The organism is Hafnia paralvei ATCC 29927 (assembly GCF_001655005.1).
GTDB lineage: Bacteria > Pseudomonadota > Gammaproteobacteria > Enterobacterales > Enterobacteriaceae > Hafnia > Hafnia paralvei.
In genome coordinates this window covers 1-57,671 of sequence record NZ_LXET01000059.1, presented here as the reverse complement: position 1 = coordinate 57,671, position 57,671 = coordinate 1, and the positions used below count along the sequence as shown (strand labels likewise).

The following is a 57,671-nucleotide window of genomic DNA, read 5'->3' as shown; positions in this document are numbered from 1 at the left end:
GAGAACGTGTTTAAGCCTTACTATCGATTACATAGCGATACTCAGGGAAGCGGATTAGGTTTAGCAATTGCTCGCGGTATCGCTCGCGCTCACGGCGGTGATATCACACTGTATAACCATCCTTGTGGTGGTCTGATTGCCGTATTGCGCTTAAGGCGTTATTTACAGTAATCACACAGGTAACGGAGAATCGCTGGTGAAAAAAGTTTTACTGACCACCGCCTTGCTAACGATGGCGATGAACTGTAGTGCTGCAACGGTTGAGGTTTTGCATTACTGGACGTCGGAGAGTGAAAGCGCGGCGCTGAATCTACTCAAGCAGGAGTTAGCGGCCAAAGGAGATACTTGGCAGGATTTCACGGTAAAAGGTGGCGGGGGTGAAAGCGCCTATAGCGTACTGCAAACGAGAATGATTGCAGGTAACCCACCGACAGCGGCGCTAATGGAAGGCAAATTTATTCAGGAGTGGGGCGCACTGGGTTTTTTATCCAGTCCTTATACCAAAGAGCAAACCGAAGCTTGGGATCGCGTGTTGCCTCCGTTGATTCGCCAGATTACTCAATATCATGGCGAGTACGTTGCTGTTCCCGTAAATAACCATCGGATTAACTGGCTGTGGATTAATCCCAAGCCTTTTAACGCGCTGCATCTGGCGATCCCTACAACGTGGGATGAATTTTTCGCGGCTGCCGATAAGCTCAAAGCGGCAGGTTATATCCCGTTAGCGCACGGTGGACAGGCATGGCAGGATGCAACGCTGTTTGAAAATATTCTGCTCGGCTTAGAAGGTGGTCAGTTCTATCGTGACGTATTCGAAAAGCTAGATAGCAAAGCAATCACTAGCGATCGCATGATCCGCGTACTTCAGCGTTTTCGTCAGTTACATGATGATATAGATCCTAAATCAGCGGGTCGGCCTTGGCATGAGTCAGCAGAGCTTCTGTACAGTGGCAAAGCCGCTATGATGATTATGGGAGACTGGGCCAAAGGTGAGTTGATGCAGATGGGAGCTGTACCAAACAAAGATTTTCTCTGTGTGGCAACGCCAGGTACAGAAGGCTACTTTATTTACGGCACTGACAGTTTTGCGATTTTGCAGCAAAACGGTAATGCCACTGCGGTGGAGGCTCAGCGCCGTCTCGCGGATGTGTTGATGGATCCCGATTTCCAGCGTCGCTTTAATCAGTTAAAAGGCTCAATTCCGGTTCGTAACGATATTGATATGAGCACGTTCGATGTTTGCGCCCAGCAAGCGGCGAAGGTGTTTAAAGATGCCGAGAAGACGAATCGTCTACTGCCAAGCATGGCGCACTCAATGGCGGTTGATGTGCAGGCAAAAGAAGTTTTCTTCCGCGTTCTTAATGACTTTTTCACCCATCCTAATCAAACACCAGAGCAGGCGGTGATGCAGTTGAATACTGCGTTAATGGCGGTGAAAGGTTATTAATTATGGATTCTCAGATGAGAAAAACTTTTTCTCTTCTTCCTATTTTATTGATAATAATCGTTTTTATTAGCCTTCTTGTTCTATTTGCTGGCCGTTTTAGGGATACCGGAGAGGTCAGTAAAACATATGCGACTTATTCAGATATACCCAATGATGATGGTATTCATACTTGGTTACCGGATTTTTTTCCGACGCAGGCCAAAGATATCGGTGCTTCAACCATTGTAGAGCACGATTATTTGCAGGTGACCTTCCGTTTAGAAAAAAACGCAGCATCCGAGTTTGATAAAACCTTTACTGTCCAGATGTCTGATGCGGGAATAAAATTCCTTCAAAATGAATGGATAACCCATGGATGGTGCAAATTAGCGAAAGTACCTGAGGAAGGCGATGACGAACATTTTTATCTTATTGGTAAAGCCACAGGGAAAGCTGGATACATATATGTACTCACTCTGATTTCACCATCACGATATGGCGATAGTGATGGTGAAACACGAGAAAACATGGCCAGATACTGTGTCTTGAAGAATAGATGAGCTGTCTTATTCCTACAGCTCATCTATTCAGGATATGAACATCAGAAATTAAATCCCTTCATCGATTTCAACTGCGGATGCGTTTTCCGCCGCTTTCTCTCTGAAACTCAACATTCCCTGATGCCCACAGGCGAGTGCCTGTGTGACAAACTCCTGTATGCTGGCGATCTCTTCGCGTTCCATCAGCATTTCCGCCAACATTTGCATGTTGGTCCCTGCCACCACATCGCTATTTGCTAATGCTTGGCTCAAGATAACGGAACTGCGAAACGGCGAGCCACCGAGCAAATCGGTGAAAAATAGCACGCCATCTTGCTGAGGCAGCGAGGCGAGTGCCTGAGTCAGTTTTTCATCCAGTTGCTGAGTACTCATTTCAGGTGGAAAGTCGACGGCGACGCACTGTTCCTGTGGGCCAATAACCTGCTCAACCGCGCTAAACAGACCGCTGGCGAAGCGACCATGTCCGGTAATAATAAGGCTAATCATCTCTAATCTCTTAAAAAAACAAGCGCGGCGAACCGCGCTGTGAAATTACAGTACGCCCAACCAAGAGAGGGCAATGGAGAGCACAAACGTGACTAAAATGAGCGTCACCGGACTGACTTTCTTGGCGCGCAGCAGATAATACATCAGCAGCGTATAGCCCAGTGGCAGCAGGTTTGGGAACACTTTGTCGAAGAAGGCCTCTTGAATCGAAACCTCATGTCCGGCAGTGACCGCAATTTTGGCGGTTACGGTCAGGTGAACATAGGATGCGATAAGTCCCCCGATCACGGTGACCCCTAATATGGTGGCCGCTCGTGAGATTGCGCCAGAGCTTGAGCGCAATTTATCGATGGCCTTCACGCCGAGTGAATAGCCCAGATGCGTCCATACCACGCGCAGCAGGAACAGCGCAGCGTAGACAACGAAGAAAATCAATGGACCGAGAATACTTCCCTGGCTGGCGAAAGACGCACACACCCCAGCAACGATCGGCAGCAACGTGAACCAGAAAATCGCATCACCGATACCCGCTAGAGGGCCAAACAGCGCCACCTTCAGGCCTTTAATCAGGTCACGGCTTTCGTGTCGTTCCTCTAGAGAAATCAGCAACCCCATCAGGAATCCGGCTGCGTTAGTGTTGGTGTTAATAAATTCTAAATTGTCTCTCATGGACGCACTAAGGGCGTCCTTATCGTTGGCGTAAATCTTTTTCAGTAGCGGAGATTGCGCGCTGGCAAACCCCGTCGCTTGCATACGCTCATAGTTAAAACCTGACTGAAGCAGGGCGGAACGAAAGCCCAAGCGGGTGATATCGCCACGGGTCAGCACGGTTTTGGGCGGATTATCTTGGCCCGCAGTGGTCGCGGGTACGGATGTATTTTCAGTATTGACGATTTCAGATGCCATCTTCCATATCCTCCGCTACGACGACTGTTGCCGCTGCTTTTTTCTGTTCGTTAAAGTATTCATATACCGCAAATGCGGCACCTAGCACCGCAACCGGCAGTAGGTTTTGTACGGGAATAAAAGTGACAAACAGGAAGCCGACGATAAAGAACGGAATAAATGGTGTCTTCATCATGACCTTAAGCAGTAAACCAAAACCGACGGCGGGTAATACGCCGCCGGCGACTTCAAAGCCGTGGGTTAACCATGCTGGCATAGATTGCACCAGCGTTTGCATGGCGCCTTGTGAAACGTAGGCACAGAAGAACGTGACGGCGGCATAGCTAATCGCCACGATGCTGGTTAATAGCAGATTCAAGCGACCCAGCGAGCGAGTATCGCCTTCTTCTGCATAACGATCGGCTTTTTGCATGAAGAACGAAAATGCTGAGTAGTAGAACAGAATGATGTACTGCATCAGGAAACTGAACGGTAATCCAAGCCCGATGGCCGTTTTCGCATCCACTCCGGTACTGTGGGCGATAACCGTTGTCATGATCCCCGCTAAGACAGGGTTTGGCGGCTGAGTTCCCCCGATAGGTGTGAGTCCGGTAAAGGCCAGTTCGGTCAATGCACCGGTAATTAAACCGGTTTGGATATCGCCTAGAATCGCACCGGTGAGCGTACACACAATCAGTGGGCGGAAGATATATAGAGCTTCGAGCCAGAAGTCGATGCCGACAATCAGGGCCATGATGGCGAGCCCCATGCCTTGCATTAAGGTTATTTCATGCATGATGTGTCCTATCGTTTAGTTAAACCTATAGAGATAAAACCGCGCATTACTCAAATCAGTCGATGCTGTGTTTGCTATCGCTTGGGGTATCTTGAATAAAAACGTCCACGCCTTTGGCTTGAATTGCGCGCAGATTCGCGAGGTCCTGATCGTCGACATAGACTTTTTTCGTGATGGAACGCTTCCCTTCGACGAAATGCATATTGCCAACGTTCACGCTTTTGATTGGAACGCCTCCTTCAATCAAAAAGCGGGCTTCCTGCGGTGTGCGGCAGACGATAAAGATTTTTTGTGCTGCCGATGCTTTACCGATGATGTCGATGGTTTTTTGCAGAGAGAAAAAGCGAATACCAATGCCCATAGATTCAGCCGTCATGGACATGATTTGTTGTTGTAGAGGGTCTTGAGCCACGCCGTCATCGGCAACCAAAAGCAAATTAGCGCCAAGAGAAGAGGACCAGGCCACGCCAACCTGTCCGTGAACCAGACGGTTATCAATACGCAGCAGTAGGATGTTCGGGGTAGCCATAATGTATCTCCTTGCAAAAGAATGATCGTTTCCCTTTCTCTGCCCGCTTTCTTAAGTCGCTAGGCAGGCAGAAAAAGGGACGTAATCAGTCTAAGGCGAGGAAATCTCTCAAAGGCTACATGATGCTATTGAATTATTACGCGGCTGCAAGGTAAGTCTGCGAATCTTGCAGCGCTGTAATATTAGCGGTTTTATCCCCGCAGATAGCGGAAGCGAAGCGGGTAATGTTCGGTGTTGGTATAGCTCACCGTGAACTCGAAAGGCCGGCCGTGGCTGGTGGCAAGGCGCACAATTTCAATGCAAGGCTGTTGGTGTTCGAGCTGTAATAGAGCGGCCATCGGTGCTGGGGCGATACAGGGACGATAATCATCCTGAGCCTGCATGCTCAATAGGTTAAAGTCATGAGCAAGCGTATGGTAAAGCCCATGCTGCTCTACGTGCTGGCGATTCAGAGTGGCAAAACGTTCGGCGGGTAAAACGGTGATTTCATATAGCGCCGGATATTGCTCGACGAATCGCAACCGTTCAAGGATTATCACGCGCTGAGAGGCATTGAGGCCTAACTTCTGAGCTTGCTCTGGCGTAACCGGACATTGCTCGAAGCGTACCACTTGCGTGTGGTGAGCAAGACCGGCCTGGGTCATTTTCTCGCTAAAACCCACTGGCAGCGTGTTGTCTGCCAACCACGCAGGCGTGGTCACCAGAGTGCCCCGCCCCTGTTTTTTGGTCAAAAATCCCCGCTGGGCTAACATTTCAACCGCCGTGCGCAGCGTAACTCGGCCACATTGATATTGCTGACAGAGCACAGGCTCTGGCGGCAGCAGCGTATCGAGTGGGAATTCTCCCGCTTCGATTCTTTCACGCAGATCTTTTGCGATATGCAAATAGAGAGGGGCAGCCTGTTCGAGTTCGTTATGCATCAATCCTGTCCATAAATGGTCACTTTGCACACCTTGGCCACTTTACCGTCATTGGAAGGAAGATCGGGGGTTACACCCAGTTGGCGTGCGCGCAATAGCCCAAGTAGCTGAGCGAACATAACATACAACAAACCGCTAAAGACTTCAGGTAGTTGGGTCAATTCTGGTGAGTCAAAATGCAGATACTCATCGCAGGCTTGCGCGACACGTTCGTCGTTTGCGGCGTAAATACCTATGATTTTCCCCTGTGGATGGCGCTGCGCGGCTAACTCGGTAGCCATATCCAGATCGTAACGAAGGATCTCTTGATCGGGCGAAAGATAGCAAACCACGGTCACTGGCTGGTTGACGATCAGTTTAGGGCCGTGACGAAATGCCAGCGTTGAGAAATCATCGGTAGCCTGCCGTCCGTTGCACATCTCCAGCAATTTCAGGCTGGCATCGGCAGCGATAAACTGTAGCGACGATGAGCCTAAACTGACCACCATGGGGGCGTCGCGTTTGGCGATGGCAGCAATTTTGTCAGCCTGCTGTGAAAGAAAATAATCAGCTCCGTGCTGATAAACATCTAAGGCGCGCTGAGCGATATCCCATTGCTGAGGCAAGAAGATGAGCAGCAGATACCAGATCGGTAGCGTAAATTCCGCGGCGGCAGCAAAAGAGCCGTTTTTGGTGCCGATAGGCGCTGGGATATAGAGGGTTTTGGCGTGATGCTGGCTGCGTTTAGGTAATTCTCCCTGCGGATCGTTCGCAACGATCAAGTGATAGCAGTCATCGATCAGGCGTTCAGCCAGTTCAAACACCGCGGTGCTCTCTGGAGTGCTGCCGGAGCTGGTGACGGAAACCAGCAGTGTCGGTTTATTCTCCAGATACAGCTCAGGTTTGACGACAATATCGGTACTGGCAAGAACCTGAATGGATTTTCCAGTTTGCTGACGGATCCACTGTGCGGCAACGCGTGCGGCACTAAGCGATGAACCGGCACCGCATAGAATGATATTGCGCGGTTCGTCTGCCAACTGTTGCCAGAAACGCCTAATTTCCGCGCGGTGTTGCTGTATAAGAGCAAAGCCTTCACGCCATAGCCGAGGCTGATTGCAGATAGATTGTAGTGTCAATAATCCACCGGCTGATTGCCATTCGGCTTCGCTAAACAGTGTGTTGCTTGAGTTCTGCATGATTAACCTCCAAACATTCGAACGTTATGATGTTTCATGGTGGAGAAAAAAAATACGCCTGTCTGTGACGACGATCAGTTTTATGATTAGACGCCCTACAAGAAGGATAAGTCGGGTGATCCTACTATCACCTGTGACAGGCCTATAAAAGATGAGTTACTATCGCGGGCAATTGTGTAAAGACCAAGACAGTCGTTAAGTCCCGCTGCGGACTGTTTTACTCATTCAGTTAGGGCGGCGGCCAGAGGATTATTAATGAGCGATCTGATCCATGACGGCAGCGAGCGCCAAGCGCTGCACACGTTTACAGAGAACGCCTATCTCAACTATTCCATGTACGTCATCATGGACAGGGCGTTACCTTTTATCGGTGATGGTTTAAAACCGGTACAGCGTCGTATTGTGTATGCGATGTCGGAGCTGGGGTTAAACAACAGCGCCAAGTTTAAAAAGTCCGCACGTACCGTGGGTGACGTGCTGGGTAAATATCATCCGCACGGCGACAGCGCCTGTTATGAAGCCATGGTGCTCATGGCCCAGCCGTTCTCCTACCGTTATCCGCTGGTTGATGGTCAGGGTAACTGGGGTGCTCCGGATGATCCGAAGTCCTTTGCTGCGATGCGTTATACCGAGTCACGCCTGTCCAAGTATGCTGAAGTGCTGTTGGGCGAGTTAGGACAAGGTACCGTCGACTATACGCCAAACTTTGACGGCACCCTGCAGGAGCCAAAAACGCTGCCTGCGCGCCTGCCTAATATTTTGTTGAATGGGACTACCGGTATTGCCGTTGGTATGGCAACGGATATTCCTCCGCACAACGTGCGTGAGTTGGCGAAAGCCTTAGTTGAGCTGATTGATAAGCCGAGTATGACGCTCGACGATATTCTCGAGCATGTCCAAGGCCCTGATTATCCAACCGAAGCCGAAATTATCACGCCGCGTGAAGAGATCCGTAAAATCTATCGCACCGGCCGTGGTTCGGTTCGCATGCGTGCAATCTGGAAAAAAGAAGACGGCGAGGTGGTGATTAGCGCGCTGCCGCACCAGACTTCCGGCGCGAAAGTGTTGGAGCAAATTGCCAGCCAGATGCGTGCGAAGAAATTGCCGATGGTTGAAGATTTACGTGATGAATCCGATCACGAAAACCCAACCCGTTTAGTCATCGTGCCGCGTTCCAATCGCGTAGATATGGATCAGGTGATGGCTCACCTGTTTGCCACTACCGATCTGGAAAAAAGCTACCGCATTAACATGAATATGATCGGCTTGGACAATCGTCCAGCGGTCAAAAATCTGCTCGAAATTCTGACTGAATGGCTCGCTTATCGTCGTGATACGGTGCGCCGCCGCTTAAACTACCGTCTGGAAAAAGTGCTGAAACGTTTGCACATTTTGGAAGGTTTGCTGGTGGCATTCCTCAATATTGATGAAGTGATCCATATCATCCGTACCGAGGACGAGCCCAAACCGAAGCTAATTGAACGCTTTGGTATTTCAGAAACACAGGCAGAAGCTATTCTTGAACTGAAACTGCGTCACCTTGCTAAGTTGGAAGAGGTGAAAATTCGTGGTGAACAGGATGAGCTGGCTAAAGAACGCGACCATTTGCAGGCATTACTGGCATCTGAACGTAAACTGAATACGTTGATTAAGAAAGAAATTCAGGCTGACGCACAGGCTTACGGCGACGATCGCCGCTCTCCACTGCAAGAGCGCGAAGAAGCTAAAGCCATGAGCGAGCACGACTTCATTCCATCCGAGCCAGTGACTATTGTTCTGTCAGAAGGGGGTTGGGTGCGGAGTGCCAAGGGGCATGATATCGATCCTACCGGCTTGAGTTACAAAGCGGGTGATAGCTTCCGTGCAGCTGCGCGTGGTAAGAGCAATCAGCCTGTGGTCTTTATCGATTCCACGGGGCGCAGTTATGCGCTTGATCCAACGACGCTGCCTTCGGCACGTGGGCAGGGTGAACCGTTAACCGGTAAGTTGACGCCACCACCAGGCGCGACTATTGAGCAGGTGTTAATGGCTGCGGATGACCAAAAACTGTTGATGGCTTCAGATGCAGGTTATGGTTTCGTATGTACTTTCAACGATTTGGTCGCACGTAACCGTGCGGGTAAAGCGATGATTACCTTGCCAGAAAATGCTAAGGCGTTGCCACCGATTGAAATCAACGGTGCTGATGACATGTTGTTGGCTATTACACAGGCTGGCCGTATGTTGATGTTCCCAGTGAATGATTTGCCACAGCTGTCGAAGGGTAAGGGCAACAAGATTGTGTCAATTCCTTCTGCGCAAGCTGCATCGGGTGAAGATAAGCTGGCGTGGCTGTTTGTATTGCCGCCGCAGACGTCAATTACGGTGCATGTCGGCAAGCGTAAGCTGGTGATGAAGCCGCAGGAGCTACAGAAATTCCGCGCTGAACGCGGACGCAAAGGTACGCTGTTACCGCGTGGCCTGCAGCGCATTGAACGTGTTGATGTAGAAATGCCAGAGCAGATCAAAGTCGGCCCAGGCGATAGTGAAGAGTAATTGTTGAGGGTTTAAAACGTTTATCTTGGTAGGACGAGCCGACGTGACGTGATATAGCGTCACGTCGGAGTAGGAAATTTGTACCGAGTTTGCTCAATATCGACATATTTCTTCGCTTGTTTTCCAATGATTTTTTAACGCTGCAGCCAAGGAATCTCCGGTGTGTTTTGCAGTTAAGTCGGTATACTAACTCCGGCTATATGTTTATGAGGTTGTTATGTTATCCATCATTCGCGTTGTGCTGGTCACGTTATACTGTATTTTGGCCTGCATTTTCGGTTGTATTTATTGCTTGTTTAGCCCACGTAATCCACGCCACGTTGCGACTTTCGGCCATATGTTTGGGCGACTGTCGCCGTTGTTTGGCCTGAAAGTAGAAACTCGCATTCAGGCTGAAGCCAAAAACTACGGTAACTCGATTTATATCGCCAACCATCAGAACAACTATGACATGGTAACGATATCGAATGCGGTGCAGACCAACACAGTCACAGTGGGTAAGAAAAGCCTGATTTGGATCCCATTCTTTGGCCTGCTTTATTGGCTGACGGGGAACCTGCTGATTGACCGAGCGAACCGTGCGAAAGCGCATAACACGATTGCGCAGGTTGTGAACCAATTCCGCACTAAGACGATCTCTTTTTGGATGTTCCCTGAGGGAACTCGTAGCCGTGGTCGTGGTTTGATGCCATTCAAAACCGGTGCTTTCCATGCCGCGATTGCCGCTGGTGTGCCGATTGTTCCGGTATGTGCATCTAATACAAACGATAAAGTTAAGCTTAATCGCTGGAATAACGGTTTAGTTATTGTTGAGATGCTGCCACCGATCGATGTGACTAAATACGGCAAAGATCAGGTTCGTGAACTGTCAGCCTACTGTCATGCGTTGATGGAAGCGAAAATCAATGAGCTGAATGCAGAAGTTGCTGCTCGTGAAGCTCAGATGCGCGAAGCTAAGTCTTGATTTTAAAGAATATTATTTAGACCTGTCAGCGTTAGGCAGGTCTTTTATTTAAACGGTTGAATTCAATCGTTGATGCTGAGATCCCTTCTGGATTTTCAGTTTGCATAGCAAATTCATGGAGAAGTTATGTCACTCAGTCGACGTCGGTTTATTCAGACTTCGGGTCTGGCACTGTGTGCAAGTGCATTGCCGCTGAGGGCGCATGCGAGTGGATCGCAAGTTTCGCTGCCCATTCCTCCTCTATTGGAATCAAAGCGCGGTCAGCCTCTGTTTCTGACGCTACAGCGTTCACATTGGGCTTTCATGAGCGGACGTAAGGTCAGCACATGGGGTATCAATGGACTTTATTTGGGGCCGACCGTACGTGTTTATAGCGGTGATGACGTGAAGCTGATTTATAGCAACCGTCTGCCTGAGTCGGTTTCGATGGAAATCAGTGGGCTGCAAGTTCCCGGCGCTTTAAGCGGCGGTGCGGCACGGCTCATGTCACCGAATGTGGATTGGTCGCCAGTGCTGCCTATTCGCCAATCCGCGGCCACGCTGTGGTATCACGCCAACACGCCTGGACATATGGCTGAACATGTATACAACGGCCTAGCAGGAATGTGGTTGGTTGAAGATGAGAACAGCAAAAATCTGCCTTTACCAAACCATTATGGCGTGGATGATTTCCCCGTCATTATCCAAGACAAACGCTTAGATAACTTTGGTACACCAGAATACGAAGCGCCTTCATCCGGTGGTTTCTACGGAGATTCTCTGCTGGTTAACGGCGTGCAGGAACCTTTTGTTGAGGTTTCTCGTGGCTGGGTACGTTTACGTTTGCTCAATGCTTCTAACGCTCGTCGTTACACTTTGACCATGAGCGATAATCGTCCATTCAGCGTTATTGCCAGCGATCAAGGTTATATGCCAGCGCCAGTGATTGCTAGCAGCCTTACATTGGCTCCGGGAGAGCGCCGCGAAGTACTGGTCGATATGTCTAAAGGCGAAGAGGTATCGATTACTGCGGGTGTTGCAGCAGGTATTATGGATCGTCTGCGTGGCCTGTTTGAGCCCTCTTCCATTCTGATTTCTACTACCGTACTTACCCTGCGTCCAACCGGCCTGCTGCCGCTAGTGACGGATAATCTGCCAACGCGTCTGCTGTCTGATGACATGATGGAAGGCAGCGTAGTCAATACGCGCAGCATTAGTCTTGGCAGTGCTTCCCAGCCAGGCATAAACGGCGCAGTTTGGGATTTACACCGGACAGATATTCAGGCACAGCAGGGGACATGGGAACGCTGGACGGTGCGTGCAGATACGCCGCAGGCGTTTTACATTCAGGGTGCTAAATTCTTAGTGAAAAGCGTCAACAATGCGCCGCCAATGGTTGAAGACCGTGGCTGGAAAGACACGGTGTGGGTAGATGGTGAAGTATCTCTGATGGTCTATTTCCCTCAGGCATCTTCTGAACATTTCCCGTTCATCTACTATAGCCAAACACTAGAACTTGCTACCCGGGGTAGCGTTGGACAACTGGTCGTCAACGCCGCTCAATAACTCTTCCTATAACGCCCTTTTTCTTGTGTGAAAGGGCGTAGTCATAAATCGATCTCCTCTCACATTTCTGATCATCTCTGTGTAAAAAGTCGCTTCTTTTTGATTCTCCCCAACCTAACTCAATATTTTATTTGGTAGCTATAGCTAATTGAGCAATCGTTCGGGCAGGGGGCATCGAAATGAATAATAAAGAAAAAATACATAGTGAAGGGATATCGATAACACGCCGCAGTTTGGTTAAAGGCAGTGCTTTGGGTGGGCTAGCATTAGCAAGTGGAGCGCTGAATTTACCGTTTATGCGTAATGTTCAGGCTGCGCCCGTTGCAACGCCTCCGCCAGATAAAGTGACGTGGGGAATGTGCTCGGTCAACTGTGGCAGCCGCTGCGCGTTACGTCTGCATACCCGCGATAATGAAGTGTATTGGGTTGAAACTGATAACACAGGCTTAGATGAGTATGGCGATCATCAGGTCCGAGCCTGTCTGCGTGGGCGCTCTATTCGCCGCCGCATGAATCATCCAGAGCGGTTGAATTACCCCATGAAACGCGTTGGCAAGCGGGGAGAAGGGAAATTCAAGCGCATTGGTTGGGATGAGGCTTATGATGAAATAGCCAACAGTCTCAAATACACGGTTGAAAAATATGGTAATGAGGCGGTTTATCAAAACTATGCAACCGGCGTCATCGGCGGCAACGTCACCCGTTCATCACCGTATGCCTCGATCATTGGCCGCTTGATGAACTGCTACGGTGGCTATCTTAGCCATTATGGTAGCTATAGCACCGCACAAATCTCTGCAGCCATGCCATACACCTACGGCAGCAACGATGGAAACAGTACGTCGGATATTGTGAACTCCAAACTGGTCGTTATGTTCGGTAATAATCCCGCTGAAACGCGGATGAGTGGCGGCGGGATCACTTATCACCTCGAACAAGCGCGTGAACGCTCTAATGCCAAAATGATCGTTATCGATCCACGCTATACCGATACCGCCGCAGGGCGTGAAGATGAATGGATCCCGATCCGTCCAGGAACAGACGCTGCGCTGGTGGGGGGGATAGCGTACGTGTTGATCAGTGAGAATCTGGTCGATCAGCCATTCTTAGATCGCTATTGCGTAGGCTACGATGAAAAAACATTACCCAATAGCGCTCCCGCAAACGGGCACTACAAAGCCTATATTTTAGGTCAGGGGCCAGACGGGATAGCCAAAACACCAGAGTGGGCATCTCGTATCACAGGTATTCCCGCCGAACGTATTATCAAACTCGCGCGTGAGATCGGTACTGCGAAGCCTGCCTATATTTGCCAAGGTTGGGGTCCACAGCGACAGGCTAATGGGGAAGAAACTGCCCGAGCAATTGCTATGTTGCCGATTTTGACCGGAAATGTCGGTATTCATGGTGGCAACAGTGGAGCACGAGAATCGACTTATCTCATCACGATTGAGCTGATGCCGGTACTCACCAATCCGGTCAAAACGTCTATATCTGTATTTACTTGGACCGATGCCATCCGGCGTGGACCTGAGATGACGGCGAAACGCGACGGGGTACGCGGAAAAGATAAGCTGGATGTTCCCATCAAATTTATCTGGAACTACGCCGGTAATACTTTGATTAATCAACACTCAGATATCAACAAAACCCACGAAATCTTGCAGGACGACACGCTATGCGAAAAGATCATCGTCATTGAAAACTTTATGACCTCTTCGGCCAAGTATGCCGATATTTTGCTGCCGGATCTGATGACCACGGAGCAGGAGGATATTGTTCCTAATGATTATGCGGGAAATATGGGGTATTTAATCTTTAGTCAGCCTGCGACTAGCGCCAAGTTTGAGCGTAAGGGGATCTATGAAATCATGTCACAGATTGCTAAGCGACTGGGGCCAGATGTAGAGCAGGCATTTACTGAAGGGCGTACGCAGTCTGATTGGCTACACTATCTGTATGCCAAAATGCAGGCGCGCGATCCGCTGCTTCCTGATTATGAAACCCTGCGTCAGCAGGGAATTTATAAACGTAAAGATCCCAATGGTCATTTTGTTGCTTACCAAAAATTTCGCCAAGATCCAGACGCGAATCCCCTAAAAACGCCTTCAGGAAAGATCGAAATTTACTCTGAGCGACTGGCAGAAATTGCCGCTACGTGGGAGTTGGAAAAAGACGAAACCATTAGTGCGTTGCCGGTGTATGCCTCGACGTTTGAAGGATGGGATGATTCTCTACGTGCTATCTATCCGCTGCAGATGTTTGGCTTCCATTACAAGGCGCGCACCCACTCTACTTATGGCAATGTTGATGTGCTAGAGGCCGCCTGTCGTCAGGAGGTGTGGATTAACCCTATCGACGCTCAGAAACGTGGTATACAAAATGGCGATAAAGTTCGCGTATTTAATAAGCGTGGTACGGTGATTATCAATGCTAAAGTCACGCCGCGCATTATGCCGGGAGTCAGCGCAATGGGACAGGGGGCTTGGCATCAGGCAGATATGGCTGGGGATAAGGTCGACCACGGTGGCTGTATCAATACGTTGACTACGATGCGTCCATCACCGTTAGCTAAGGGTAATCCGCAGCACACTAATTTAGTGGAAATCGAAAAAGTATAATTCGCCCAATCTGGCTCCCCTTCAGGGGAGCCTATTACGTTATGAGTGTCTACCGCCGTAGGCCAGTGTGACCTCTTTGGCTGCCTTAATCACCAGAGCGCCAATTTCGATAACGCGATCGTCCGTAATACGTGAAACGGGGCCTGAAATAGAAATGGCGGCGAAAGCCTCTTGATGCTCGTCATAGATGCAGGCTGCGATACAGCGCAGTCCCAAAGCATGCTCTTCGTCGTCGAAAGAAAACCCCTGTTTGCGGATATGCGCCAGTTCTTCTTTCAAACTTGTAGGGTTGCTACGGGTATGCGGTGTATAGCTATGCAGACCTTTTTTATGCAGTAATTCAACCAGATGAGAATCGCTCACGGTGGATAAAAATGCTTTACCCGCGCCTGATGCATGCATCGGTAGTTTGCCACCGATTGGCGCAGACATGCGCATTAACTGTGTGCACTGGACCTGATCGATGATCACGGCCTGAAAATCACTGACGTCTAACACCGCTAAGTTAACGGTTTCACCCGAGTCTTCCATTAAACGGCGCAAAATCGGATGGACAATCGCCAGCAGATTGCGGCTTTGTAGAAAACTACTACCAACGAAAAAAGCATGAGAAGCGATGGTCCACAAACCTAAATCGCCTACCTGTTGGACGAAGCCTTGTTGCTGCATGGTGCTCAATAAGCGATGAGTCGTGGAATTTGGCAGTCCTGCTTGTTGAGCTAAATCCGTGAGCGCAACGCTACCGTGAGATTCGGCAATTAATTCCAGCAATCTCAATCCGCGTTGTAAGGATTGAACCTGTCCGGTGGCCGCAGGCGCTGCGGCTGGCGTGGTGGCACGTGGTTTCTTCCCACGTTTTACGGGCACGGTCGTCGCCATCGTGTTGCTCTCCTGAGACAGTCGTAAATAATTATTTTTATTGAACAAATTCTTATTAAAAAAATGTTATAAAAATGGAATCTATTTTCGTTTTCGACATTATGGATGTAATCGTTAGTTTTAACTGCTCCGACGTGTTCAAAGTCAGAGGCGGCACGCAAAAGTCACCTGAAAAAGTCTCAAGATCGCCTCCGCCAACAGAGCTGAAACCTATGTTAGGATGAGGAAACGCCATTTTTTTGAATAAAAAACCTGCACTAAAAGACGGGTGATATCAGGGTAAATGAAAGACTAGGAGCAACAGTGAGCACAACCGTTGAGAGATTACGTCATCAGCTATCCCAAAGGATTTTGGTGCTGGATGGCGGTATGGGAACCATGATTCAAGGCTATCGGCTGACCGAAGAGGACTTCCGAGGCGATCGTTTTGCCGACTGGCAGAGCGATCTTAAAGGCAATAACGACCTACTGGTTCTGACCAAGCCGGATATTATTAGCGCGATCCATTATGACTATCTCGAAGCCGGCGCTGACATTCTAGAAACCAATACATTCAACTCTACGCGCATTGCGATGGCGGATTACCATATGGAATCCCTATCCGCGGAAATCAACTATGAAGCTGCACGTTTGGCTCGAGCCTGTGCAGATGAATGGACGGCGCGAACCCCGAATAAGCCGCGCTATGTTGCAGGTGTACTCGGCCCGACTAACCGCACGGCGTCAATTTCTCCAGACGTTAACGATCCTGCTTTCCGTAATATCTCTTTTGACCAGTTAGTTGAAGCCTATCGTGAATCAACCCGTGCGCTGGTTGAAGGTGGCGTCGATCTAATCATGATCGAAACTATCTTCGATACGCTGAATGCCAAAGCAGCAATCTATGCTGTTGAAACCGAATTCGAAGCGATGGGCGTTGAACTGCCCGTCATGATTTCCGGCACGATCACTGATGCATCAGGCCGTACTCTGTCCGGTCAAACTACCGAGGCTTTTTACAACTCTCTGCGTCATGTGAAGCCGCTGACCTTTGGTTTGAACTGTGCATTAGGGCCGGATGAGCTGCGTCAGTACGTTGCAGAGCTATCACGCATTGCTGAATGTTTTGTCACTGCACACCCAAATGCGGGGCTGCCGAATGCCTTTGGCGAATACGATCTTGGGCCGAAAGAGATGGCTGAGCATATTGCCGAATGGGCTCAAGCTGGCTTTCTGAATATCGTCGGTGGCTGCTGTGGTACGACACCAGCACACATTGCAGCAATCAGTCGGGCGGTTGACGGTGTGAAACCACGCGCGCTGCCAGATATCCCCGTAGCATGTCGCTTGGCAGGTTTGGAACCGCTGACCATTGATGCCAATACGCTCTTTGTTAACGTCGGGGAGCGTACCAACGTTACGGGCTCAGCCAAGTTCAAACGTCTGATTAAAGAAGATAAATATGCTGAGGCGCTAGAAGTTGCGCTACAACAGGTAGAAAGCGGTGCGCAGATCATTGATATCAATATGGATGAAGGGATGCTCGATGCCGAAGCGGCAATGGTGCGTTTCCTTAATCTGATCGCCGGCGAGCCTGATATTGCCCGTGTGCCGATAATGATTGATTCCTCCAAATGGGAAGTCATCGAAAAAGGTCTGAAGTGCATTCAGGGCAAGGGGATTGTGAACTCGATCTCGATGAAAGAGGGCGAGGATAAATTCATCGAGCATGCGCGTAAGGTTCGTCGCTATGGTGCGGCGATGGTGGTAATGGCGTTTGATGAAGTTGGGCAGGCGGATACGCGCGCGCGGAAAATTGAAATTTGCCGCCGTGCCTACAAACTGCTGACTGAAACAGTCGGCTTCCCTCCTGAAGACATTATTTTTGACCCCAATATTTTCGCCGTGGCGACCGGTATTGAAGAGCATAACAACTATGCCGTGGACTTTATCGAGGCCTGCGCAGATATCAAAGCCGAGCTGCCGCACGCCCTAATCTCCGGCGGTGTGTCTAACGTTTCATTCTCCTTCCGTGGCAACGATCCGGTACGTGAAGCGATCCACGCGGTATTCCTGTACTACGCGATCCGTAATGGTATGGATATGGGGATCGTTAATGCAGGGCAGTTAGCGATCTACGACGATCTCCCGACCGATCTGCGTGATGCGGTTGAAGATGTGATCTTAAACCGCCGAGAGGATGGTACCGAGCGTTTACTGGATCTGGCGGAGAAATACCGTGGTAGCAAGAGTGATGACGATAGCAATAAACCGCAGGCGGAGTGGCGCAGCTGGCCGGTAAAAAAACGCTTGGAATATTCACTGGTTAAAGGCATTACCGAGTTTATTGAAGCGGATACTGAAGAGGCTCGTCTTGAAGCCGAACGTCCGATTGAGGTCATTGAAGGGCCGCTGATGGACGGCATGAACGTGGTTGGCGATCTGTTCGGTGATGGAAAAATGTTCTTGCCGCAGGTGGTGAAATCTGCCCGTGTGATGAAGCAGGCCGTAGCCTACCTTGAGCCGTTTATTGAAGCTAGCAAAGAGAAAGGCACATCGGCGGGAAAAGTGCTGCTGGCGACGGTGAAAGGCGATGTGCACGATATTGGTAAGAACATCGTCGGCGTGGTGCTGCAATGCAATAACTACGAAATCATCGATCTGGGCGTTATGGTGCCTTGCGATAAAATCCTGAAAACTGCACGTGAGCAAAACGTTGATATTATTGGATTGTCTGGGCTGATAACGCCATCGTTGGATGAAATGGTTTACGTGGCCAAAGAAATGGAGCGCCAAGGATTCGATCTGCCGCTGTTGATTGGTGGAGCAACGACGTCTAAGGCGCATACAGCGGTTAAAATCGAGCAGAACTACAGTGGGCCAACCACCTATGTTTCGAATGCCTCACGTACCGTAGGCGTTGTTGCTGCGCTTTTATCCCCAACGCAAAAACCTGATTTTGTGGCTCGTACGCGTAAAGAGTATGAAACGGTTCGTATTCAACACGGACGCAAAAAACCACGCACACCGCCGGTTTCACTGGAGGCTGCGCGTGAAAATGCGACTTCGCTTGATTGGTCAGATTACACACCGCCTGTTCCGCATCGTTTGGGTGTGCATCAGGTGACCGCGAGCATTGATACTTTACGTAATTACATCGACTGGACGCCGTTCTTCATGACGTGGTCGCTGGCAGGAAAGTATCCACGCATTCTCGAGGATGAAGTAGTTGGCGAAGAAGCCAAGCGAGTCTTTGCAGATGCTAATGCGATGCTGGATGATTTAGCGAGCAGCGGCAAACTCAATCCACGTGGCGTGTATGGCATTTTCCCTGCTAATCGGGTGGGCGATGATGTAGAGATCTACAGCAATGAATTCCGTGATGAGGTGCTTGTCACGGGTCATCACCTACGCCAGCAGACTGAAAAAACAGATTTTGCTAACTACTGCTTAGCGGATTTCGTGGCGCCAAAATCCAGTGGTAAATCAGACTATATCGGCGCATTTGCGGTTACCGGTGGGCTGGAAGAGGATGCGTTGGCTGATGCCTATGAAGCGCAGCATGATGATTACAATAAAATCATGGTGAAGGCGCTCTCTGACCGTTTAGCTGAGGCTTTTGCTGAATACCTACATGAAAAAGTACGTAAGGTTTATTGGGGGTACGCGGCTAATGAAAACCTCAGTAATGAAGAGCTAATCCGCGAAAATTACCAAGGTATTCGTCCTGCACCTGGCTATCCGGCATGCCCTGAACATACTGAAAAAGCGGCTATTTGGACGCTATTGGATGCCGAAAATACGGTGGGGATGAAGCTCACCGAATCTTACGCGATGTGGCCGGGAGCGTCGGTTTCCGGTTGGTATTTCAGCCATCCCGAAAGCAAATATTTTGCGGTTGCGCAGATCCAACGCGATCAGGTGGAAGATTATGCTCAACGTAAAGGAATGCCGGTCGCCGAGGTTGAACGTTGGTTGGCGCCGAACCTTGGGTATGATGCGGATTAACAGAACATCGTTTTGGGTTTTGTGGGGGCAGTGTAAGGTTTCGGTAGCCAGTCGAGCCCGAGCTTACATGTAATTTTTACCGAAGGCTCCCGACGATAGGTTGCCAGCGCGCAACCTATCGACTCCGGCGCTTTTTACCGAGTCGTTTGGCCGACCGGTCTCAGAGCGCACATCCTGTGCGCCCTCGACCTACCGCCATCATCTCTGCTGGCGCCCCTAGCCCGTACGCCTAAACCAATGTCACATGAAGCTCGGTATTGACTGGCGGGCGGAACCTTACACAAATGCGATACAGACTGGAGATGAGACTCAACTCTCCGGTGACACCACTTTTTTGTTCTCTTTCTCATCTCCGGTAGGGCGTCCCTGCCAGTATCCTGCCAATAGAGAACCAGACAGGTTGTGCCATACAGAGAACAGTGCGCCGGGCAGTGCAGCAAGCGGTGAGAAGTAAATTTTACCTAACGTGGCCGCTAGACCCGAGTTTTGCATTCCAACCTCGATCGCGAGAGTACGGCAAGTGGACTCGTCAAAACCGAACAAACGACCTCCCCAGTATCCACTGAGCAGTCCGATGCTGTTATGCAAGATAACTGCGACGATCACCATCAGGCCAACCGAGGCGATATGGCTTTGGCTTCCTGCAACCACTGCGCTGATGATAGCTAAGATACACACCATTGATAGAGCAGGCAGGAAAGGTTCAATGCGTGCGACGAGTTTGCTAAACATGTGGTGAATGGCCAGACCGGCGGCGATTGGAATGACCACAATTTGTAGAATGCTGATTAACATTCCCATGATATCTACGCTAATGGTGGCATCAACGTATAAACGCGTCAGCAGAGGCGTCGCAAACACGCCTACCAGCGTTGAGAATGACGAAATGGTGACTGAAAGCGCCACGTCTCCACGGGCTAAGTAGATCATCACGTTTGATGCCGTGCCGCTGGCGACGCTGCCGACGAGAACCATGCCGGCAGATAAATCTGGCGGCATATGGAAGGCTTTCGCGAGCAGAAACGCTGCTAGCGGCATCACCAGATAATGCAGGAAGATGCCGGCTGCAACGGGGGCAGGTCGAGATAGCACACGTTTGAAATCATCAATTTTTAGTGTAACTCCCATGGTAAACATGATGAGCATCAGTAGCGAGCTAACGTAGGGCCCTATCCCCGTAAATGTGGTTGGCGTGAAATAGGCAGAGATAGACAGCAAAACTGCCCACAGAGGGAATAAACGTGTAAATAATGCCAGCATGATTAGGCCTTTTTAGTATGTTGTGATGTGTGTTATTGGAAATTTATAAGAATGAACAACAGGTACTGATTTCCCCGCCGCAGAGCGCGGCGGGAAGGCCGGAGCGGCAGAGGAAGGGTTACTCGAAGAGATTGGTGTGTAGCGCGCGCACCACGTTTTCGGCATTTTCACCGGGAACGAGGAAGCAGAGGTTATGGCTGCTGGCACCGTAGCAAATCATACGGATGTTGAACGGTTCCATGACCCCGAAAACCTCTTTGCCAACGCCACAGGCGGAAGAGAGCTTGTTACCGATAAGTGCCACCAGCGCCAGATTTTCTTCTACTTCTACTCGGCAAAGGGAGGAGAGCTCAGTCAGCAGAGAGGTTGTCAGCAAGCTGGCACCGCTCGTGCACGAGCCGGTGGTGTCTAACGTTAAGGCAATACTGACTTCAGACGTAGTAATCAAATCGACGGAGATGTTGTGGCGCGCCAAAATCCCAAATACCTCGGCCAAGAAACCACGGGCGTGCAGCATGTTCAGGCTGTGTAACGTCATCAGCGTTTGTTTACGACGCAGAGCAAGCGCACGGAACAACGGCGGTTGCTCGGTTTTATTGCACACTAAGGTGCCACCGGCCGAAGGATCCTTGCTTGAACCGACGAAAACGGGGATGTCGCTACGAACCGCAGGCAATAATGTGGCGGGATGTAAAACTTTGGCACCGAAGGTGGCCATTTCAGCGGCCTCGGAGAAACCAATTTCGCTGATACGGCGCGCTGCCGATACGATGCGTGGATCGGTGGTATAAATGCCGGGAACGTCTGTCCAGATATCAACACGCGCAGCATTCAACGCTTCGCCTAGCAATGCCGCGGTATAGTCGCTGCCACCTCGCCCAAGCGTGGTGGTACGGCCTTTACTTTCGCTGCCAATAAAGCCTTGAGTAATGACAATGGCATCTTGAATACGCGGCACTAGCTGTTGCTGCGCTAATTCGTAGAGCGCGTGCGTGTCTGGCTCGGCGCGACCAAAACGATCGTTGGTGCGCATAATTTTACGCACATCAAACCATTCGACATTGACGTCGCGCTGGCGCAGTAGCTCCACGAACAGCAAGGTCGACATCAGCTCGCCGTGGCTGACTAATTCATCTGTTAAGGCCGGAGACGTCGCCAGAGCTGCGGCTTCTGACAGCATGGCGATATTTTCCAGCATACGATCGATTTCTTCGCGCAGTACGCTTGGCTGATGGAGTGAATCAAGAATGCTGTATTGGATACGGCGAATTTCATCGATAACGTAATGACGCTTCTCTTGATCGCAGCCGTCAGCCAGTTCAACCAGTAAATTGGTGACACCCGCAGAGGCAGATAACACCACCACGCGCACATTCGGGTTGGAAAGAACGATATTGGCGCTGTTTTGCATCGCGTCAGCGTTAGCCACGCTGGTGCCGCCAAATTTTGCGACGATGGTATTTTTCATATAAGCCTCGTGTCAGGGAAGCCCGCGTTAATTCAGTTAATCGGGCTAGAAATTCCATTACCTTGGCACAAGGAGAGAGCGGTATACGGGAGCAGACGTAGGGATTAAAGCTACGATACACCCAGAAGCGCCCCACCTTGCCGATCCCCCGGAATACAGAGAATCGAGGTGACAGCCCAAGGGATTCAGCCCTTGTAGCCGACGTAGCAGTTTCTCCGGTGGGCTGCTGCGTCTCGGCGTCACATCCCCTTGCGTATCGTTTCTCCCTAAACATTAGGGATGTGGAAACCGGCTCCTTCGATACGTTACCTGAGCAACGCGCCTCTTCTGGCTTGTACACGTGATGTACAAGTAGGTTTTTAGAAATAGCGACTTATTGAAGTTATGTCAACGTCATTAACATGAGCTATTTTCAATTTGAAAGGGAATAAGTTACAACGGCGAATGTTAAGTTATATCTTCTTGAATAATATAATTTAATAGCGAATGACTCTGTTATTAGCAGTGCGCATGGCCTACCGGAGAGTTGATAAGCCATGCTAATAAAATGTTAGTTTGAGGGGGTTACGTGTTCCCCTTGAACCAGCGCAACTAACGTACAGGGCATGGCAGGCACGCTGTTTTCATTCACGGGCTGAAGTGAGCCATCCTCTTTTTGCGCAAATAGTGGTATGACGCCTTGATGTTTTTCCAGATACTCAACCCAACCAAAGTTTTCGTTGAGCTTGGTGGCCTTAATTACGGCACCTTTGCTTAATAATGTACTCAGGCGTGAGTAAGTGGCCTCATGATTAAACAGAATTTCATGGCGACGAAAACGGCTGCTTTCACCGTTAGAGCGGCCTTTTAGCTGGGCGCTGGAACGGATGGAAAAGACTTTTCGCTCGCCGAAGATATGGCCAAAGTGATAAACCGCAAGCGCGTTCTGATGCCGATTGGGTGAGAGCGCCAGTACCTGAGCCGTATCGCTAAGATCGAGATAGTTTTCAGCATGTTCCGAATAGGCATGACCATAATAAGCGGGAATTCCGTCCATGCGCGCTTGACGATAATATTCCCAACTGCTGTCCGTCACCATGACGGGAATTTTTAGCTTCATCAGTGCCTGAGCTACGGCTCGCGCAACGGTGTTGGCGCCAATAATGAGCACTCCACGCGGCTTTTGCTGCTGAACGCCAAGCCAACGAGCGAGTCGGGCGCTGGTTAAACTTTGCAGCACCACGGTGCCAATGATTACGGCAAAGACAACGGTAACCAGTTTATCCGCTTCGGGGTAGTTCATTCGTTGTAGCGTGAGGGCAAATAATGAGCTGACGGCTGCTGCAACGATACCGCGAGGCGCAATCCATGAAAGCAGCGCTTTCTCTTGCCATCGTAGCGAGGAACCGGCGGTGGAGACGGCAATACATAATGGACGCGCAACAAACTGCACGATAAGCAAAACGATAACCAGCGGCCATCCCATCGCCCACAATGCACCAATATCTAAGCGTGCAGCCAGAATGATAAACAGCGCGGAAATTAAGATAGCTGACAACTCTTCCTTGAACGCCAAAATATCGCTGATATCAACATCTCGCATGTTAGCCAGCCATATTCCCATGACGGTAACCGCAAGCAGGCCGGATTCTTCTGCAACGGCGTTAGAGAATCCAAATGCGCTGAGCATCACGGCCAGTACGGCGAGATTTTGCAGATAGCGTGGGATCCACACTTTCCGTAAGGCAATGCCAAGTACATAGCCAAATAGCGCACCGATTAACAGGCCAAGTACGACGGTTTTGCCAAAGGTCACGAATAGATGTGTCCAAGCCTCCGAATTTTGGCGTAACACAATGAATTCAAAGACGAGTACCGTAAAAATTGCACCGACGGGATCGATCACAATCCCTTCCCATCGAAGTACACGGTTTATACTTGCTTTAGGACGAACTACTCGCATCAATGGTGCGATAACCGTTGGCCCGGTCACGACGGTGACGGCACCGACCAGTGCCGAAAGTTCGGCGGAAAAACCCAACAGCCACCAGCAAGAAACTGAAATGATGGCAAAGGTCACGAGCATACCGATACTAACGAGATTACGAACGACGCCACCTAGCCCACGAATTTCTTCAAAACGCAGGGTGAGTGAGCCTTCAAACAGAATAATGGCAACCGAGAGTGAAACCAGAGGGAACAACAGTTCGCCAAACAGGGCGTCGGGGGCAATGACATGTGTCACTGGGCCTAACGTAATACCGATCAGTAGCAGAGGTAAAATAGCCGGAATGCGCAATCGCCAAGCGAGCCACTGGGCCGCAAGTGAACTGATGCCAATAATGACCAGCATTAATGGTGTTGATAGCTCCATGATATGAACCTTAGAAACGATTAACAAAAACAGATGGTTATCATGACAGTTTAGCAACATTATGGCGCAATGTGAGGATTTGGCTGAATGGAGTCAGTATCAGGTGTGAAAAGGGATTAACAGTTTTCAACTATCGCAACAAAAGTGATCGCAACCGGAGGGGAAAAGGATACAATTTGATAAATCGTTGGGAAAAGATGACTCAGTACCTGCCCGTCGTCATTCCGGTTTTCATGGAACCGCCGAGTTCGGTAGCTTGCTTGTCTCGATTTTCACAAGAACACATGTCTGAAGAACAAACTCTCTTTTATTCTCAAGCATAAAGGCGTCGCTATGAAAAATATCAATCCTAGTCAAACCGCTGCCTGGCATGCTCTGCAGCAGCATTTCGAGCAAATGAAATCTGTGCAGATGCGCGATCTGTTCGCTCAAGATGCCGACCGCTTCTCTAAGTTCTCTGCTACCTTTGATGACCAAATGCTGGTCGATTTTTCTAAAAACCGCATTACCACAGAGACCCTCGAAAAGCTGCAGGCTTTAGCGAAAGAAACGGATTTGCAGGGGGCGATAGCCTCCATGTTTGCGGGCGAAAAGATTAACCGTACTGAAGATCGCGCCGTGCTGCACATCGCTCTGCGTAACCGCAGCAATACGCCAATTATCGTCGATGGCAAAGATGTGATGCCTGAAGTGAATGCGGTGTTGGCGAAGATGAAGCAGTTCTGCGAGCGTGTGATCGGTGGAGAGTGGAAAGGGTACACCGGCAAAACCATTACCGACGTAGTGAACATTGGTATCGGTGGCTCTGACTTAGGCCCATACATGGTGACCGAAGCGCTGAAACCCTACAAAAACCATCTGAACATGCATTTTGTTTCCAACGTCGATGGTACTCATATTGCCGAAACGCTAAAAACGTTAAATCCAGAAACCACGCTGTTCCTCGTGGCTTCAAAAACCTTTACCACACAAGAAACCATGACTAACGCTCACAGCGCACGTGACTGGTTCCTGAAGTCTGCTGGTGATGAAGCCCACGTTGCTAAACATTTCGCGGCGCTGTCTACCAATGGCAAAGCGGTTAGCGAGTTTGGTATTGATACTGCCAACATGTTTGAATTCTGGGATTGGGTCGGCGGTCGTTATTCCCTATGGTCCGCTATCGGGCTGTCTATTGCGCTGAGCATTGGTTTCGATAACTTTGAACAGCTGCTGAGCGGCGCACATGCGATGGATCAGCATTTTGCTAATACACCGATTGAACAAAACCTGCCGGTGCAGTTGGCGCTGATCGGTATTTGGTACAACAATTTCTTCGGTGCTGAAACTGAAGCCATTCTGCCATATGACCAGTATATGCATCGTTTCCCAGCCTATTTCCAGCAGGGGAATATGGAGTCCAACGGTAAATACGTTGACCGTAACGGCAATCCAGTCACCTATCAAACAGGTCCAATTATCTGGGGCGAACCAGGGACTAATGGTCAGCATGCCTTCTACCAGCTAATCCATCAGGGGACTAAACTGGTTCCTTGCGACTTCATCGCTCCATCGATTAGCCACAATGCGTTGGGAGACCACCACAGCAAGCTGTTATCCAACTTCTTTGCTCAGACCGAAGCTTTGGCTTTCGGTAAATCGCGTGAAGAAGTGGAAGAGGAGTTTGCTAAAGCAGGTAAAACGGCGGCTGAAGTGGCGCACATCGTGCCGTTTAAAGTGTTTGAAGGTAACCGCCCGACCAACTCCATTCTGCTGCGTGAAATCACGCCATATAGTTTGGGTCTGTTGATTGCGCTATACGAACACAAAATCTTCACCCAAGGTGCAATCCTGAATATCTTCACGTTCGACCAGTGGGGCGTTGAGCTGGGCAAACAACTGGCTAACCGTATCCTGCCTGAATTGAACGGTAGTGAAGACGTGAAAAGCCACGATAGCTCAACCAATGCGCTGATTAACCGTTTCAAAAAGTGGCGCGCATAAGCGAGTTAATGGGGTAAATTCAAGTATAAAAAATGCCATCCCTTGGGGTGGCATTTTTGTTTGATTTGGTTCTTCTCTCAAACCGGAAGTACGATACTATATAGAAATCCACAGATTTATTGTGGAGTTAACCCTGAATACATACCCTGCGTTTTAGCCAATCCTTTCCTTCCACAAACCGAGTGACCATCATGGCGCACACGGTATTACCAGTGGAGTTCAGCAGCGTGGCTGGAACGTCGATGATTGTGCTGATAATCATGATGGTACCGACCAGTTCTGGTGAGAAGCCAAAGACTGAGCAAATCATCAGCTCGCCCGTCATACCCCCGCTGGGGATTGCGCCCATGACCGCACCGACTAAGAATGCCACGCTGATAATGGCTGCGATGTTCATGGGATCGCTCATATCCTTATGGAACAGCGTAAACAGAAACACAATTTTGATGATGCCACCAATGACCGAGCCATCTTTATGGGTGTTAGCGCCCAAAGGGATCACGGTTTCAGCGATATCATCGGGTACTCCCATTTTCTTCGTTGCGACCAGATTGGCTGGAATACAGGCTGCGCTTGATGACGTTGCCACGGCGGTAATCGCTGGAGTCAAAACGTTTGACCAGAAGACTTTGACGCCAAGTTTTCCGCCGGCCACGAAGGCATACAGCGTATTTGCGCCGAAGAAGTAGATAACCGTTAGCATCAGATACAACAGAAACGCGTTCAGGTAGCCATTGATAATTTGTGGACCTAAGTGACCTACGGTGGCGGCAAAGTAACAGCCTAAACCGACAGGTGCGGCGTACATGATAATCTTGACCATGCGCAGAATAACGGTCGTACCTGCGGTAAGAAAATCAGCCACTGGCTGGCCTTTTTCACCTGACATTGAGGTCGCCAAACCAAGCAGCACCGAGAAAACAATCAACGGCAGAAGGCTGGATTTAGTAAACAACTGCAGGAAGTCAGGCACTGTGAACGTATTCACGATGATTTCTCCCAAACTTTTACCGTGCGAATCTGGCGCAGGTGGCAAATGGGCAATCAGCGTGCTGACGTCTACGTTTTGGAATGGATTATAAATTTGGGTGCCAATGAAGGCGATAACGGCGGCAATGAGCGCGGTGCTAAGAAATACGGCAAAGACCGTCCCCATGATTTTCCCGAGCCGGGCCATTTGCTTCATTTCTGCAATTGACGATGAAATGCTGAGGAACACGAGCGGCACGATGACGACAAACATCAGATTAAGAAATAGATCGCCGATTGGCTGCACGATCGCCGCTTTTTCTCCGAAAATGATGCCGGATAAGCCACCAAGAATAATCCCTAGCAGTAAGCAAATAGTAAAACCGTAATGACGCAGTATTTTCATATTATTTTGTTTCTCAATCGTTGGAACGCCCTGGTATAAGCTACGGCAATGATTCGTTTCTTGGCGAATATTAGCCAGGAGCCATAGTAAAACGATTAACAAAAAAATGTCGCAAAATGTGGAACTGGTTGGATTTCTCTTAGAGGATTTAGGTATTTATTTTTCACAGGGGATAGACGACAAAATAGTCATTTTGTTAACTTGATCACATAAACGACTTCAACGGCAAAAGGAACATTAATGCCAGGTAGCAAACAATCGAGCACTATCGCCAAGATTTTGCAGTGGATCCTGAACGCGGGGCTGTTGATGCTGGCCGTGATTCTGGTGGTATTTCTTGGAAAGGAGACATTTACGCTGGGTACGGTGCTGTTTAACGCCAGCGAAACCGCGTCTTCCTATCTACTGATCGAAGGGATAGTGATTTATTTTCTCTACTTCGAGTTTATTGCGCTGATCGTGAAGTATTTCCAATCGGGATACCATTTCCCGCTGCGCTATTTTATCTACATCGGCATTACCGCGATTATTCGTCTGATTATCGTCGACCACAAAAGTCCGGCAGATACATTGATCTATTCTGCCGCCATTTTGGTGCTGGTGGTTGCGTTATACCTTGCGAATACAGAAAAACTCAAGCGCGAGTAGAGCTAAAAAGAAAAGGCGGCCAATGGGTAATGCTGATCGTTTAAGAGGTCGAGATACACGGGGCTAGCACACCGCGGGGCGCTCCGGCAGCTAAAGCTGCTACGACACCCATCGGTGTACTTCCCCTAAAATCACGCTTAAGTGACCAGCATTAGGCCAATGGCCGCCAAAGAGGTCATAGCATATGGCTATAACCTCGAGCTAATGATAAAAACGGCAATAACAAAGACACAGGTTTTTCCACGCATTACCCTTTCACACCACCGGACGTCAGTCCGCCTACCAGCCAACGCTGCGCAAGCAGGAATACGGCCGTAATCGGAATGGCCGACAGCACTGCCGCTGCGGCAAAGTCGCCCCACAGGTAGTTTTGCGGATTGAGATACTGCTGCATACCGACCGCCAACGTATAGCTATTCACATCGCGCAACAACAGGGAGGCAACCGGCACTTCGGTAATCGCGGCAATAAATGACAGAATGAATACCACAGCCAAAATTGGTACCGAAAGCGGCAACAGAACCAAGCGAAACGCCTGCCACGGCGTAGCGCCATCCAGTGCAGCGGCTTCTTCTAGCGAGTTATCGATAGTTTCAAAATAGCCCTTAATGGTCCAAACATGCAGAGCAATCCCCCCCATATAGGCAAAAATGACGCCGCCGTGGGTATTTAATCCGAGGAACGGAACATATTGGCCAATACGGTCGAATAAGGCATATAGCGCGACTAAAGAAAGAACCGCAGGGAACATCTGAAAAATCAGCATGCCCTTGAGCAGTGAACTCTTACCTTTAAATTTCATACGGGCAAAAGCGTAAGCACAGGTAGTGGAAAGCGTAACAATACCCACTGCGGTAATAACGGCGATTTTGATTGAGTTCCATAGCCAGAGCAGAACGGGGAACGGTGGTGGCGTGATGCTGCCGTCCGCGTTGGTGACGGTCATACCTAACGCTAATTGCCAGTGCTCCCACGAAATCTTCTCTGGGATTAGGCTACCAGTGGCAAAGTTGCCGGAGCGCAACGAAATTGCAATCACCATCAGCAGTGGGAACATGATCATGCAGATAAATGCCAGCATCATCAGATGAGTAAACAGCAGTCGTAAACGCTGGGATTTTGGTTGAACCATTGCCATATCGTGGTCCCTCTCCTTAATCGAAATTCATTTTGCTGGCTTTCAGATTGAGAATCGCCAACGCGCCAACCAACAGGAAAATCAGAGTGGCAATCGCGGCCGCCAGACCAAAGTCTTGCCCGCCACCGCCTTCAAACGCAATGCGGTAGGTGTAGCTGACCAACAGGTCGGTGTAGCCCGCAGGCGTTGAAGTACCCAGCATGTCAGGCCCGCCGTTGGTTAACAGCTGAATCAGAACGAAGTTGTTAAAGTTGAAAGCAAAACTGGCGATCATCAGCGGTGTTAACGGCTTAATCAGCAGCGGTAATGTGATGCGGAAGAAGTTTTGCATCGGCCCCGCGCCATCCATTGCCGAAGCCTCATATAAATCGTCAGGAATCGCCTTCAGCAAGCCCATGCATAGAATCATCATATAGGGGTATCCGAGCCAGGTGTTGACGATCAAAATCATACTTTTGGCCGTCAACGGATCGCTGAACCAAGCGGGTTTGATGCCAAACAGATGACTCAGCAGCATGTTGATCTCACCAAAGCTTTGGTTGAACAACCCCTTAAAGATCAATATTGAAATAAATGAGGGAACGGCGTAGGGCAGAATCAGCATCACGCGATAAACGGCTTTACCTTTCAACGCTTCCCACTGAACGACACAAGCCAATACCATGCCGACGGCGACGGTGAAAACGACGGTGAGCACCGAGAAGATGATGGTCCAAATAAATATGCTGACGAAGGGCTGACGGATACCTTCATCCTGCACCACTCGCATGAAGTTTTTCCAGCCTATCGAGACGGTAAAACCGGGGCTGAGCTGCTCATTCTCCCATTGCCCTTGGGCATTCACTGCCTGATAAAAACCAATGTCGGTGTTAGGGCGATAGAGCGTGCCAGTCTGATTGTTTTTTAGTGTTTCGCCATCTTTTTCAAGTGAGTAGAGTGGGCTTGTGCCAGCGAACTGACGCAGAGAGCTCATGCGTAATTCACCGTTTTGCGGGAGGACTGCCACAATATTATTCAGCGCCTGACGGTTCTGAGTAATAACGCGTAGAGTGGCTCGCTCTCCGGTGAGTTCTGCGCTTTCTGGCTTCATGGCCAAGCGCTGTTCTTGGGCGCTGAAGCTAAAAGGTTCTGAGATATAAAATTGGCCGTTTTCGCTATCGGCGAGCTGTAAGCGCCACTGATTCCCTTCTGGATAGAGACCAAAACCGTAGGTTTTCCCCGTGGTAAATTGTCTCTGCATCAGTACAGATTGCGCACGTTCGAATGTCAGTTGGTTGGTGCTGCTGTAGTTGGTAAAAGCAATAGCGATGGTGCAGATCAGAGGAAACAGAACGAATAGCCCCATTCCTGCCAGACCGGGATAGACGTAGCGCCACGCATAGGCTTTACGGTTGGCAAAAATGTATAATCCTGACCCCAGTAAAACCAGCGTCAGCATGGCGAAAAGGTATTCACCTTGTGCATACATCACGATGGTGAGGTAGCCTGTAAATAGACACATTGCGGCGATAACTATCCATTTCAATATGTCACTCTGCCACCATTTATCCGGCTTCGCGATTGGATATTCTGTATGGGATAACGACATAAAACACTCCCTCATTTCTCTTACGCCGAAGGCGGTTACGGACAACTATTTTTCATCTGAAACATACAAGAACGGTTTCCCCCTAGTGCCTTGCGGCATTAGGGGGCATCTCATGTCAATTACTTGGTTATGCGTTGCTCTGCACCGGTTAATGCTTCTTTCACACTTTGACGACCATTCACCGCATTGATGATGGCGCTACGCTCTGCGTACCAGAAAGCGCTCATTTGCGGAATGTTTGGCATAATTTCGCCTTTCTGGGCGTTCTGCATGGTGGCGGCAATCTTAGGATCTTTTTCTAAGGTTTCCTGATAAGACTTCAGCGCTACGGCGCCCAACGGTTTGTCTTTGTTAATTTGCTCCAGGCCTGCGTTGGTCATCAGATAGTTTTCCAGAAACTCGGTGGCCAATTCTTTATTCGGGCTGGCGGCGTTAATCCCTGCGCTAAGTACGCCCACGAAAGGTTTTGACGGATGACCTTTGAAGGTAGGTAACAGCGCGACACCGTAGTTGATGTTGCTCTTATCGATGTTTGACCAAGCCCAAGGGCCATTAATGGTCATCGCCGTTTGGCCTTTGTTAAACGCCGCTTCGGCGATGGAGTAATCAGTATCCGCGTTGATATGTTTGTTTTTCACCAAGTCGACGATGAACTGCAAACCCGCCTGAGAGCCCGCGTTGTTCACACCGACATCTTTAATGTTGTAGGTGCCGTTGTCGTATTTGAACGCATACCCGCCATCAGCCGCGATAATTGGCCATGTGAAGTACGGTTCTTGTAAGTTCCACATGATGGCGCTCTTGCCTTTTGCACGCAGCTCTTTATCCAGAGCAGGGATCTCCTCCCAAGTCTTTGGTGGTTCCGGCAGGATATCTTTGTTGTAAATCAGCGACAGCGCTTCAACCGCGACAGGATAGGCAATCAGCTTGCCGTTATAGCGTACGGCATCCCAAGTGAACGGATAGAGTTTGTCTTGGAACGCTTTAGAAGGATGGATTTCGGCCAGCAGGCCAGACTGTGCGTAGCCGCCGAAACGATCGTGGGCCCAGAAGATAATGTCAGGTCCATCACCGGTGGCGGCGACCTGTGGATATTTCTCTTCCAGCTTATCAGGATGCTCAACCAGCACTTTAATGCCGGTTTCTTTTTCAAACTTTTTACCGATTTCAGCTAGACCGTTATAGCCTTTATCGCCGTTAATCCAGATAACCAGTTTGCCTTCTTCAATTTTAGCGAACGCGGAAGAGGAGAGAACCAGCGTAGCCAGTGCCGAGAGGGCGAGCGTTCTGATGCCTGATTTCTTAGTCATTATCCAATCCTTCTTGTTCTGTTCTGTCGAGGTATGAGTTTGATGTCTGTCCGGCTTTGCGAGGAAGGCAAAACAGTTCAGATAAGCCGTAGAGCACGAATTCGTTGCTTGACCCCATGGTTAAGGGATTTCTGATGCAGTGCCATACTCTATTACACGAGATTGCTTCTCATCCTCCCCCCCTCTACGCCCCTAGAGGGTTTCTTGTGATCTGGTTAACACTACCGCCTATTCTGTGGATGTAGGCACAAAATCGCAGGGTTATTTTTGCTAGCAGGATCACGAATTCACTGAAAGGTATGAACTTTTCATTATTAGCCATTCCCTCTCATCCTCCCATCTCCTCCCCCATGAAAAACCTTGTTACGGATGATTACGCTTGCTTGCTTCTCACGCACTATCGGCAGCAATCGATAAGGCGCATCTGCTGAAAACGCATGGCTACGGATTAGGCCAGTGTGAGATGCCGCGTTAGTGGACCTTTTTAGCGAGTGATAGACAGGAGTAACGCATGGCGAGCGTAGCACTGCGCAACGTATATAAGGCTTACGGAGACGTCGTTATTTCTAAAGACGTGAACCTTGAGATTCAGGACGGCGAATTTGTGGTGTTTGTTGGGCCATCAGGCTGCGGCAAATCGACGTTGCTGCGCATGATTGCTGGTTTAGAAGATATCACTTCCGGCGAATTACTCATCGGCGGCAAACGCATGAATGAAGTGCCTCCGGCAGAGCGTGGCATCGGTATGGTATTCCAATCCTATGCACTTTACCCGCATCTCTCTGTGGCCGATAACATGTCATTCGGCCTCAAGCTGGCAGGTACGAAAAAAGCGGAAATTACCCAACGCGTTAATCAAGTCTCTGAAGTTCTGCAATTGGCACATCTTCTAGATCGTCGTCCTAAAGCGCTTTCTGGCGGGCAGCGTCAGCGTGTGGCGATTGGACGTACGTTAGTGGCTGAGCCAGACGTATTCCTGCTGGATGAACCGCTATCCAACCTGGATGCCGCTCTACGCGTACAAATGCGCATCGAGATTTCACGCCTGCATAAGCGTTTAGAACGCACCATGATTTATGTCACCCACGATCAGGTCGAAGCCATGACGTTGGCTGACAAAATCGTTGTTCTCGACGGCGGTAGCGTAGCGCAGATCGGCAAGCCTTTAGAGCTTTATCACTATCCGGCTAACCGATTTGTGGCGGGCTTTATCGGCTCGCCAAAAATGAATTTCCTACCGGTTAAAGTCACCGCCGCTGAGCCGCAGCGTGTGCAAATTGAGTTACCTAATCGCCAGCAGGTTTGGTTACCCGTGGAAGGAACGAATGTACAGGTGGGGAGCAACCTGTCTCTGGGTATCCGTCCTGAGCATTTACTGCCAAGCCATGACGCCGAAGTCACTCTTGAAGGTGACGTTCAAGTAGTCGAGCAGTTAGGCAATGAAACTCAAATCCACATTCAAATTCCCGCTATTCGTCAAAACCTTGTCTATCGCCAGAACGACGTGGTGTTGGTTGATGAGGGCGCCAAATTTGCCATTGGCTTGCCACCTGAACGCTGTCATCTATTCCGAGAAGACGGTGTCGCCTGCCGACGGCTGCATAAAGAGCTAGGTGTCTAGCTCTTGGTTAGAGAGTTGTTAGTTAACAATGTGTTGAGTGAGAAAACGTTAGATAGAGAACACTTATAACTTTATGCCGTCAGGCAACCCTATCAGGAGAATGATGATGACTTTGCGCAAGGTACCTTTAGCACTGGCTGTTGCGAGTGCGGTGCTGTCAACACAGGCACTGGCTGTAGATTTCCATGGTTACGCACGTTCAGGTATCGGTTGGACCGCAAGCGGCGGCGAGCAGCAATGTTTCAAAGCGACAGGCGCTCAGAGCAAATACCGTTTGGGTAACGAATGTGAGACTTACGCGGAATTAAAGTTGGGTCAGGAGCTGTGGAAAGACGGTGACAAGAGCTTCTATTTTGACACCAACGTTGCGTATTCCGTGCAACAGACCAATGACTGGGAAGCGACAGATCCGGCCTTCCGTGAAGCCAATATTCAGGCTAAAAACGTTATTGAGTGGGCTCCGGGCTCTACGCTGTGGGCAGGTAAACGCTTCTATCAGCGCCATGACGTTCACATGATCGACTTCTACTATTGGGATATCTCTGGTCCAGGTGCGGGTTTAGAGAATATCGACTTGGGCTTCGGTAAATTGTCTGTGGCTGCAACGCGCAATACCGAAACCGGTGGCTCTAATGGTTTCAGCTCTCAGGAGCAACGTGATCTGATTAAAGATACCGCGAACGATGTGTATGACGTGCGTTTAGCCGGCTTGGAGACTAACCCTGGTGGTACGCTGGAATTAGGTTTTGACTACGGTCGTTCTAATCTGACCGATGGTTATCATCGTGCGAAAGATGCCTCGAAAGATGGCGTGATGCTGACGGCAGAGCATACTCAGGCGATCTACAGCGGCTTTAACAAATTCGTGGTTCAGTATGCTACCGATTCTATGACCTCAAATAACTCAGGTCACTCTGAAGGTTCCAGCATCAATAACAATGGCCACATGATCCGAATTCTTGACCACGGCGGCATCGACTTCAACGACAAGTGGGCGCTGATGTACGTAGGGATGTATCAAGACATTGACCGCGATGATAAGAATGGCACCACATGGTACACCGCAGGTATTCGCCCGATGTACAAATGGACGCCAATCATGAGCACCCTGCTGGAATTTGGCTATGACAACGTGAAATCTCAGCGTACTGGCGACAATAACAACCAGTATAAAGTGACGTTGGCACAGCAATGGCAGGCGGGTGACAGTATTTGGTCTCGTCCAGCCATTCGACTGTTTGCAACCTACGCTAAATGGGATGAGAAATGGGGCTACGCCACGAAAGATGACACGGGTTATAGCGACGGCGTCGCGTACAACGATAACAATACCCATAAGTTCAGCCGCGGAAATGACGATGAAGTCACCTTCGGCGCACAGATGGAAGTTTGGTGGTAACAGTTGTTTGACGGCGGCGGAATTATTCCGCCGCACTTCATTGGGGTCGGCGACGTTCTTGCCACTGTTGCCGAGCCATCTCTAGGTGGGGTTCTACAATGAAAAATAAAATGAAAAGCAAAATGAATAATAAAATCAAAGCTGTCATGACAAAAAATATCGTCGCTTTGAGCGTCGCCGTAGCTATGTTCAGTGCAATGCCGCTCAGCGCTCAGGCTGATAGCACTATCCAGCCTGCAAACGTTGCGACGGCTCCAGCTATCCCAACCTCAACGCTGCAACAATTGCCATGGGAGCCACTGGTTCCACCGGTAACCAAAACGGCACTGCTTAACGGCAGCAGTGCGCAACTGCACGTTGGTGATATTCAAGGTGCTGTCGGCGCGTTTACTCTGCCTGCCGATCGCGGATCGCTAGAAATAACGATCAGTAGTTTAGTGGACGCCAAGAAAGTGTATGCGCCAAGTGTGATGGTTCTGGACGAAAATATGCGTCCCGCGGCGTTTTATCCCAGCAGCTATTTCAGCTATCAGCAACCGGGTGTCATGAGCGGCGATCGCTTGGAAGGTACATTAAAACTGACGCCAGCTTTGGGCCAAAAGCAGATCTATCTGGTCATCTACACCACGTCTCAGGATCTGGCAAAAACAACACAGATGGTTGATCCGGCTAAAGCCTATGCCGCTGGCGTTGGCAATGCAGTACCCAACATTCCCGATCCGATCGCGATCCATCAGTCTACTGGCACGATCAAGATCAAAGTGAAAGCAGAGCAAAACACCGGCAACGTGATGATCGGTGGGATCTTGCCGATGGCACCAAAAGAACAGCCGGTCGTCGTAGGCTCCAGCGTACCTGTTTCAACGCCGATAGCCGCTCCTGCTAAGCCGGCACAGCCAATGCTTAAAGACACTGATGAGTATTTCAATAGCGGTATTCGTGCTGCCGTTAAGGCCGGGGATATTGATAAGGCATTGAAACTGATGAATGAAGCGGAACAATTAGGTTCGACCACTGCCCGTGAAACCTTTATCCGTAGTGTGAAAGGCAAGGGGTAAACCCACGCTGCGGAAGCTGGCTCTTTGACTGGGTGTCCTTTGGGGCACCCTTTTTTGTTTTTCAGCTGAATCCAATCCTGCAATTGTTATCAAACTGATCATCTATTGCTACTGCTCTGCCTACACAGCGTAAACTGAGTTACAATGGCCATCCAATTTTCAGCGTGGGCGAGGGCTGGCGCTATTTTCAGTTTTGGAGTCACCGGAATGACAGACCGTCATCCGTCGTTGGACGTAACTCATTGGCACCTTATCCATGACGTCAGTTTAACTGCGACGCAGCAGAGCTGGCTGGGGGAATGCCAGTCTATGACCGCTCGTTTTGAACGCCACTGTGGCAAAGTCACCATCGTTCCGCAGCGCGAAGGCTTTATCGGCGTAGACTCTTTAGGTGAGGAACTCACCCAGCTTCCTGATTGTGAGCGCTTTTGGCTACGCGAGGTTTTATTGTGTGGTGATAATGTGCCTTGGCTATTTGGTCGCACACTCATACCTGAAACCTCATTGACGGGGGAAGAGGCTTCCTTGCTCACGCTCGGTACGGTTCCTCTGGGTCGTTATTTGTTCAAGGCCGCAGAGCTGACGCGTGATTTTATTCAGGTTGGTGAGCAGGGTGAGTTGTGGGCGCGACGTAGCCGTTTACGTTTATCAGGTAAACCTTTGTTGTTAACCGAACTTTTTTTGTCTGAGTCTCCGTTGTATGGTGTTAATAATGAATTGTAGTGTCGTCATCATTGGAATGAATGACTGGAGGGATTCGTGACTCAAACCAAGTGGCAGGCCTATTGTCGCCTGATGAGAATTGATAAGCCGATTGGTTCGCTGTTATTGCTCTGGCCAACATATTGGGCACTGTGGCTGGCGGGTGGTCAAGTTCCCAGTCTGAAGCTGTTGGTGGTCTTTACGCTGGGCGTATTTTTCATGCGAGCGGCTGGCTGTGTGGTCAATGATTTTGCCGATCGACGTGTCGATGGGCATGTAAAACGCACCGCGCAGCGTCCACTTCCCAGTGGGGCGGTGACGGAAAAAGAGAGTAAAGCCTTATTTGTCATTCTGGTGCTGATCTCTTTTGGGCTGGTTTTAACGCTGAATGCGATGACGATCTGGCTATCGGTTGCTGGGTTGGCGCTGGCATGGGTTTACCCGTTTATGAAACGGTTTACTCATTTGCCGCAGGTGGTATTGGGCATGGCGTTTGGCTGGTCAATTCCAATGGCGTATGCCGCCGTTAGCGAGAGTTTGCCTCTGAGCTGCTGGCTGTTGTTCTTGGCGAATATTTGCTGGACAGTTGCCTATGACACCCAATATGCGATGGTTGATAGAGATGATGACCTGAAAATCGGTATTAAATCGACGGCGATCCTGTTTGGTCGTTTCGACAAGCTGATTATTGGTCTACTGCAGCTGGCGACGCTCTTGTTGATGGTGTGGATTGGTTATCTCAACCAGCTAAGCGGTGCTTATTATTGGGGGATTCTGCTGGCGGGCGCGCTGTTTATCCACCAGCAAAAGCTGATTGCACAGCGCGAACGTATGCCATGTTTTCAGGCCTTCCTCAATAACAACTATGCGGGTTTAGTGCTGTTTATCGGTATTGTACTTTCGATTTGGTCGTAAATACGCCGTGACATGCATGTATAAAAAAGGCGCCTATGGGCGCCTTTTTTATATCGAAGATCGACGATCGGTTAATCGTCTTTCTCTTCTTCTTTCACTGCTTCTGTTTGCGCAGGAGGTAAGGTTTCTATCTCTGGTGCGCTGACGCTTTCGATGGTGAGCTTAATCTCTGGTGTAATCATTGCGCTCAGCAGATTATAAATTTCCATCGTGTGTTCGGGTATCGCATCGCCAACGTCGTTGATATAACCTTCGGAACGCAAGGTTCCCACCAACGTTGCAAATACCGCTTTATCGAAGAACTCCGGTGCATTGATACCGTGCAGTACCGATAAACGCTGCGCCATAATACGGCTCTCTTTCTCTAGTGCTCCACGACTGATGCTTGGGTTTGCACTGAGCAGGGAGAAGGTAATCGCATAACGCTGCAGCGTTTCGCGTACGCCTGCAGCTAACAGCTGTAGGGTACGAATGCGGCCCGGATTCATCACCAGTTCATCGCTTTTGGCGCAGATCAACTGCTGACGGCATAGCTCGGTGATAATCGGCTCAATAACCTGCGGTAAATCACTGCGATCATGATGTAAGAACAGTTCTTCTTTCAGCATTGGATACAGCAGATCGACCTGACGCAGCAGCTCCGTGCGCGAAATGCGGTTATGGTTCATCACCATATTTGCAATCAGCGACGGCAGCACTAGCATGTGCTGAATGTTGTTGCGATAGTAAGTCATCAATACGGCCTGCTCACGTGGCAGTATGATGAGTTCACCGATGTTATCTTTTTCCACTTCAAACTTGCCCATCTGTAGTGCGTGTTGCAGCAACTCTTCAGGCGTTTGATTTGGCGTCGTCGCATCTTCAGCGTAAGGTGCGTTACGCAGCAATTGCAGATAGCAATCCAACTGCTCTAGCAGCTGCTCGCGAGTTAATGCACGCTGGCGTGAAGCGAGTAATGCGGTTGAACACAGGTTCATCGCATTAGCTGCTGCCGACTTGTTGATGTTCACCATCACGGTATTCGCAATCGCGTTAACCGTCGGGGTCAGCCAGCTAGGGCGCTGCGCTTCAATGGGATCGATTGATTCACGCCATTCAGGAACATGCTGATTTAACCAGTTGTTAATCGGAATTGGCTCACCAAAGTTCACATAGCCCTGTCCTAGGTTGCGCAGCTTACGCAGTCCGCGAACCATTTGAATCAGGCTTTCTTTTTCTTTGGTTGCTCCGCGCAGCTCTTTGGCATAGGTTGCCACTTCCATCACATGCTCATAGCCGATATATACCGGAACCAGCGTGATTGGACGTTTTCCACCGCGTAGCATGGCTTGAATGGTCATTGCCAGAGTACCGGTTTTCGGTTCAAGCAGACGCCCGGTTCGTGAGCGACCACCTTCCATAAAGTATTCAACGGAATAACCACGGCTAAACAGCTCGCCGAGATATTCACGAAATACGGTGGAATAGAGTTTGTTGCCTTTAAACGTACGACGAATAAAGAACGCACCTAAGCGGCGGAAAATCGGCCCTGCAGGCCAGAAATTCAGGTTTATCCCTGCCGCGATATGCGGTGGAACCAAGCCTTGGTGGTAGAGGACGTATGACAGCAACAGATAGTCCATGTGGCTGCGATGGCAAGGCACATAAACGATTTCGTGGCCGTCTTGCGCAAGCTTACGTACACGCTCGGCATTGTGAACGTTGATCCCTTGATACAGACGGTTCCACGTCCAGCTCAGCACGCGGTCTGATAAGCGTACGGCTTCATAGGTAAAGTTCGCCGCAATCTCTTCCATCAAGGCCACGGCGTTTTGCTGAGCCTTTTCACGAGAGATTTTCTTGCTGCGCGCTTCATCTTCAACCGCTTTTTCAATCGCTTTGGATGAGAGCAGTTTATTAAACAGCGCCTGACGATCCGGTAGGCTTGGGCCTACGGCAGCTAAGCGTTGGCGAGAGAAATGCATACGCGCCACGCGCGCCAGTTTTTGCGCGATGGTTTGGTCAGTGCCGTGCTCATCTGCCATATAACGCAGTGAGACTACGTTTGAGAAACGGACAAAACTGTCGCGTCCCAGCCAGATAACGGCAAAGAATTTCTGAACGCCATTGAGCAAACGCAGTTGTGGCGCGCCATTGTGGCCTTCGCGGCCAGGAGAGCGACCAAACATAACCGACACCGGGATCATTTGGATATCCAGTGCAGGGTTGTTGCGATGCAAGTCCAAATAGTCGTGGAACAGTTTGACGGATTCTTGCTTTGGCGCGTAATAACGGAATACACGCGGACCATCGTCAATGAAGACGTAGCGTGGCAATATAGTGCCGTCAATTTCATTATCGTCGAGTGGATCAGGCAGGTCCTGAGCCAAACAGCGATCGCGGAAGGTCAATAAATCCGCTTTTGAGTTATAGGGTAAGACATACAGCACCGGACGGGTGGTGTCTAAACGTAGCTCCGCTACTGGTTCTGAAGGGATTACCTTACTTTTGACCAGCAGCTTTAGCGGTAGATTCAATAACTTATAGTAAACTTTACGCCAACCTGACATAAAACAGAAAGCCTCTTGTTAGCCATTCGCCGAAAGGATACCAGAAACACTGGTTGAGATCTGTGGTGATGATTGCATGAGAAGTCGCTAAAATTGCTATATCCGTCATATTTCGCGTTGCGTCAGCATTAGCAGCAGCGCGAATTGCGAGGATACATACCTATAAATCTTTTATGGAAATAAAATGAATAGTACTACCGGATTGACTCGAATTGTGAAAGCTGCCGGTTACTCGGTAAAGGGATTGAAAGCGGCATGGAAACATGAAGCAGCGTTCCGTCAAGAATTGGGGCTGATGATTGTCGCTGTTGTGATTGCAGCATGGCTTGATGTCACTATTGTAGAACGCATCTTGTTGATTGGCTGCGTTACGCTGGTGGTTATTTTGGAAATTGTTAACAGCGCTATTGAGGCGGTTGTTGATCGTATCGGTTCTGAGTTTCATGAGCTTTCCGGTCGTGCCAAAGATATGGGGTCGGCCGCTGTTTTTGTTGCCCTGTGGCTGTCTGCATTTATTTGGGTCAGTATCCTCTGGGGACACTATATGTGATGTGAGTGTGTACTCACATCCATAATAATTAAGGCCACCCTTGGGTGGCCTTAATGTTAAGCAAGACATATCGCTGAGTGATTAGCTCCACAGCGCCAGTATTGGCCAGCCAACCAATAGCAGTAGAGAGATGTAAATCACGCCGAAGATGGCACCTAAACGCCAGTAGTCTTTGGATTTCACATAGCCGCAGCCATAAATGATAACGCCCGGTCCTGTTGCATATGGGGTCAAACAACCCATGATACCGATGGACAGTACCAGCAGAATACACAGGTGTTCCATTGGCACGCCTGGGATACCTTTACCCACAGCCAGAATCACTGGCAGCATAGTGGCAGTGTGTGCAGACAGGCTTGCAAACAGGTAGTGAGCGAAGTAGAACACCAGTACCAGCACAATCACGGTCGCATTTGGTGAGAAGCCTTCCAAATGGGTGCTCATGGTATTTGCAAACCAGTCGATGAAGCCTGAACGAGTCAGGCCGTTAGCCATCACGACCAGCGTTGCCAAGTTAACTAAAGTATTCCATGCGCTGTTGTACTTGGTGATGTCTTTCCAAGGAACCACGTGCAGTGCCAACATGAGTGAAACGGCCAGCATACCTACCGCAGTAGCGTCAATAAAATCGCCGCCGAATACCCATAGACCTAAGCTCAGTAGGACCAAACCAATCAGGGTAATTTCTTTACGTGTTAGGCGCCCCATTTCTTTCAAGGCTTCACCGGCCCAGCTAGACACTTCTTCACTGTGAGTCACTTCAGGCTTGTACAACACATAAGACAGCCATGGAGCGACGATCAGCAAAATAAGGCCTACAGGCAGGAAGCTCAGGAACCATTGCAGCCAGCTAATCTGAATTCCTGCAATTTTGTTGACGAATTCTAGGCCCAGTACGTTAGGCGCAGCGCCGGTAACGAACATGGAAGAACTTAGGCTGGTACTGATTACCATCATCCACATCAGGTAACCACCGATACGGCGTGATGATGGATCGTTCGGGAACGATTTAAACAGTGGCGGTAGGTTCTTGATAACCGGGAACACGGTACCACCGGTACGAGCCGTGTTCGACGGTGTGAATGGCGCCAGCATAATATCAATAATGACGATGGCGTAGCCGAGAGTAAGTGTTCGCTTACCCATGAACTTAACCATGAACAGGGCGATACGGCGACCGAGTCCGGTGACTTCGTATCCCAGTGCAAAGATGAATGCGCCAAACACCAACCATACGGTGGTACTGGAGAATCCGGCCAGGCCCCATTTCAATGCTTTGCTGCTGGCATCAAAAGCGGGATCGGCCAGCTCTTTAGCGTCAAAGAGTACGTATTGGCTAGCAATAACGCATATGGTTACCGCAATAAAGCTGATTGCCGTGGCGGGAATAGGTTCTAAAATCATCCCGACAATCATCGCGACGAAAATAGCAAAGTAATGCCATGCCTGTGGAGGCATACCATCAGGTACGGGAATGAGTAGCATTATTGCCATAACGGCGAGTGGTGCTATCAACTTCCATATCTTATCTTTTGAAACAGACATAACTGATTCTCCAAGAAGGAACTTTTAATGATTAATGTTGATAATTTGAGTGCGAAATTTGAGCTAAAAACCAGGTGATAATTAGCAGATCGGCGCTACCGCCCGCGCTGAGATTGCGTTGAATGCATTCCTGGTCGAAATCATGTAGATGTCTGAGATCGGAGGGGTGGCGAATGCCGCCCTGACACAGCAATGCTTTAGCGCGCTGTTGTAGCCAACTTAGGCCACTTGGACCGCCGCGAGAGGCCACGTTGGTGTCACCGTTGTGTGCCATTAGCACCAGCAACGTATCCAGTAAGGCCAATTCAGGGTCGATACCCTGCGCTAATCGGTCACGATAATGTGGGAGTGCTAACTGAATAACTAATGGATAACCCGCTTCTGCCTCGCCGCGAGCGCCAGTAAGACCAAGCTGCTGGAAGAGACGCTGTCCTGCGGTTTGCGATGGTTGGTTTTTATGATTATTTATCGTGCTTTGCAGTTCACGCTCTGTGAGTCCACGGCAAAATGCGGCGGCGGTGCTACAGATCAGTTCTGGTGTGATAAGCCGGTGCAAGGTGTGTAAACGGCCAATTGCAGCGCATAGCAACCCCAAAGAAAAAATGCTGCCTTTATGGGTATTTACGCCCGCAGTTGCGCGAAACATATCGGTTTCGCAGGCGATACCGATTGGGCGCAGACCGATCAACACATCGACTGCGGGGAGATTCGCGCTACAGGCACCAAACTCAATGAAACGAGGCAGCCATTGACGAATAGCCAATGCGCTACGGTGGAAATCTTCCAGCGCCATATCTTTATGGGCGCCGCAGTTATTACGATCGACCAAGCCTGGTTTGGGCGTGAGGTTAACCTCTGCCAACATGGCGCGGTAAGCAAGCTCGCTGTAATAAGCAACTGAATGCTCATCAATAGCGGCGCAATCAGACGGCTGCTGCTTTATCGGCATCATGCAGTAATGCCTCCATGCGGGTGATCAAATCAGGAATAGGATGTGCCCGTTCGCGAGCGCATAGTGCGGCTTCGCGATTGCACAGCAAACAGGTGCGGCTAGGCAGTGAAAAATCACGACGTGACAGAATTTTTCCTAGCGGATTCAGTACGTCGATGTCCCATAAACGGCCAAGTAGCTGTTCATGCTCCAGCGCAATCATGGCTTCTTTCACGACACGCGCGGGGGCATCGATGGCGAGCAGCCCCTCAGGGCCGGTCGCCAATGCAAAAGAGGCCTGCTCCTTGATCTCCCAACCTGATTGTTCCGCGCGTTGGCATAGCGCTTTCAGACCGTGGTTAAAGATTTTTCGTGTCATCACGCTATCTTTAATCGGTCCTGGAGCGACCACCGTAAACGAGATCAGGGTAGAGGTATGGCGCGCCAGCCACTCCGTCTGTCGGGACTGCCTGCATTCACGGCTGAATAGCAGTTCCGGCAATGTCACGGTGTGGCTGGTCGCCAAAGTTGGGAGCAGGTAAAACATGGTTTATTCCTTAACCTGACGAACGACGTCGATCACTGAACCATCGCGATAGCGCACTACGGCGATCACACGGTCAGTGAATTCGATAGCGCGAGGCTGTCCGGTAAGTATTTGCGCACGTTCGCGTAGCCATTCGATAGAAACCACTTTCAAGCCCGCGGCTTTCAAACGATCGGCTAATTCTGGGCGCGCTGGGTTCACCGCAATACCGTGGTCAGTAACCAAAATGTCGACGCTGGAGCCCGGTGTAACGCAGGTTGTGACTTCATCAACCAATGTAGGAATGCGACCACGTACCAGTGGCGCAACGATGATGGACAGGGCTGCAGCAACCGCGGTGTCACAATGACCACCGGATGCACCACGTAAAACACCGTCAGAACCGGTGAGCACGTTAACATTGAAGTGAGTGTCCACTTCGAGCGCGCTCAGCACCACCACGTCTAAGCGGTCAACGGAAGCTCCTTTTGAGCCCCAATTGGCATACTGGTTAGCGCTGATTTCGATGTGGTTTGGATTACGTGCCAAAGACTCTGCGGCTGCACGGTCAAAGCTCTGCACATCCAGCAGTTTCTTGATGAAGCCTTTTTCATGCAGATCGACGATGGTGGAGGTAATCCCCCCCAGTGCGAAGCCTGCATGAATGTCGCGGCTACGCATTTTGTCTTCGAGGAAACGGGTTACTGCAAGAGAGGCACCGCCTGTACCGGTTTGCAGTGAAAAACCCTCTTTGAAGTAGCCGGAGTTCACCACCACATCAGCAGCGCTGCGAGCGATTAGCAGTTCGCGTGGGTTTGATGTCATGCGGGTGGCATCTGCACCGATCTTATCGGCATCGCCGACCTGATCAATTTGCACGATCAAATCGACTTGATCCTGCATGATGCTGGCCGGATTGTGTGGATACGGCAGCAAGGCTTCCGTCAGCAGAACCACTTGCTTGGCGTTCTCTGCATCGACTTTCGCATATCCGAGCGAGCCGCAGCAGGCTTTACCTGTGTAGCCGTTAGCGTTGCCAAACGGATCGCAGGCCGGAACCCCAAGGAATGCCACGTCAATATTCAGTTCACCACTTTCAACCAAATGAACACGGCCACCGTGTGAGTGAATTTGCACCGGCTCATCCAGCAGACCACGGGAAATTTCTTCCGCCAACGGGCCACGCAGACCGGAGGTATAAATGCGGCTGACAACGCCGTTTCGGATGTGATCAACCAGTGGTGCATGGCAGTCGCTTAATGAGCTAGAGGCTAGCGTTAGGTTTTTGAAGCCCATCTGCGCGATAGTGGCCATCACGAGATTGATCGTCAGATCGCCACCGCGGAAAGCGTGATGGAAAGAGATGGTCATACCGTCATGTAGACCAGAGCGGCGAATTGCCTCTTCCAGCGTGGAGCACAGTTTCTTATCGCGTGGTTTTTGTGCTTGCAGATTTAATTTTGAAACATTTTTATAGCTTGGCAGATCGCTTTCAGTTTGACGGGCATAAGCCGAAACGCGTTCCTGTCGTTGAAGAAGTTCTTTTTTCTGAGTCATTTTTTTCGCCTTATTCTTCACGGATGCCAGAGAGTTCTGCGCGAGACAGAACCAGACGCGCACGTTCAATCACAGGGCTATCAACCATTTTGCCGTTCAGTGAAACAACGCCACGGCCTTCACGCGCTGAAGCTTCAGCGGCTTCCACAACGAGCTTGGCGTGATCGACTTCTTTCTGAGTTGGGGCGTACAGGTTATGCAACAGCTCGATTTGACGCGGGTTGATCAGCGATTTGCCGTCAAAACCTAGCTGCTTGATGTGTGCAGCTTCGCGCAGGAAGCCTTCTTCGTTGTTAGCGTCGGAATAGACGGTATCGAAAGCCTGAATGCCAGCGGAGCGTGCGGCCTGCAAAATAGAGCAGCGGGCAAACAGCAGCTCAACGCCTTCAGGAGAACGTTCGGTGCGCAGGTTGCGTACATAGTCTTCGGCGCCAAGTGCGATACCAATCAGGCGTGGAGAGGCATGAGCGATAGCAACTGCCTGAGTTATACCCTGTGCGGATTCAATCGCAGCCAGCAGACCTGTGCTGCCCACTTCACGGCCACATTCGGCTTCGATACGCGCAATTTCGTTTTCGATATCGATAACATCCTGTGCCGTATCGGTTTTTGGCAAACGAACGATATCAGCGCCACCGCGAACGACGGCTTCAAGGTCGGCTACACCATATTCAGAGTCCAGCGCGTTTACGCGTACGATGGTTTCGATGTCCTGATACAGTGGATGTTGTAAAGCGTGATAGACCAAGCGGCGAGCGGCATCTTTTTCACGCAGCACGACGGAATCTTCGAGGTCAAACATCAGCGCATCGGCATGATAGATAAAGGAGTTGCTCACCATTGCCGCATTGGCGCCTGGAACAAACAGCATGCTGCGGCGAGTGCGGGATTTACGCTCTTGAGCGATACGAGAAGTCATGCGCGATCCTCCCAAGGTAAATTTTTAACGTCGCTGGCGCGTACTAACAGCGTTTCTAGGCGAGCACGTAGAATGCAATCCAACGCCCCTTTGTCATCAACGATCAGCTGGACGCCACGTATGTCATGGCGCTCAAGAATTTCCAGCACCGTTGCGCGAATAGCATCGCCGAACTGTTTTTGAACGCTGCTGCTGATTTGCAGGTCAATGTCTTGTGTATCTATGGGCGCGATGCGCACCATTACGTCGCTAGACTCGAGAGTGCCTGCGACGGCTGCGTGAGTTATCTTCATTTTTCACCTGTTGCTAATGCGGATTCCTGCGGCCGGTCAGTCACGTTTTCTGAGCGAGGAACGAGCAGGCGTTGTAAATAAGCGCGGGTCGCTTCAGGCACCAAAGGCGTGATAGCCGGAAGATCTTTTTGCACCAGCAGTTTGCGTACCCACGAGGCAGAGATTGCCGTGCCGTGGTAGCGCAAACGCTCTATTTCCACCAGTTCAATCGGCGGAGCAGACAGAGACGGCGTCTCTAGCCAGTGGCGCATGTCACGGTTGTATTTGGCTGTGACTTCACAATACGGTTCGGTACCGACAAAACGGTGGGTAATACCCAGCGCGGGAGCCAAATACTGACGAAAAATTTTTAAGTCGATCTCGGTGTAACAATCATCGACCACGCCTTGTTCTTTGATGAAGTAACAAGGGAAAGTGGCGCGAGAAATGATGTATTCAGAACCACGATGCACCGTTAGGTTCTTAATGTCTGACGTCCCTGCGCGTACCAGTTCAAGGCGATCTTCATAAGGAAAACGCGAGGTATCTTCTTTAACTAAGAACAGATGCAGCCAGTCACATTGGGCGGCCGCTTGTTGCACCAAATAGCGATGTCCGTTGGTAAACGGATTTGCATTCATTACGATGCTGCCAATTTTATTGCCGTCGTGGCGCAGTGTGGTGAGGTAGCTGGCATAGCGTTGAATACGCGTTGCGCTGTTTTCCATTAACACCATAATATTTGGCACGCTGGTGACGGTATAAAACCCACATTGCTTAAATAGCGCTTCGTTCTGGGTTTTTGTGTATATAAATAAATGAGTGCAGTGCTTCTCATAGGCCAGATTTATTAATTCAGTGGCCAGTGTGAGTGCTAGGCCCTCACCGCGTACAGATTCACTAATGGCGACGCATTTAATGATATTGCCCGCGATACCGCCGCAGGCGATTAGCTGGTCATCACGGGTGACGGTAATAAAGACTTCCACGGTGGAATCAATACTCAGGCCATTTTCTCGCAGAAAATGAGCGATAGTTGCGATCTTCTTATTTTCAGAGCGCTTTACCTGAGAGAATACGGTATTACCAAACATAGATATTCCTGTTAGCTGCCGCACGTATGCATAGCGATCACAATTGTTGTGATTTGTTGCATATTAATAACGTTTTATTTTCAATTGCTCGTTGCAACGCTTTAATCTTTTTTGTTTATATTTGTGCGACGACGTAATGATCGTAAGGAGTATTAGGATGGGAAATCTTGACCTATTTCACAAAGAGTTATCAGATTTAAATAGACTTAATGGTTTTTATTTTCTTAATTAATTTTAATTGAATTAATGGAGTGGTTTTTATTTGTTTAATTGATTTAATCTGCGGAATCTGCAACGATCTAATCCGTTGTAGGTAGAAAACAAGGAAACAAATTCATTACATTTCCCTGATACTAGCCCATCTTTCTAGCCTAAAAAAGAGGAAATACCGATGTTCGGCAGACCAAATGTTAAAGAGTTTAGGTTTTTTAGCCGCCTCGCATTTCCTTTACGAATATTTCTCTTATTGCTTCTGGTCTCGACGTTATTAATTGCCGCCTTAGGCAAATATCTTTCTGCTTCCTTTGAAGATTATCTGAGTAACCATGTCCGTGATATGGCAATGAATCAGGCTAAGATCATTGCCTCAATCGACAGCGTTGTCACGGCTGTTAAAAATAGAGATACCAAGCGTCTCGCTATCATTGCCGATAAACTCGGTACGGGCTCCGATTTTGATTATGTGGTTATTGGCGACAAAAACTCCATCCGTCTGTATCACCCCAATCCGGCCAAGATCGGCTATCCCATGCAGTGGAGTAAGCCTGGCGCTTTAGCGCGCGGAGAAAGCTACTTCATTACAGGAAAGGGCTCAATTGGGATGGCTATGCGTGCTAAAACGCCTATTTTTGATGAACATGGTAACGTGATCGGCGTGGTTTCATTGGGATATTTAGTCAGCAAAATAGACAGTTGGCGATTAGACTTCTTATTACCGATGGGCGGTGTCTTTGTCTTAATTTTGATTATCCTGATGCTACTGTCATGGATGTTTGCCACCCATATTCGGCGGCAAATGCTAGGTATGGAACCTCATCAAATTGCTCGGGTGGTTCGCCAGCAAGAAGCCTTGTTTGGCTCGGTATATGAAGGATTGATAGCTGTCGATCCTGAGGGTTTGATTACTGCAATCAATCGTAACGCACGAAAAATGCTCGGTTTAAGTTCGCCTGGTAGACAATGGCTAGGAAAACCGATCAGCGATGTTGTCGAACCTGCGGGGTTTTTCACGGAACAAATCGAAGAAAAACGTCAGGATGTCATTTGCACTTTTAATGGTCTCAGTGTGATTGCTAATCGTGCAGCGATACGTTCAGGAAATGAGCTGCTGGGTGCCATCATCAGTTTCCGTAGCAAAGATGAAATTAGCACGCTGAATGCTCAACTCACGCAGATCAAACAGTATGTCGAAAGCTTGCGCACATTGCGTCACGAGCACCTGAACTGGATGTCGACGCTCAACGGTCTGTTACAAATGAAAGAATATGATCGTGCTTTGGCAATGGTAAAAGGTGAGTCGCAAGCACAGCAGCAGCTTATTGATAGCCTGCGTGGCTCATTTGACGATCGACAAGTCGCAGGGCTTCTTTTCGGCAAAGCACAGCGAGCGCGTGAGCTTGGCTTAACCTTAAATCTGGTAGAAGGAAGCCAGCTTCGCCAGTTGCCAGCAGGACTTGATAGTACTGAATTTGCTGCCATCGTGGGAAACTTGCTCGACAATGCTTTCGATGCCAGCTTGAAGAATCCGCAAGGTAATAAAACCATTGAGCTATACCTTAGCGATGAAGGTGATGATGTCATCGTGGAAGTGGCCGATCAGGGATGTGGCGTTCCAGAGTCTTTACGTGAGGCTATTTTTGAGCAAGGCGTAAGTACTAAAACCGAGGATGTGGGTGAGCACGGCATCGGACTCTATCTGATAGCCAGCTATGTAGGCCGCTGCGGTGGGGTAATTACGCTGGAAGACAACGAACCTTGTGGCACTTTATTTTCCGTATTTATTCCTAAAGTGAAAAAGACTTATGACACAACCAATAACGATTCTAATAGTTGAAGACGAAACGCCGCTGGCAGAAATGCACGCGGAGTTTATTCGCCATTTTCATGGCTGTGGACAGGTTTGGTTAGCGGGAAATCTCGCGCAGGCCAGAATGATGGTCGAGCGTTTCAAACCTGACCTGATCCTGCTGGATAACTATTTGCCGGATGGAAAAGGTATTACCCTGTTGCACGAACTGACTCAGGCTCGATTCTCTGGTGGGGTAGTGTTCACTACGGCAGCTAGCGATATGGATACCGTTTCTGATGCAGTTCGCTGCGGTGTTTTTGACTACTTGGTAAAACCGATAGCCTATGAGCGTTTAGGCCAAACTTTAGACCGTTACCATCAGCGGATGCGAATGCTGGCAAGTAACAATAGTGCTAGCCAGCGCCAGATCGATGACATGTTTAATGCCTATGCGCGCGGCGAGCATAAAGAAGAGTTACCTGTCGGTATTGATGCGCTCACTTTAGATAAAGTGCAGGGACTGTTTGCCGATCTTGATGCTCGCCATACTGCTGAAACTGTGGCACAGGAGCTGAAACTCAGCCGTACGACCGCACGACGTTATTTAGAGTTTTGTGCAGGACGGCACATGATCATGGCAGAAATTGTATACGGCAAAGTTGGGCGTCCGCAACGAACTTATCGCGCACTGGAAACTGTAAAAAACAGTTAATTTATTCACGGGAATTTGCTGGATATTGACTGTAAAAACACAAAAAGTGTGCGGTTAGAGCCAATCAGATGCGGTACGGTTCAATCTTTATGTATTTCACGGTTTCAAAATGGCCGCCACCTGTATATACTCACAGCAAAACTGTATAAACAAACAGGTGGTGGAATGAAAGCACTTACAGCCAGACAGCAGGAAGTCTACGATCTGATTCGTGACCATATTGAACAAACTGGCATGCCGCCAACGCGTGCTGAAATCGCACAGCGTTTGGGATTCCGCTCTCCTAATGCGGCAGAAGAACATTTAAAAGCGTTACAACGTAAAGGCGTGATTGAGATTGTGTCCGGTGCTTCACGCGGCATTCGCTTGTTGATGGAAGATGAAACGGGGCTACCTCTCATTGGCCGGGTGGCTGCCGGTGAGCCGCTGCTGGCACAGGAACATATTGAGGGCCATTATCAGGTCGACCCTTCATTGTTTAAGCCTAATGCCGATTTCTTACTGCGTGTTAATGGAATGTCGATGCGTGATATCGGCATTTTAGACGGCGATTTACTGGCCGTGCATAAAACACAAGATGTGCGTAACGGACAGGTTGTTGTTGCTCGTATTGAAGACGAAGTGACGGTTAAACGTTTGAAAAAACAAGGCAACATTGTTCAGCTACTGCCTGAAAACAGCGATTTTGAACCGATTGTGGTTGACCTACGTGAACAAAACTTCACGATTGAAGGTCTGGCCGTTGGTGTTATCCGCAACGGCGACTGGATCTAAAGTTCTCGCTATTGTGTTTGCGGTAACGCCGATAGACTAAGCCCCTTATTTGGGGCTTTTTCTTTGTTGGGAGAAGGTTGGCAAGTGGATCTGGGATGACGTGAAAAAATGAAATTACTGACACCAACTGATAAAGCGCTATGGATTCTCGCGCTGCCGATGATTTTGTCGAACATCTCAGTTCCGCTTTTGGGACTGGTTGATACCGCAGTTATTGGTCATTTGGATAGCCCTGTTTATTTGGGCGGTGTTGCTGTAGGCGCGATGGCGACATCCTTCCTCTTTATGCTGCTGTTGTTTTTACGGATGAGCACCACGGGGTTGACTGCTCAGGCATTTGGCGCTGGCGATAAAACGGCGCTAGCCCGTGCATTGGTTCAACCTTTGCTACTGGCTTTGTTGGCGGGGGTTGTCATTATTGCAGTGCGTGAACCGTTAATTGAGGGGGTGTTACGCATTGTTGGCGGGCATCAGGATGTGTTGGAGCAGGCTCGTTTGTTTATGCACATCCGTTGGCTCGGCGCACCGGCAACATTGGCTAATCTGGTGATTTTAGGCTGGCTGCTTGGCGTTCAATATGCCCGCGCACCTGTCATTCTGCTTGTGGTCGGAAACCTCATTAACATTACGCTTGATCTATGGTTTGTCGTTGGTTTGGGCTGGAAGGTTCAGGGAGCCGCTAGCGCGACGGTGATTGCCGATTATGCCACTTTCTTGCTAGGGATTGGCCTTGTGTGGCATGTAATGAAGTTGCGTGGGCTACACATGGAGTATTTCCGTAATGCGTGGCGTGGCAATCTGCGCCGCCTGTTGGCTTTAAATCGTGACATCATGCTGCGTTCTTTACTGCTGCAGTTATGTTTTTCATCGCTGACCATTTTAGGGGCACGCATGGGAAGTGAAATTGTTGCGGTAAATGCGGTACTAATGAACCTACTCACGTTCACGGCCTATGCTCTGGACGGCTTTGCTTACGCGGTCGAAGCCCATTCAGGACAGGCTTATGGTGCTCGGGATGGCCGCAGGCTGCAAAGTATTTGGCATTCAGCCTGCCGACAAGCGGGCATTGTGGCCATATTTTTTGCCCTGCTTTACGCATTGTTTGGCGGACATATCATTCAGATGTTAACGTCGTTGCCTGATGTTCAGGCGCTGGCAGCCCACTATCTTCCGTGGCAAATTCTTCTGCCGTTGCTGGGCGTTTGGTGTTATCTGCTGGATGGCATGTTTATTGGGGCGACTCGTGGAACTGAAATGCGTAACAGCATGGCGGTAGCTGCAGTGGGTTATGGATTGACGCTTTTTACTCTACCTTGGTTAGGTAATCACGGTTTATGGCTGGCGTTGGCAGTGTTTTTATCTCTACGTGGCCTTTCGCTATGGATCGTCTGGAGACGGCATTGGCGGAGTAATACGTGGTTTGAAGCCAATAATATTTATTAAAATCATTGAGTTGTTAGTGATTTGAATTGTGGCAATATGATAATTCCTATAGTTATTATGTTGCCCTAAAATGGCGCTTTATTAATATTTGCTTACATTCTAAGTGGAAAAATTATTCGCTGCTTATCGCCTGTTTTCTAACTGATTTTGTGCTTTATTCGTAAGATATTTTATTTAGTTGCACCGAAATTTTAGCTGAAAATTTTTTTACTCTGATTATCCGCTAGTCTTAATGGTGAACGTTAACTAATGCCTCGCAGCAAAATTTATATTTAGAAATTAAATATTTTTAAGTTACAGATGCGAGGGGAATACATTCCATTACATAAGTGATACGGAGTTATTATGAATAAAGATCAAGCCGGCGGTAACTGGAAGCAGTTTAAAGGTACAGTGAAAGAGAAATGGGGTAAGTTGACCGACGATGATCTTACAGTCATTGAGGGTAAACGAGACCAGCTGGTAGGTAAGATCCAAGAGCGCTACGGCTATCAGAAAGAAGCCGCAGAGAAAGAAGTGAAAGCTTGGGAAGAGCACAATAAATATCGTTGGTGATATTATTGTCTGCCGAAGCCAAATAATCATTTGGCAAAACGCATTATAAATAAAGTATGGACTCGAATATTGAGATAAATAATATTCCTTTATTGATAGTGTGCTACTGCTTATATTTATTGCCAATGATGAAAAAGAGCCGCTGATGCGGCTCTTTTTTATGTTTATATATAAATTCCGAATTAGCGCTATTTTTTCTTTTTAGGCTCGGAATGATCGTGATGACAAGTATCTCTGCTATCGCAAGACTCTATCTTGCCACAATCACGGCAAAGCCCATGTGCTTCAACTACGCTATGTTGCAGGGAGAAACCGGTCAAAGCGGCTAATTTTTCTAAATGTTCCTGCACTTCTTTGGTGGTTTGCTCCGTCACTTGACCACAGCGATGGCAAATAAATAACGCCGAAGTATGGCTAGGTTCTTCAATGTGATGGCACATCACATAGCTGTTAGTCGATTCCACTTTGTGAATGAAACCCTGCTCCAACAGAAAATCCAATGCTCGGTAGATAGTCGGCGGTTTTGCCTGCGGCTCAGATACTCGCAGCAAATCTAGCAAATCATATGCACTAATAGTGCCTTTCTGACACGCCATCAGACGCAGCACTTCCATCCTCTGCGGAGTCAGTCGAACATTGCGTTGCAGACAAATTTGTTCTGCCTGTGCGAGCAGTCGCTCTAAAGAGGTTGTGGTCATGGTGTTTGCTTCCGGCCAGTAAGATTTCGTTATTTTAACATAAATAGCAGATAGGCCGAAGAGCACAAAATTTGTGGGGGAAAAGCGTCTGATAAACGAGGGAAAACAAAACGGGCTGACAGGTTATTCCCGTCAGCCCGCTTTTAACTCATGAGGCAGTGGCTCATATTCAATCTGTTATTTGATTTCAGATTGATGAGCATAGGCATCGCTGTTGTTCAGATTATTGATAATCGTTGCACGTTGATCCTGTGTACTCAACTGAGAAAACGTAGCGCTACCGTTAATCGATGAACGTTCAATGCCAGCCTGTTCCAATTTTTGTTGTGCCATCAGCTGATGAGCATAAGAGGAACCGTTACGGTTTGAATAGGCCAAAGTGCTTTGTTCTGCAGGGCTTAATTCTGAAAATGATTGAGCAAAAGCAGAACCAGTAAGGGTTAAAGCAACGATGGCAGATAATACGATTGAGGTTTTCATGATGTTTTCTCTTCTTTAAATTTTTTAAGTGGGTCAGACGGCGTTGTTATTGCAGACTGGCCTACATTGCAGGTGTTAATAACAAATACATGCTTAAACAAACGGCACTGGGCATGGCTGATTATTTATTCAACGTAACCTGATGGGCTTGGGCGCTACCGTTGTTTAAATGATTCACGACGGTGGCGCGCTGTTCGCTTGCTGTCATATCTGAGAAACTTTGTGCGAAAGCAGAACCCGCAAGGGCTAGAGTCATCAGAACGGTCAAAGTCATAGTTTTCATGGTGTCATCTCTCAAAAATTGTGATCTGGATACTGGTTTATTAGACCGGTCGTCTAGTTAATGGGTAAAAAATAATGCCAAACGTTTTCACGCAGGCATTCATTGTGCTGCGATAATATCTCTATATGGTGCCGGGTTTCAGTAAGCGTTCCGTACGCTGCATCGCTGAAACAAACGGTGCATCAGATCGGTTGACCTTAGCCCGTAACGCTGCGCCTAACCATAAAGAATACAGTGAATCTGCGAGTAATTCGGGCGATTCATCAATCGCAAGCGACCCTTCTTCAACGCCAGATTCGATACTCGACTGCAACTGGGCGATGACTCTTGTGATACCTGAGTCGAGTGCTTCACGCATCACCTCAGATAAGTCACTGACTTCACCAGCCAGCTTCACGACTAAACACTTACTGTGGCATACCGTTTCACAGCTTTGCGTCATCCAATGAGAGAAATAATCTAACAAATGCTGACGCTGTGTTTTTTGCCCATCCGAAAACTTCTCTTTCAGCATGACGACGTAATCGCTGAAATAACGGGTAAGCATAGCTTCACCAAACTTCTCTTTCGATTTGAAGTAATGGTAGAACGAACCTTTTGGTACTCCCGCGGTGGCAAGAAGTTCATTTAATCCCATGGCGGTAAAGCCGAGGTTTAAAATCAGTTCCTCACCCACATCTAAGATGTGTTCGCAGGTGTTGTTGGTCGTGCTAGTCGTTTTGTTCATGTGATTTAATATAGTAGACCGGTTGGTCTAAGTCAATATCCGGTTCATTATGTGAGCGAGATCACATGTGTAATAAAAACTTTACGCAGGTGAAATCAGCCACCGCTGTTATTGGCGCTAAGAGTATCTTAGTTGCGCTGAAAAAGCAGGTGCCAACATTGCAGGCGAGAGTATGTTGAGCACGTGCATTAATCGTGCGGCTTAATCGAGATACAGCTTCAATACTGGAAGTCGGTAGGATAAGCGCCAATTCACGGTATACTTGTGTTATACCAGCGGTGACGCAGTTTACCGTATTTGATTCAAACTGACTGAAATTCTGAGAATAATGACCCAAAACGCCACTAATCTTTCTTCTGCAATGCCGTTCAGCCAGAGCCGTTTTTCCGTTGCTCCGATGCTGGATTGGACCGATCGCCACTGCCGCTATTTTCATCGCAAACTGAGTCGCCAAACACTCCTCTATACCGAAATGGTCACGACGGGTGCCATTATTCATGGTAAAGGTGACTATTTGGCCTATAGCGAAGAAGAACATCCGTTGGCGTTGCAGCTAGGGGGCAGCGATCCCGAAGCATTGGCGCATTGTGCCCGTTTGGCCGAACAGCGTGGTTATGATGAAGTAAACCTTAACGTTGGCTGTCCATCAGACCGGGTGCAGAACGGTCGTTTTGGTGCATGTCTTATGGGGGAGGCTCAACTGGTCGCCGATGGTATCAAAGCCATGCGCGACGTTGTTTCTATTCCAGTTACGGTAAAAACGCGTATCGGTATTGACGATCAGGATAGCTATGAGTTCCTGTGTGATTTTATTGATATCGTGTCTGGGAAAGGTGAGTGTAATAGCTTCACTGTCCATGCGCGTAAAGCGTGGCTTTCCGGGCTGAGTCCGAAAGAAAACCGTGAGATCCCACCGCTGGATTATGAGCGTGTCTACCAACTCAAACGTGACTTCCCTCATCTAAATATCGCCATTAACGGTGGAGTGAAAACGCTGGAGGAAGCAAAAATCCATCTACAGCACTTGGATGGCGTAATGATGGGGCGTGAAGCTTATCAGAGCCCAAGTATTTTAGCGCATGTCGATCGTGAACTGTTTGATTCTACCGCTGATGTACCAAACAGTATTGACGTGGTGCGCTCGCTCTATCCCTATATTGAACGTGAACTGTCTAACGGAACTTATTTAGGCCACATTACGCGCCATATTCTCGGCTTGTTCCAAAGTATTCCAGGTGCTCGCCAGTGGCGTCGGCATTTGAGTGAAAATGCGCATAAGCCGGGTGCTGGTGTAGAGGTAGTCGAAGCCGCGTTGCAGTTCGTGAGTCAACCACGTGGCTAAATAAACGAAAAGTTAGTAAATTTCACCAAGCGCTGTAACGCCCGTTACAGCGTGTCTTATCAAAATCAATGAGTTACAAAAAACTCTTACTTGGCATGATTCTTGTAAAAGAGTGAATAGCTAACGGTATCGCCGTTAAATTTTACTCAGGAGATCACCATGTTTGAAGTCCTCTTTATTCTTGGCTTTTTTGCCGTGCTGATGGTGACCGGGGTTTCAATGCTGGGCATCATCGCAGCCATGGCAGTTGCCACAGTACTTATGCTATTTGGTGGCCTATTTGTGATGGTGCTTAAACTGCTGCCGTGGATAGTTTTGGCCATTGTCGTGGTGTGGATCTACCGTTCTATGCAGAAGAAACCGCAGCCAAGGCGGTATTATTAAGTTTGGGTGTGCTTATATCTACGTTGGAACGGTGATGGGCGTCTAAGTATCTTATCCCTGTGCGCCTTCGACCTACCGCCATCTTCTCTGATGGCGGTTCTATCATGCATTTCATCTAACACGAAAAGACAAAACAATATTGTTTTGCCTTTGCCTTTTTAATTGTTTAAGTCTTGGTAGGAAGAGCCGGCAC

General features: G+C 49.1%; 49 protein-coding genes and 1 riboswitch (1 of these 50 running past the window's edge). Of the genes, 23 read left to right on the top strand and 26 right to left on the bottom strand.

Annotated elements, in window-relative coordinates:
• The 3 genes in view from M988_RS19220 to M988_RS19210 are tightly spaced (at most 25 nt apart) and all read left to right on the top strand, a layout consistent with a single transcriptional unit that may run on beyond the window.
• Window positions 1–171: the 3' end of an ATP-binding protein gene (locus tag M988_RS19220; RefSeq protein WP_065424783.1), read on the top strand. The gene continues 1,221 nt to the left of window position 1, outside the view; 171 of the gene's 1,392 nt are visible here — the last part of the coding sequence; its start codon lies off the left edge, out of view; its stop codon occupies window positions 169–171.
• A gap of 25 nt (window positions 172–196) precedes the next feature.
• Window positions 197–1,447, top strand: coding sequence for an ABC transporter substrate-binding protein (locus M988_RS19215; protein WP_008814701.1), 1,251 nt, complete (start codon window positions 197–199; stop codon window positions 1,445–1,447).
• A 2-nt stretch (window positions 1,448–1,449) separates the two neighbouring features.
• Window positions 1,450–1,986 carry a YbbD-related protein gene (locus M988_RS19210; protein ID WP_064575380.1) on the top strand — a complete coding sequence of 179 codons (537 nt, stop codon included), beginning with the start codon at window positions 1,450–1,452 and terminating at the stop codon, window positions 1,984–1,986.
• 48 nt (window positions 1,987–2,034) lie between these two features.
• Here M988_RS19210 and agaF read toward each other — a convergent pair whose 3' ends face one another.
• The 6 genes from agaF to M988_RS19180 form a co-directional block, all read right to left on the bottom strand.
• Complete coding sequence (gene agaF, locus M988_RS19205; protein ID WP_008814703.1) at window positions 2,035–2,472, bottom strand: PTS galactosamine/N-acetylgalactosamine transporter subunit IIA; 438 nt, start codon at window positions 2,470–2,472, stop codon at window positions 2,035–2,037.
• 45 nt (window positions 2,473–2,517) lie between these two features.
• The gene (agaD, locus tag M988_RS19200) at window positions 2,518–3,378 is read right to left on the bottom strand and encodes a PTS galactosamine transporter subunit IID (protein WP_061059309.1); all 861 of its coding nucleotides are present in this window, start codon (window positions 3,376–3,378) and stop codon (window positions 2,518–2,520) included.
• On the bottom strand, window positions 3,368–4,153 hold the full coding sequence (gene agaC, locus M988_RS19195; protein ID WP_008814705.1) for a PTS galactosamine transporter subunit IIC: 786 nt from the start codon (window positions 4,151–4,153) through the stop codon (window positions 3,368–3,370). Before agaC ends, agaD begins: the two co-directional genes overlap by 11 nt.
• 55 nt (window positions 4,154–4,208) lie before the next feature.
• Window positions 4,209–4,682, bottom strand: a complete 474-nt coding sequence (agaB, locus tag M988_RS19190; RefSeq protein WP_008814706.1) for a PTS galactosamine transporter subunit IIB — start codon at window positions 4,680–4,682, stop codon at window positions 4,209–4,211.
• Between the two features lie 191 nt (window positions 4,683–4,873).
• Window positions 4,874–5,602: a GntR family transcriptional regulator gene (locus M988_RS19185; protein ID WP_064575378.1), complete on the bottom strand. Its 729-nt coding sequence runs from the start codon at window positions 5,600–5,602 to the stop codon at window positions 4,874–4,876.
• Window positions 5,602–6,780 carry an AgaS family sugar isomerase gene (locus tag M988_RS19180; RefSeq protein WP_064575374.1) on the bottom strand — a complete coding sequence of 393 codons (1,179 nt, stop codon included), beginning with the start codon at window positions 6,778–6,780 and terminating at the stop codon, window positions 5,602–5,604. The genes M988_RS19185 and M988_RS19180 overlap by 1 nt, the downstream gene beginning before the upstream one ends.
• A 255-nt stretch (window positions 6,781–7,035) precedes the next feature.
• Between M988_RS19180 and parC the strand changes: the two genes are divergently transcribed.
• From parC to ynfE, 4 genes are all read left to right on the top strand, one after another.
• A complete protein-coding gene (gene parC / locus M988_RS19175) occupies window positions 7,036–9,315 on the top strand; it encodes a DNA topoisomerase IV subunit A (protein ID WP_008814709.1) in 2,280 nt (759 codons plus the stop codon).
• Between the two features lie 217 nt (window positions 9,316–9,532).
• The gene (locus tag M988_RS19170; protein WP_064575372.1) at window positions 9,533–10,279 is read left to right on the top strand and encodes a 1-acylglycerol-3-phosphate O-acyltransferase; all 747 of its coding nucleotides are present in this window, start codon (window positions 9,533–9,535) and stop codon (window positions 10,277–10,279) included.
• Window positions 10,280–10,405: 126 nt separating this feature from the next.
• Window positions 10,406–11,824, top strand: a complete 1,419-nt coding sequence (gene ftsP / locus M988_RS19165; protein ID WP_008814711.1) for a cell division protein FtsP — start codon at window positions 10,406–10,408, stop codon at window positions 11,822–11,824.
• A 179-nt stretch (window positions 11,825–12,003) separates the two neighbouring features.
• Window positions 12,004–14,445, top strand: coding sequence for a selenate/tellurate reductase subunit YnfE (gene ynfE / locus M988_RS19160; RefSeq protein WP_039184483.1), 2,442 nt, complete (start codon window positions 12,004–12,006; stop codon window positions 14,443–14,445).
• Window positions 14,446–14,484: 39 nt separating this feature from the next.
• Here ynfE and iclR read toward each other — a convergent pair whose 3' ends face one another.
• Window positions 14,485–15,324, bottom strand: coding sequence for a glyoxylate bypass operon transcriptional repressor IclR (gene iclR / locus M988_RS19155; RefSeq protein WP_004095271.1), 840 nt, complete (start codon window positions 15,322–15,324; stop codon window positions 14,485–14,487).
• A gap of 303 nt (window positions 15,325–15,627) precedes the next feature.
• On the opposite strand from iclR, the gene metH reads away from it, so the two are divergent.
• Complete coding sequence (gene metH, locus M988_RS19150) at window positions 15,628–19,311, top strand: methionine synthase (protein ID WP_008814713.1); 3,684 nt, start codon at window positions 15,628–15,630, stop codon at window positions 19,309–19,311.
• A 309-nt stretch (window positions 19,312–19,620) separates the two neighbouring features.
• Here the strand turns inward: metH and panS are convergent, their stop codons facing one another.
• The 3 genes from panS to M988_RS19135 all read right to left on the bottom strand — a co-directional run bounded on the left by panS (window position 19,621) and on the right by M988_RS19135 (window position 24,392).
• Window positions 19,621–20,571 (bottom strand): ketopantoate/pantoate/pantothenate transporter PanS, encoded by a 951-nt coding sequence (gene panS, locus M988_RS19145; protein WP_008814714.1) that lies wholly within the window; start codon window positions 20,569–20,571, stop codon window positions 19,621–19,623.
• 118 nt (window positions 20,572–20,689) lie between these two features.
• A complete protein-coding gene (gene lysC / locus M988_RS19140) occupies window positions 20,690–22,039 on the bottom strand; it encodes a lysine-sensitive aspartokinase 3 (RefSeq protein WP_004095279.1) in 1,350 nt (449 codons plus the stop codon).
• A gap of 117 nt (window positions 22,040–22,156) precedes the next feature.
• Window positions 22,157–22,374, bottom strand: a riboswitch (Lysine riboswitch).
• 215 nt (window positions 22,375–22,589) lie between these two features.
• The gene (locus tag M988_RS19135) at window positions 22,590–24,392 is read right to left on the bottom strand and encodes a cation:proton antiporter (protein ID WP_039184517.1); all 1,803 of its coding nucleotides are present in this window, start codon (window positions 24,390–24,392) and stop codon (window positions 22,590–22,592) included.
• A 333-nt stretch (window positions 24,393–24,725) separates the two neighbouring features.
• Here M988_RS19135 and pgi point away from each other — a divergent pair, with 333 nt between their 5' ends.
• Window positions 24,726–26,375 (top strand): glucose-6-phosphate isomerase, encoded by a 1,650-nt coding sequence (gene pgi, locus M988_RS19130; protein ID WP_064575371.1) that lies wholly within the window; start codon window positions 24,726–24,728, stop codon window positions 26,373–26,375.
• Window positions 26,376–26,502: 127 nt separating this feature from the next.
• On the opposite strand, the gene M988_RS19125 is transcribed toward pgi, so the two are convergent.
• A complete protein-coding gene (locus M988_RS19125) occupies window positions 26,503–27,750 on the bottom strand; it encodes a dicarboxylate/amino acid:cation symporter (RefSeq protein WP_039184471.1) in 1,248 nt (415 codons plus the stop codon).
• Window positions 27,751–27,990: 240 nt separating this feature from the next.
• Between M988_RS19125 and psiE the strand changes: the two genes are divergently transcribed.
• Window positions 27,991–28,398: a phosphate-starvation-inducible protein PsiE gene (gene psiE, locus M988_RS19120; protein WP_008814718.1), complete on the top strand. Its 408-nt coding sequence runs from the start codon at window positions 27,991–27,993 to the stop codon at window positions 28,396–28,398.
• A gap of 247 nt (window positions 28,399–28,645) precedes the next feature.
• Here psiE and malG read toward each other — a convergent pair whose 3' ends face one another.
• The 3 genes from malG to malE form a co-directional block, all read right to left on the bottom strand.
• Window positions 28,646–29,536: a maltose ABC transporter permease MalG gene (gene malG, locus M988_RS19115; RefSeq protein ID WP_008814719.1), complete on the bottom strand. Its 891-nt coding sequence runs from the start codon at window positions 29,534–29,536 to the stop codon at window positions 28,646–28,648.
• A 16-nt stretch (window positions 29,537–29,552) separates the two neighbouring features.
• Entirely contained in the window at window positions 29,553–31,124 is a 1,572-nt protein-coding gene (gene malF, locus M988_RS19110; protein ID WP_061059305.1) for a maltose ABC transporter permease MalF, read from the bottom strand.
• Between the two features lie 119 nt (window positions 31,125–31,243).
• Entirely contained in the window at window positions 31,244–32,434 is a 1,191-nt protein-coding gene (gene malE, locus M988_RS19105) for a maltose/maltodextrin ABC transporter substrate-binding protein MalE (protein WP_061059304.1), read from the bottom strand.
• Between the two features lie 511 nt (window positions 32,435–32,945).
• Here malE and malK point away from each other — a divergent pair.
• The 5 genes from malK to ubiA all read left to right on the top strand — a co-directional run bounded on the left by malK (window position 32,946) and on the right by ubiA (window position 38,129).
• Entirely contained in the window at window positions 32,946–34,055 is a 1,110-nt protein-coding gene (malK, locus tag M988_RS19100; protein WP_004095306.1) for a maltose/maltodextrin ABC transporter ATP-binding protein MalK, read from the top strand.
• Between the two features lie 103 nt (window positions 34,056–34,158).
• The gene (locus M988_RS19095) at window positions 34,159–35,454 is read left to right on the top strand and encodes a maltoporin (RefSeq protein WP_008814722.1); all 1,296 of its coding nucleotides are present in this window, start codon (window positions 34,159–34,161) and stop codon (window positions 35,452–35,454) included.
• 146 nt (window positions 35,455–35,600) lie between these two features.
• Complete coding sequence (malM, locus tag M988_RS19090) at window positions 35,601–36,512, top strand: maltose operon protein MalM (protein ID WP_064575384.1); 912 nt, start codon at window positions 35,601–35,603, stop codon at window positions 36,510–36,512.
• A gap of 207 nt (window positions 36,513–36,719) precedes the next feature.
• On the top strand, window positions 36,720–37,235 hold the full coding sequence (gene ubiC, locus M988_RS19085) for a chorismate lyase (protein WP_064575382.1): 516 nt from the start codon (window positions 36,720–36,722) through the stop codon (window positions 37,233–37,235).
• A gap of 24 nt (window positions 37,236–37,259) precedes the next feature.
• Window positions 37,260–38,129: a 4-hydroxybenzoate octaprenyltransferase gene (gene ubiA, locus M988_RS19080; protein WP_035503930.1), complete on the top strand. Its 870-nt coding sequence runs from the start codon at window positions 37,260–37,262 to the stop codon at window positions 38,127–38,129.
• A 71-nt stretch (window positions 38,130–38,200) separates the two neighbouring features.
• Here the strand turns inward: ubiA and plsB are convergent, their stop codons facing one another.
• The gene (gene plsB / locus M988_RS19075) at window positions 38,201–40,678 is read right to left on the bottom strand and encodes a glycerol-3-phosphate 1-O-acyltransferase PlsB (protein WP_064575369.1); all 2,478 of its coding nucleotides are present in this window, start codon (window positions 40,676–40,678) and stop codon (window positions 38,201–38,203) included.
• A gap of 184 nt (window positions 40,679–40,862) precedes the next feature.
• On the opposite strand from plsB, the gene M988_RS19070 reads away from it, so the two are divergent.
• Window positions 40,863–41,228, top strand: coding sequence for a diacylglycerol kinase (locus M988_RS19070; protein WP_004095327.1), 366 nt, complete (start codon window positions 40,863–40,865; stop codon window positions 41,226–41,228).
• Window positions 41,229–41,309: 81 nt separating this feature from the next.
• Here the strand turns inward: M988_RS19070 and M988_RS19065 are convergent, their stop codons facing one another.
• Genes M988_RS19065 through citC form a run of 7 tightly spaced genes read right to left on the bottom strand, consistent with a single transcriptional unit; the run spans window position 41,310 to window position 48,072 of the window.
• Window positions 41,310–42,773 carry an anion permease gene (locus M988_RS19065; RefSeq protein WP_008814727.1) on the bottom strand — a complete coding sequence of 488 codons (1,464 nt, stop codon included), beginning with the start codon at window positions 42,771–42,773 and terminating at the stop codon, window positions 41,310–41,312.
• 31 nt (window positions 42,774–42,804) lie between these two features.
• On the bottom strand, window positions 42,805–43,722 hold the full coding sequence (gene citG, locus M988_RS19060; protein ID WP_096081199.1) for a triphosphoribosyl-dephospho-CoA synthase CitG: 918 nt from the start codon (window positions 43,720–43,722) through the stop codon (window positions 42,805–42,807).
• Entirely contained in the window at window positions 43,697–44,251 is a 555-nt protein-coding gene (gene citX / locus M988_RS19055; RefSeq protein WP_004095332.1) for a citrate lyase holo-[acyl-carrier protein] synthase, read from the bottom strand. Before citX ends, citG begins: the two co-directional genes overlap by 26 nt.
• A gap of 3 nt (window positions 44,252–44,254) precedes the next feature.
• Complete coding sequence (citF, locus tag M988_RS19050; RefSeq protein ID WP_008814729.1) at window positions 44,255–45,787, bottom strand: citrate lyase subunit alpha; 1,533 nt, start codon at window positions 45,785–45,787, stop codon at window positions 44,255–44,257.
• A gap of 10 nt (window positions 45,788–45,797) precedes the next feature.
• Window positions 45,798–46,706 (bottom strand): citrate (pro-3S)-lyase subunit beta, encoded by a 909-nt coding sequence (gene citE / locus M988_RS19045; RefSeq protein ID WP_008814730.1) that lies wholly within the window; start codon window positions 46,704–46,706, stop codon window positions 45,798–45,800.
• The gene (gene citD / locus M988_RS19040) at window positions 46,703–46,999 is read right to left on the bottom strand and encodes a citrate lyase acyl carrier protein (protein WP_004095337.1); all 297 of its coding nucleotides are present in this window, start codon (window positions 46,997–46,999) and stop codon (window positions 46,703–46,705) included. The genes citE and citD overlap by 4 nt, the downstream gene beginning before the upstream one ends.
• The gene (gene citC, locus M988_RS19035) at window positions 46,996–48,072 is read right to left on the bottom strand and encodes a [citrate (pro-3S)-lyase] ligase (protein ID WP_064575367.1); all 1,077 of its coding nucleotides are present in this window, start codon (window positions 48,070–48,072) and stop codon (window positions 46,996–46,998) included. The genes citD and citC overlap by 4 nt, the downstream gene beginning before the upstream one ends.
• A gap of 391 nt (window positions 48,073–48,463) precedes the next feature.
• Here citC and dpiB point away from each other — a divergent pair, with 391 nt between their 5' ends.
• The 5 genes from dpiB to M988_RS19010 all read left to right on the top strand — a co-directional run bounded on the left by dpiB (window position 48,464) and on the right by M988_RS19010 (window position 53,564).
• A complete protein-coding gene (gene dpiB / locus M988_RS19030; protein ID WP_008814732.1) occupies window positions 48,464–50,125 on the top strand; it encodes a sensor histidine kinase DpiB in 1,662 nt (553 codons plus the stop codon).
• Window positions 50,094–50,792, top strand: coding sequence for a two-component response regulator DpiA (dpiA, locus tag M988_RS19025; protein ID WP_008814733.1), 699 nt, complete (start codon window positions 50,094–50,096; stop codon window positions 50,790–50,792). The genes dpiB and dpiA overlap by 32 nt, the downstream gene beginning before the upstream one ends.
• A gap of 165 nt (window positions 50,793–50,957) precedes the next feature.
• Entirely contained in the window at window positions 50,958–51,566 is a 609-nt protein-coding gene (gene lexA / locus M988_RS19020; protein ID WP_004095345.1) for a transcriptional repressor LexA, read from the top strand.
• A 108-nt stretch (window positions 51,567–51,674) separates the two neighbouring features.
• The gene (dinF, locus tag M988_RS19015) at window positions 51,675–53,009 is read left to right on the top strand and encodes an MATE family efflux transporter DinF (protein ID WP_039184458.1); all 1,335 of its coding nucleotides are present in this window, start codon (window positions 51,675–51,677) and stop codon (window positions 53,007–53,009) included.
• 345 nt (window positions 53,010–53,354) lie between these two features.
• The gene (locus M988_RS19010; protein WP_004095352.1) at window positions 53,355–53,564 is read left to right on the top strand and encodes a CsbD family protein; all 210 of its coding nucleotides are present in this window, start codon (window positions 53,355–53,357) and stop codon (window positions 53,562–53,564) included.
• A gap of 188 nt (window positions 53,565–53,752) precedes the next feature.
• Here the strand turns inward: M988_RS19010 and zur are convergent, their stop codons facing one another.
• The 4 genes from zur to M988_RS18995 form a co-directional block, all read right to left on the bottom strand.
• Entirely contained in the window at window positions 53,753–54,262 is a 510-nt protein-coding gene (gene zur / locus M988_RS19005; RefSeq protein ID WP_008814735.1) for a zinc uptake transcriptional repressor Zur, read from the bottom strand.
• Window positions 54,263–54,439: 177 nt separating this feature from the next.
• Window positions 54,440–54,742 carry a hypothetical protein gene (locus tag M988_RS19000; protein ID WP_008814736.1) on the bottom strand — a complete coding sequence of 101 codons (303 nt, stop codon included), beginning with the start codon at window positions 54,740–54,742 and terminating at the stop codon, window positions 54,440–54,442.
• Window positions 54,743–54,863: 121 nt separating this feature from the next.
• Entirely contained in the window at window positions 54,864–55,025 is a 162-nt protein-coding gene (locus M988_RS22995; protein WP_016361106.1) for a hypothetical protein, read from the bottom strand.
• Between the two features lie 121 nt (window positions 55,026–55,146).
• Complete coding sequence (locus M988_RS18995) at window positions 55,147–55,752, bottom strand: TetR/AcrR family transcriptional regulator (RefSeq protein ID WP_008814738.1); 606 nt, start codon at window positions 55,750–55,752, stop codon at window positions 55,147–55,149.
• Window positions 55,753–56,080: 328 nt separating this feature from the next.
• On the opposite strand from M988_RS18995, the gene dusA reads away from it, so the two are divergent.
• Together dusA and pspG are read left to right on the top strand one after the other, a co-directional pair.
• Entirely contained in the window at window positions 56,081–57,094 is a 1,014-nt protein-coding gene (gene dusA, locus M988_RS18990; protein ID WP_064575365.1) for a tRNA dihydrouridine(20/20a) synthase DusA, read from the top strand.
• A 159-nt stretch (window positions 57,095–57,253) separates the two neighbouring features.
• Window positions 57,254–57,478: an envelope stress response protein PspG gene (pspG, locus tag M988_RS18985; RefSeq protein ID WP_008814740.1), complete on the top strand. Its 225-nt coding sequence runs from the start codon at window positions 57,254–57,256 to the stop codon at window positions 57,476–57,478.
• The last annotated feature ends 193 nt before the right edge of the window (window positions 57,479–57,671 follow it).

Coding starts and splice junctions, on each gene's coding strand:
- agaC (WP_008814705.1), bottom strand. CDS start 4,153: ATGCATGAAATAACCTTAATGCAAGGCATGGGGCTCGCCATCATGGCC.
- M988_RS19125 (WP_039184471.1), bottom strand. CDS start 27,750: ATGAAAATACTGCGTCATTACGGTTTTACTATTTGCTTACTGCTAGGG.
- M988_RS18995 (WP_008814738.1), bottom strand. CDS start 55,752: ATGAACAAAACGACTAGCACGACCAACAACACCTGCGAACACATCTTA.
- citD (WP_004095337.1), bottom strand. CDS start 46,999: ATGAAGATAACTCACGCAGCCGTCGCAGGCACTCTCGAGTCTAGCGAC.
- ynfE (WP_039184483.1), top strand. CDS start 12,004: ATGAATAATAAAGAAAAAATACATAGTGAAGGGATATCGATAACACGC.
- citC (WP_064575367.1), bottom strand. CDS start 48,072: ATGTTTGGTAATACCGTATTCTCTCAGGTAAAGCGCTCTGAAAATAAG.
- M988_RS19095 (WP_008814722.1), top strand. CDS start 34,159: ATGATGACTTTGCGCAAGGTACCTTTAGCACTGGCTGTTGCGAGTGCG.
- agaB (WP_008814706.1), bottom strand. CDS start 4,682: ATGGCTACCCCGAACATCCTACTGCTGCGTATTGATAACCGTCTGGTT.
- citX (WP_004095332.1), bottom strand. CDS start 44,251: ATGTTTTACCTGCTCCCAACTTTGGCGACCAGCCACACCGTGACATTG.
- M988_RS22995 (WP_016361106.1), bottom strand. CDS start 55,025: ATGAAAACTATGACTTTGACCGTTCTGATGACTCTAGCCCTTGCGGGT.
- lexA (WP_004095345.1), top strand. CDS start 50,958: ATGAAAGCACTTACAGCCAGACAGCAGGAAGTCTACGATCTGATTCGT.
- malF (WP_061059305.1), bottom strand. CDS start 31,124: ATGTCGTTATCCCATACAGAATATCCAATCGCGAAGCCGGATAAATGG.
- plsB (WP_064575369.1), bottom strand. CDS start 40,678: ATGTCAGGTTGGCGTAAAGTTTACTATAAGTTATTGAATCTACCGCTA.
- M988_RS19180 (WP_064575374.1), bottom strand. CDS start 6,780: ATGCAGAACTCAAGCAACACACTGTTTAGCGAAGCCGAATGGCAATCA.
- M988_RS19010 (WP_004095352.1), top strand. CDS start 53,355: ATGAATAAAGATCAAGCCGGCGGTAACTGGAAGCAGTTTAAAGGTACA.
- ftsP (WP_008814711.1), top strand. CDS start 10,406: ATGTCACTCAGTCGACGTCGGTTTATTCAGACTTCGGGTCTGGCACTG.
- dpiA (WP_008814733.1), top strand. CDS start 50,094: ATGACACAACCAATAACGATTCTAATAGTTGAAGACGAAACGCCGCTG.
- pgi (WP_064575371.1), top strand. CDS start 24,726: ATGAAAAATATCAATCCTAGTCAAACCGCTGCCTGGCATGCTCTGCAG.
- psiE (WP_008814718.1), top strand. CDS start 27,991: ATGCCAGGTAGCAAACAATCGAGCACTATCGCCAAGATTTTGCAGTGG.
- malE (WP_061059304.1), bottom strand. CDS start 32,434: ATGACTAAGAAATCAGGCATCAGAACGCTCGCCCTCTCGGCACTGGCT.
- M988_RS19065 (WP_008814727.1), bottom strand. CDS start 42,773: ATGTCTGTTTCAAAAGATAAGATATGGAAGTTGATAGCACCACTCGCC.
- agaF (WP_008814703.1), bottom strand. CDS start 2,472: ATGATTAGCCTTATTATTACCGGACATGGTCGCTTCGCCAGCGGTCTG.
- dpiB (WP_008814732.1), top strand. CDS start 48,464: ATGTTCGGCAGACCAAATGTTAAAGAGTTTAGGTTTTTTAGCCGCCTC.
- dusA (WP_064575365.1), top strand. CDS start 56,081: ATGACCCAAAACGCCACTAATCTTTCTTCTGCAATGCCGTTCAGCCAG.
- malK (WP_004095306.1), top strand. CDS start 32,946: ATGGCGAGCGTAGCACTGCGCAACGTATATAAGGCTTACGGAGACGTC.
- lysC (WP_004095279.1), bottom strand. CDS start 22,039: ATGAAAAATACCATCGTCGCAAAATTTGGCGGCACCAGCGTGGCTAAC.
- ubiC (WP_064575382.1), top strand. CDS start 36,720: ATGACAGACCGTCATCCGTCGTTGGACGTAACTCATTGGCACCTTATC.
- M988_RS19210 (WP_064575380.1), top strand. CDS start 1,450: ATGGATTCTCAGATGAGAAAAACTTTTTCTCTTCTTCCTATTTTATTG.
- citG (WP_096081199.1), bottom strand. CDS start 43,722: ATGCCGATAAAGCAGCAGCCGTCTGATTGCGCCGCTATTGATGAGCAT.
- M988_RS19070 (WP_004095327.1), top strand. CDS start 40,863: ATGAATAGTACTACCGGATTGACTCGAATTGTGAAAGCTGCCGGTTAC.
- parC (WP_008814709.1), top strand. CDS start 7,036: ATGAGCGATCTGATCCATGACGGCAGCGAGCGCCAAGCGCTGCACACG.
- iclR (WP_004095271.1), bottom strand. CDS start 15,324: ATGGCGACGACCGTGCCCGTAAAACGTGGGAAGAAACCACGTGCCACC.
- M988_RS19170 (WP_064575372.1), top strand. CDS start 9,533: ATGTTATCCATCATTCGCGTTGTGCTGGTCACGTTATACTGTATTTTG.
- citF (WP_008814729.1), bottom strand. CDS start 45,787: ATGACTCAGAAAAAAGAACTTCTTCAACGACAGGAACGCGTTTCGGCT.
- citE (WP_008814730.1), bottom strand. CDS start 46,706: ATGACTTCTCGTATCGCTCAAGAGCGTAAATCCCGCACTCGCCGCAGC.
- agaD (WP_061059309.1), bottom strand. CDS start 3,378: ATGGCATCTGAAATCGTCAATACTGAAAATACATCCGTACCCGCGACC.
- panS (WP_008814714.1), bottom strand. CDS start 20,571: ATGCTGGCATTATTTACACGTTTATTCCCTCTGTGGGCAGTTTTGCTG.
- M988_RS19135 (WP_039184517.1), bottom strand. CDS start 24,392: ATGGAGCTATCAACACCATTAATGCTGGTCATTATTGGCATCAGTTCA.
- malG (WP_008814719.1), bottom strand. CDS start 29,536: ATGGCAATGGTTCAACCAAAATCCCAGCGTTTACGACTGCTGTTTACT.
- zur (WP_008814735.1), bottom strand. CDS start 54,262: ATGACCACAACCTCTTTAGAGCGACTGCTCGCACAGGCAGAACAAATT.
- malM (WP_064575384.1), top strand. CDS start 35,601: ATGACAAAAAATATCGTCGCTTTGAGCGTCGCCGTAGCTATGTTCAGT.
- dinF (WP_039184458.1), top strand. CDS start 51,675: ATGAAATTACTGACACCAACTGATAAAGCGCTATGGATTCTCGCGCTG.
- M988_RS19000 (WP_008814736.1), bottom strand. CDS start 54,742: ATGAAAACCTCAATCGTATTATCTGCCATCGTTGCTTTAACCCTTACT.
- pspG (WP_008814740.1), top strand. CDS start 57,254: ATGTTTGAAGTCCTCTTTATTCTTGGCTTTTTTGCCGTGCTGATGGTG.
- M988_RS19185 (WP_064575378.1), bottom strand. CDS start 5,602: ATGCATAACGAACTCGAACAGGCTGCCCCTCTCTATTTGCATATCGCA.